Origin of the sequence: Corynebacterium sp. HMSC074E01 (assembly GCF_001808885.1) — a bacterium.
Classification (GTDB): Bacteria; Actinomycetota; Actinomycetes; order Mycobacteriales; family Mycobacteriaceae; genus Corynebacterium.
In genome coordinates this window covers 1-57,671 of sequence record NZ_KV794850.1, presented here as the reverse complement: position 1 = coordinate 57,671, position 57,671 = coordinate 1, and the positions used below count along the sequence as shown (strand labels likewise).

48 protein-coding genes and 1 tRNA gene (1 of these 49 running past the window's edge) are annotated in these 57,671 nt (G+C 60.9%); 26 read left to right on the top strand and 23 right to left on the bottom strand.

The window, feature by feature from the left end:
- The 3 genes from HMPREF2537_RS08420 to HMPREF2537_RS08410 all read right to left on the bottom strand — a co-directional run.
- On the bottom strand, positions 1-1,253 hold the 5' portion of the coding sequence (locus HMPREF2537_RS08420; RefSeq protein WP_070527755.1) for a peptide ABC transporter substrate-binding protein. Its footprint begins 343 nt before the window's first position; only the first 1,253 of its 1,596 coding nucleotides appear in the window; it begins with the start codon at positions 1,251-1,253; its stop codon lies off the left edge, out of view.
- Between the two features lie 222 nt (positions 1,254-1,475).
- A complete protein-coding gene (locus HMPREF2537_RS08415; RefSeq protein WP_070527752.1) occupies positions 1,476-2,378 on the bottom strand; it encodes an alpha/beta fold hydrolase in 903 nt (300 codons plus the stop codon).
- 89 nt (positions 2,379-2,467) lie between these two features.
- Positions 2,468-2,962 (bottom strand): phage holin family protein, encoded by a 495-nt coding sequence (locus HMPREF2537_RS08410; RefSeq protein WP_070527749.1) that lies wholly within the window; start codon positions 2,960-2,962, stop codon positions 2,468-2,470.
- A 103-nt stretch (positions 2,963-3,065) separates the two neighbouring features.
- Between HMPREF2537_RS08410 and HMPREF2537_RS08405 the strand changes: the two genes are divergently transcribed.
- Positions 3,066-3,755 (top strand): oxidoreductase, encoded by a 690-nt coding sequence (locus tag HMPREF2537_RS08405; protein ID WP_070527746.1) that lies wholly within the window; start codon positions 3,066-3,068, stop codon positions 3,753-3,755.
- Here HMPREF2537_RS08405 and HMPREF2537_RS08400 read toward each other — a convergent pair.
- The gene (locus HMPREF2537_RS08400) at positions 3,752-4,567 is read right to left on the bottom strand and encodes an HAD family hydrolase (protein WP_070527743.1); all 816 of its coding nucleotides are present in this window, start codon (positions 4,565-4,567) and stop codon (positions 3,752-3,754) included. The two genes, HMPREF2537_RS08405 and HMPREF2537_RS08400, sit on opposite strands and share 4 nt — an antisense overlap.
- Positions 4,568-4,898: 331 nt before the next feature.
- Between HMPREF2537_RS08400 and HMPREF2537_RS12495 the strand changes: the two genes are divergently transcribed.
- From HMPREF2537_RS12495 to HMPREF2537_RS08360, 8 genes are all read left to right on the top strand, one after another.
- Complete coding sequence (locus HMPREF2537_RS12495) at positions 4,899-5,699, top strand: DUF3800 domain-containing protein (protein ID WP_141761414.1); 801 nt, start codon at positions 4,899-4,901, stop codon at positions 5,697-5,699.
- A gap of 334 nt (positions 5,700-6,033) precedes the next feature.
- On the top strand, positions 6,034-7,050 hold the full coding sequence (ssd, locus tag HMPREF2537_RS08390; RefSeq protein ID WP_070527740.1) for a septum site-determining protein Ssd: 1,017 nt from the start codon (positions 6,034-6,036) through the stop codon (positions 7,048-7,050).
- Positions 7,047-8,183, top strand: a complete 1,137-nt coding sequence (locus HMPREF2537_RS08385) for a TadA family conjugal transfer-associated ATPase (protein ID WP_070527737.1) — start codon at positions 7,047-7,049, stop codon at positions 8,181-8,183. Before ssd ends, HMPREF2537_RS08385 begins: the two co-directional genes overlap by 4 nt.
- A complete protein-coding gene (locus HMPREF2537_RS08380; RefSeq protein ID WP_070527731.1) occupies positions 8,180-8,929 on the top strand; it encodes a type II secretion system F family protein in 750 nt (249 codons plus the stop codon). The genes HMPREF2537_RS08385 and HMPREF2537_RS08380 overlap by 4 nt, the downstream gene beginning before the upstream one ends.
- Positions 8,929-9,486 (top strand): type II secretion system F family protein, encoded by a 558-nt coding sequence (locus HMPREF2537_RS08375; protein ID WP_070527728.1) that lies wholly within the window; start codon positions 8,929-8,931, stop codon positions 9,484-9,486. The genes HMPREF2537_RS08380 and HMPREF2537_RS08375 overlap by 1 nt, the downstream gene beginning before the upstream one ends.
- A 91-nt stretch (positions 9,487-9,577) precedes the next feature.
- Complete coding sequence (locus HMPREF2537_RS08370; protein WP_010189925.1) at positions 9,578-9,766, top strand: DUF4244 domain-containing protein; 189 nt, start codon at positions 9,578-9,580, stop codon at positions 9,764-9,766.
- Positions 9,766-10,089 (top strand): hypothetical protein, encoded by a 324-nt coding sequence (locus HMPREF2537_RS08365; protein WP_070527725.1) that lies wholly within the window; start codon positions 9,766-9,768, stop codon positions 10,087-10,089. Before HMPREF2537_RS08370 ends, HMPREF2537_RS08365 begins: the two co-directional genes overlap by 1 nt.
- Positions 10,086-10,430 carry an Rv3654c family TadE-like protein gene (locus tag HMPREF2537_RS08360; protein WP_070527722.1) on the top strand — a complete coding sequence of 115 codons (345 nt, stop codon included), beginning with the start codon at positions 10,086-10,088 and terminating at the stop codon, positions 10,428-10,430. The genes HMPREF2537_RS08365 and HMPREF2537_RS08360 overlap by 4 nt, the downstream gene beginning before the upstream one ends.
- Here HMPREF2537_RS08360 and HMPREF2537_RS08355 read toward each other — a convergent pair.
- Positions 10,427-12,799: a DEAD/DEAH box helicase gene (locus tag HMPREF2537_RS08355; protein ID WP_070527719.1), complete on the bottom strand. Its 2,373-nt coding sequence runs from the start codon at positions 12,797-12,799 to the stop codon at positions 10,427-10,429. The genes HMPREF2537_RS08360 and HMPREF2537_RS08355 overlap by 4 nt on opposite strands.
- Positions 12,800-12,890: 91 nt before the next feature.
- Here HMPREF2537_RS08355 and HMPREF2537_RS08350 point away from each other — a divergent pair, with 91 nt between their 5' ends.
- A complete protein-coding gene (locus HMPREF2537_RS08350; RefSeq protein WP_010189920.1) occupies positions 12,891-13,094 on the top strand; it encodes a cold-shock protein in 204 nt (67 codons plus the stop codon).
- Here HMPREF2537_RS08350 and HMPREF2537_RS08345 read toward each other — a convergent pair.
- Positions 13,091-13,684 (bottom strand): DedA family protein, encoded by a 594-nt coding sequence (locus tag HMPREF2537_RS08345; RefSeq protein ID WP_371591623.1) that lies wholly within the window; start codon positions 13,682-13,684, stop codon positions 13,091-13,093. The genes HMPREF2537_RS08350 and HMPREF2537_RS08345 overlap by 4 nt on opposite strands.
- Before the next feature lie 201 nt (positions 13,685-13,885).
- Here HMPREF2537_RS08345 and topA point away from each other — a divergent pair, with 201 nt between their 5' ends.
- Positions 13,886-16,804 carry a type I DNA topoisomerase gene (gene topA / locus HMPREF2537_RS08340; RefSeq protein ID WP_070527714.1) on the top strand — a complete coding sequence of 973 codons (2,919 nt, stop codon included), beginning with the start codon at positions 13,886-13,888 and terminating at the stop codon, positions 16,802-16,804.
- A gap of 544 nt (positions 16,805-17,348) precedes the next feature.
- Here topA and HMPREF2537_RS08335 read toward each other — a convergent pair.
- Complete coding sequence (locus HMPREF2537_RS08335; RefSeq protein ID WP_070527711.1) at positions 17,349-18,722, bottom strand: DUF418 domain-containing protein; 1,374 nt, start codon at positions 18,720-18,722, stop codon at positions 17,349-17,351.
- Between the two features lie 33 nt (positions 18,723-18,755).
- On the bottom strand, positions 18,756-20,288 hold the full coding sequence (locus tag HMPREF2537_RS08330; RefSeq protein ID WP_070527708.1) for an adenylate/guanylate cyclase domain-containing protein: 1,533 nt from the start codon (positions 20,286-20,288) through the stop codon (positions 18,756-18,758).
- Here HMPREF2537_RS08330 and HMPREF2537_RS08325 point away from each other — a divergent pair.
- The 3 genes from HMPREF2537_RS08325 (at position 20,287) to HMPREF2537_RS08315 (ending at position 22,420) form a co-directional block, all read left to right on the top strand.
- A complete protein-coding gene (locus tag HMPREF2537_RS08325; protein WP_083298997.1) occupies positions 20,287-21,534 on the top strand; it encodes a DNA polymerase III subunit delta' in 1,248 nt (415 codons plus the stop codon). The genes HMPREF2537_RS08330 and HMPREF2537_RS08325 overlap by 2 nt on opposite strands.
- A 102-nt stretch (positions 21,535-21,636) precedes the next feature.
- A tRNA-Thr gene (locus tag HMPREF2537_RS08320) sits at positions 21,637-21,712 on the top strand.
- A 192-nt stretch (positions 21,713-21,904) separates the two neighbouring features.
- Positions 21,905-22,420, top strand: a complete 516-nt coding sequence (locus tag HMPREF2537_RS08315; RefSeq protein WP_034969882.1) for a ClbS/DfsB family four-helix bundle protein — start codon at positions 21,905-21,907, stop codon at positions 22,418-22,420.
- On the opposite strand, the gene HMPREF2537_RS08310 is transcribed toward HMPREF2537_RS08315, so the two are convergent.
- Together HMPREF2537_RS08310 and HMPREF2537_RS08305 are read right to left on the bottom strand one after the other, a co-directional pair.
- Entirely contained in the window at positions 22,389-23,540 is a 1,152-nt protein-coding gene (locus tag HMPREF2537_RS08310) for a recombinase family protein (RefSeq protein WP_198531383.1), read from the bottom strand. The genes HMPREF2537_RS08315 and HMPREF2537_RS08310 overlap by 32 nt on opposite strands.
- A gap of 38 nt (positions 23,541-23,578) precedes the next feature.
- A complete protein-coding gene (locus HMPREF2537_RS08305) occupies positions 23,579-24,136 on the bottom strand; it encodes a DUF4442 domain-containing protein (protein ID WP_246820273.1) in 558 nt (185 codons plus the stop codon).
- A 196-nt stretch (positions 24,137-24,332) separates the two neighbouring features.
- Between HMPREF2537_RS08305 and HMPREF2537_RS08300 the strand changes: the two genes are divergently transcribed.
- The 4 genes from HMPREF2537_RS08300 (at position 24,333) to nagE (ending at position 29,497) form a co-directional block, all read left to right on the top strand.
- Entirely contained in the window at positions 24,333-25,211 is an 879-nt protein-coding gene (locus HMPREF2537_RS08300) for a poly(ethylene terephthalate) hydrolase family protein (protein WP_070527702.1), read from the top strand.
- A gap of 177 nt (positions 25,212-25,388) precedes the next feature.
- Positions 25,389-26,546: an N-acetylglucosamine-6-phosphate deacetylase gene (locus HMPREF2537_RS08295; protein ID WP_070527699.1), complete on the top strand. Its 1,158-nt coding sequence runs from the start codon at positions 25,389-25,391 to the stop codon at positions 26,544-26,546.
- Positions 26,547-26,577: 31 nt separating this feature from the next.
- Positions 26,578-27,342, top strand: a complete 765-nt coding sequence (nagB, locus tag HMPREF2537_RS08290) for a glucosamine-6-phosphate deaminase (RefSeq protein WP_070527696.1) — start codon at positions 26,578-26,580, stop codon at positions 27,340-27,342.
- 43 nt (positions 27,343-27,385) lie between these two features.
- Complete coding sequence (gene nagE / locus HMPREF2537_RS08285) at positions 27,386-29,497, top strand: N-acetylglucosamine-specific PTS transporter subunit IIBC (protein ID WP_070527693.1); 2,112 nt, start codon at positions 27,386-27,388, stop codon at positions 29,495-29,497.
- Positions 29,498-29,638: 141 nt separating this feature from the next.
- On the opposite strand, the gene HMPREF2537_RS08280 is transcribed toward nagE, so the two are convergent.
- Positions 29,639-31,297: an acyl-CoA synthetase gene (locus HMPREF2537_RS08280; RefSeq protein ID WP_070527692.1), complete on the bottom strand. Its 1,659-nt coding sequence runs from the start codon at positions 31,295-31,297 to the stop codon at positions 29,639-29,641.
- 169 nt (positions 31,298-31,466) lie between these two features.
- Here HMPREF2537_RS08280 and HMPREF2537_RS08275 point away from each other — a divergent pair, with 169 nt between their 5' ends.
- The 3 genes from HMPREF2537_RS08275 (at position 31,467) to HMPREF2537_RS08265 (ending at position 34,136) form a co-directional block, all read left to right on the top strand.
- Positions 31,467-32,282, top strand: coding sequence for a GDSL-type esterase/lipase family protein (locus tag HMPREF2537_RS08275; protein WP_070527689.1), 816 nt, complete (start codon positions 31,467-31,469; stop codon positions 32,280-32,282).
- A gap of 66 nt (positions 32,283-32,348) precedes the next feature.
- Positions 32,349-33,500, top strand: coding sequence for an S-(hydroxymethyl)mycothiol dehydrogenase (locus HMPREF2537_RS08270; protein ID WP_070527686.1), 1,152 nt, complete (start codon positions 32,349-32,351; stop codon positions 33,498-33,500).
- The gene (locus tag HMPREF2537_RS08265; protein ID WP_070527683.1) at positions 33,501-34,136 is read left to right on the top strand and encodes an MBL fold metallo-hydrolase; all 636 of its coding nucleotides are present in this window, start codon (positions 33,501-33,503) and stop codon (positions 34,134-34,136) included.
- Here HMPREF2537_RS08265 and HMPREF2537_RS08260 read toward each other — a convergent pair.
- The 8 genes from HMPREF2537_RS08260 to HMPREF2537_RS08225 form a co-directional block, all read right to left on the bottom strand.
- Positions 34,133-34,927, bottom strand: coding sequence for a cytochrome c biogenesis CcdA family protein (locus HMPREF2537_RS08260; RefSeq protein WP_070527675.1), 795 nt, complete (start codon positions 34,925-34,927; stop codon positions 34,133-34,135). The genes HMPREF2537_RS08265 and HMPREF2537_RS08260 overlap by 4 nt on opposite strands.
- Before the next feature lie 81 nt (positions 34,928-35,008).
- Positions 35,009-35,878, bottom strand: coding sequence for a DsbA family protein (locus HMPREF2537_RS08255; protein WP_148138142.1), 870 nt, complete (start codon positions 35,876-35,878; stop codon positions 35,009-35,011).
- A gap of 147 nt (positions 35,879-36,025) precedes the next feature.
- The gene (gene rfbA / locus HMPREF2537_RS08250) at positions 36,026-36,892 is read right to left on the bottom strand and encodes a glucose-1-phosphate thymidylyltransferase RfbA (RefSeq protein ID WP_070527672.1); all 867 of its coding nucleotides are present in this window, start codon (positions 36,890-36,892) and stop codon (positions 36,026-36,028) included.
- 117 nt (positions 36,893-37,009) lie between these two features.
- Positions 37,010-38,374: a sugar nucleotide-binding protein gene (locus HMPREF2537_RS08245; RefSeq protein WP_070527670.1), complete on the bottom strand. Its 1,365-nt coding sequence runs from the start codon at positions 38,372-38,374 to the stop codon at positions 37,010-37,012.
- 6 nt (positions 38,375-38,380) lie between these two features.
- Complete coding sequence (gene rfbB, locus HMPREF2537_RS08240) at positions 38,381-39,385, bottom strand: dTDP-glucose 4,6-dehydratase (protein WP_070527665.1); 1,005 nt, start codon at positions 39,383-39,385, stop codon at positions 38,381-38,383.
- A 59-nt stretch (positions 39,386-39,444) separates the two neighbouring features.
- Positions 39,445-40,803, bottom strand: a complete 1,359-nt coding sequence (locus tag HMPREF2537_RS08235; protein ID WP_070527662.1) for a M1 family metallopeptidase — start codon at positions 40,801-40,803, stop codon at positions 39,445-39,447.
- An 84-nt stretch (positions 40,804-40,887) separates the two neighbouring features.
- Positions 40,888-41,967 (bottom strand): alpha/beta hydrolase, encoded by a 1,080-nt coding sequence (locus tag HMPREF2537_RS08230; protein ID WP_070527659.1) that lies wholly within the window; start codon positions 41,965-41,967, stop codon positions 40,888-40,890.
- A 37-nt stretch (positions 41,968-42,004) separates the two neighbouring features.
- Positions 42,005-43,438, bottom strand: a complete 1,434-nt coding sequence (locus HMPREF2537_RS08225) for an alpha/beta hydrolase (protein WP_070527651.1) — start codon at positions 43,436-43,438, stop codon at positions 42,005-42,007.
- A 657-nt stretch (positions 43,439-44,095) separates the two neighbouring features.
- On the opposite strand from HMPREF2537_RS08225, the gene lpdA reads away from it, so the two are divergent.
- On the top strand, positions 44,096-45,508 hold the full coding sequence (gene lpdA / locus HMPREF2537_RS08220) for a dihydrolipoyl dehydrogenase (RefSeq protein ID WP_070527649.1): 1,413 nt from the start codon (positions 44,096-44,098) through the stop codon (positions 45,506-45,508).
- Positions 45,509-46,008: 500 nt separating this feature from the next.
- On the opposite strand, the gene ramB is transcribed toward lpdA, so the two are convergent.
- Complete coding sequence (gene ramB, locus HMPREF2537_RS08215; protein WP_070527646.1) at positions 46,009-47,415, bottom strand: acetate metabolism transcriptional regulator RamB; 1,407 nt, start codon at positions 47,413-47,415, stop codon at positions 46,009-46,011.
- 402 nt (positions 47,416-47,817) lie between these two features.
- Between ramB and HMPREF2537_RS08210 the strand changes: the two genes are divergently transcribed.
- From HMPREF2537_RS08210 to HMPREF2537_RS08195, 4 genes are read left to right on the top strand one after another with little or no spacing between them, the layout of a single operon-like run.
- Positions 47,818-48,573 carry a succinate dehydrogenase cytochrome b subunit gene (locus HMPREF2537_RS08210; protein ID WP_070527644.1) on the top strand — a complete coding sequence of 252 codons (756 nt, stop codon included), beginning with the start codon at positions 47,818-47,820 and terminating at the stop codon, positions 48,571-48,573.
- 15 nt (positions 48,574-48,588) lie between these two features.
- On the top strand, positions 48,589-50,610 hold the full coding sequence (locus HMPREF2537_RS08205; protein ID WP_070527638.1) for a fumarate reductase/succinate dehydrogenase flavoprotein subunit: 2,022 nt from the start codon (positions 48,589-48,591) through the stop codon (positions 50,608-50,610).
- The gene (locus HMPREF2537_RS08200) at positions 50,610-51,359 is read left to right on the top strand and encodes a succinate dehydrogenase/fumarate reductase iron-sulfur subunit (protein WP_070527635.1); all 750 of its coding nucleotides are present in this window, start codon (positions 50,610-50,612) and stop codon (positions 51,357-51,359) included. The genes HMPREF2537_RS08205 and HMPREF2537_RS08200 overlap by 1 nt, the downstream gene beginning before the upstream one ends.
- 47 nt (positions 51,360-51,406) lie before the next feature.
- Entirely contained in the window at positions 51,407-51,778 is a 372-nt protein-coding gene (locus HMPREF2537_RS08195; RefSeq protein WP_010189861.1) for a hypothetical protein, read from the top strand.
- A 272-nt stretch (positions 51,779-52,050) separates the two neighbouring features.
- Here the strand turns inward: HMPREF2537_RS08195 and HMPREF2537_RS08190 are convergent, their stop codons facing one another.
- From HMPREF2537_RS08190 to HMPREF2537_RS08180, 3 genes are all read right to left on the bottom strand, one after another.
- A complete protein-coding gene (locus tag HMPREF2537_RS08190; RefSeq protein WP_210383644.1) occupies positions 52,051-55,218 on the bottom strand; it encodes a type I restriction endonuclease in 3,168 nt (1,055 codons plus the stop codon).
- 375 nt (positions 55,219-55,593) lie between these two features.
- Entirely contained in the window at positions 55,594-56,799 is a 1,206-nt protein-coding gene (locus HMPREF2537_RS08185; protein ID WP_070527632.1) for a restriction endonuclease subunit S, read from the bottom strand.
- The coding region (locus HMPREF2537_RS08180; protein WP_148138141.1) for an N-6 DNA methylase at positions 56,792-57,671 on the bottom strand (880 nt) is incomplete at its 5' end. The genes HMPREF2537_RS08185 and HMPREF2537_RS08180, both read right to left, overlap by 8 nt.

Sequence of the window (57,671 nt, the reverse complement as noted above, 5' to 3'; positions counted from 1 at the left end):
TCATCGCGCAGGGACTTGAAGTCCGGGTACGGAGCGCCAACTGCCTCGATGCCGAGGGTGTTCTTGATGGAGTTGGTGGTTGCATCCACCCAGCTCTTGTGGCCGCCGTCGGAGTTGTAGGCAATCTCCAGGGTCGGGTTATCCCACTTGTTGAGCTTGTCAGCCTCAGCCCACAGCTCCTTGGCCTTCTCCGGGTCATACTTCAGGACCTCATTGCCCTTGATGTCCTCGGAGTAGCCCGGCATAACCGGGGAGGTGAAGTCCTTGGCCGGGGTGCGGGTGCCCTTGAAGATGGTGTCCGTGATCTCCTCGCGGTTGATGGCATAGGAGATGGCTTGGCGACGCAGCACGCCTTCCTCGCCGGAGTAGTGCTCGAGGTTCTCGCCCAAGGTGAAGGACTGGAAGATAGCAGTCGGCTGGTTCACTGCACGGTCGCCGAGGTCGGCGTCGTAGACATCGAAAGCGGAGTCCGGAACGGCGTCGAGAACGTCGAGGTTGCCCGAGAGCAGATCGGCGTAAGCGGCGTCCTGGGAGGCGTAGAAGACGAACTTGATGCCGTCATTCTGCGGGGTCTGGCCACCCTTGTACTCCTCATTCGGAACGACGGTGGCGTCCTGGTTGTGGTTCCACTCGGTCAGCTTGTACGGGCCGTTGCCAATCGGGTTCTGGCCGAAGGCATCCATGTCTTCCAGGGCCGACTCGTGCAGCGGGTAGAACGCGGAGTAGCCCAACTGTGCCGGGAAGTCCTGCTCCGGGCTGTTCAGGGCGATGGTGAAGGTGTGGTCGTCGACGACCTTGAGGCCCTCCATCTTTTCGACGCCTTCCTCGAAGCCCTTGATGTTGGCAAAGAAGGATGCGTTGAGCTGGTCGTTGGCCACGGCGTAGTTCCAGGCGTCCACGAAGTTATTGGCAGTGACCGGGGAGCCGTCGGAGAACGTGGATTCCTTGAGCTTGACGGTGAACTCAGTGTTGTCGTCATTCGGCTCGATGGATTCAGCCAGCTCGTTCTGGGCTTCGCCATCGCCGTCGTAGTAGACCAGGCCAGCGTAGATGGAATCGACAATGCGTCCGCCGCCGACTTCGTTGGTGTTGGCCGGGATTAGTGGGTTCTGCGGCTCGGAGCCGTTGACGGTGACGATGCCATCACCAGAGCCGGAAGCAGAGTCCGAACCGGAGTTGTCGCCACCACAGGCCGCGAGGGTGAGCGGCAGGGTAGCGACAGAGAGAGCAGCGAGTGTCTTCTTGAGCGTCATGTAGGGCTTAGACCTCCGTGGTGCGAAAGATGTAGAAAACCTGTGATGTTGGTTTTATATGAAGCTACCGCGTGGCTCGTCTCATATACAAGGAATTGAAAAATATGTCCTGTGATAAAAGCTATAGGGCGGTAGGTATTCTTTCTTAACCTGCGGTTTTGTCAACGAATTAAAAAAGTCCCCATCCCCCTGAGAGGGGTGGGGCACGGAGGGCGGTGAATGTTACCTATCTCGCAACCATTGGATGATGGTCTGAGTAAAACCATGCGGGTTCTCAAGATAGGGCAGGTTCTTGGACCCGGGGATAGTGGTGGCGGTGAAACCCGCGCGGCAGCGCCGCGCCGCCCGCCGCGCAACTGGCCGCCAGAGCATCTGATCGGCATGAATGAACAGCGTCGGGGATTGCACGGTGAGCTCGAGCCAGCTTAGCGGAACCACGGCGGTACGCAGTCGGTGGTTCCAGATGATTCCCCGGCGGACGTTTCCTATGCGTGACGACGTCACGCGCAGGCGCAGGGCCTCCTCGCGCTCGGCGCCGCTGAAGGATCCGAGGGCGTCGAGATCCATCTCCCGGAGGTACGTGGACTCTCTCAGTAGGAGGCTCGGGGCGCCAGTCTTTCCCAGTCGGCACAAGGCCGCGCGCAGGAGCACCCATCCGAAATCCCAGGGGCGCGCGGCGATGGCGCGGCGCAAATCTGCCGGGTGTGCCGCCGATACGGAGACCAGTCCGCGTACCCGTTCGGGCCGCTCGGTGGCCAGCGCCCATGCCACCGCACCGCCGGTATCCGTGCCGACCAGGTAGGCATCGTCGTGACCCAGTGCGCGGATGGCACCGCTGACATCACCAACCGCCACGCGGATATCTTGGCCGGGTTCGAGCGGCGGTTTATCGGACATGCCAAAGCCACGCATGTCGAGGGCGGCGACGTGGAATCCGGCGGCGGCAAGCGGGGCAATGACATTCCGGAAGTCGAACCACCCGCCGAAAGAACCATGGAGCAACAGCACCAGCGGGTCATCCGGGTCGCCAGCGGTGGCGGCGTGCAGGCGGATGCCGCGCGTGTGCAAGAACTCGTGCTCAAAGGGGCCGTCAAGCTCCACTACGGAGGGCGGTAGGGGATTCATAGGCGGGCCTTTCGTGGGAAGGGTGCGCAGACGAAATCCGCCCCGAACGCATGTGCTCGGGGCGGGAGAGTTAAAAGGACCTTAAAGGTTTAGGTGTACAGGCCACGCTCGATGGACTTTTCAGCCTTACCCGGAACCAGCTTCTTGAGTTCCTTCGTTGACTCGATGGTCTTCTCCGGGGCCTTGACCTGCTTGACCTGCTTGAATCCGATAAAGGCCACGACGGCGGCCAAGACAACCATAATGAGGAAGACAATCAGGAAGGCCGCCCAGCGGTCGAGCCATACGGCCAGCAGTTCCGCCAGGAAGAAGAAAAAGAAGAAGGAGCTATACAGCGCCACGGTGCCAGCCACACCGAACATGCCCGCGCCGATGCCACCCTTCTTGGCAGAAGCAGCGAGCTCGGTCTTAGCCAACTCGACCTCGGAGCGAACCAGCTGGGACATCTGCTCGGTGGCGTTGGATACGAGCTGGCCGATGGATGCTTCGCCACGGCGGGAGGTATCCGCATCGCTCAAGGGAATGCCGTCTACCTTCGGGGCGAACTTGTTGGACCCGTCAGTGAATAGTCCGTCGTTGCTCACGGTTTAATACTCCTACTGTTTGTCGCAATCTATATCGGCCATAGTAATGAACTTTCCAGAGTTCATGTGGTGCGGCCCGCAAAGTGGGTACGGCGTTATTGTAATGGGTATGCCGCATTCTGACCCGCTGACCCCGCTGATGGCCCTTTCTGGGGTGGAGGATAAAGCTGCTTCTGCCGTCGCAGCGATAGCGCGCGTGCACCGTCGGCCCGCGGGCTTGCGCAAGTTTGACGTTATTTCTTCCGAGTCGCTGTTGCGCGGCGCGCGGGCGGCCGCGGCGATCGACGGCGCGCCACTTGAGGCTGACGGTATCCCGCCCGCGGTTAGTGCTTATTCTTTGCTAGCTCCGGAAAAACAGGCGGCCACGGTGCGCACCTTCGCGCGCGCCCCGCTGCAGGTCTTGGCCAGCATCGATATTGCGGCGAGCGGCGTGGGGCATCCGGATCAGAATCCGGCGGTGGCGCAGGCACTGGCGCAGCTCATCACGCGCGGGGCCGGCGTAGACTTCGACCGTTTGTTGCCGGTGGTGGTGCACGCGGAGATTGCCGCGCGCTCGCTCTTCGGTGCGCGCAGCACCGCCGTGGCGCTCGTCGCCGCGCGCACCGCCGCCATCCATACCGGCTTCGATCCGCGGGGTTTCGCCGTGCCCGAGACCTTTCTTAACCGTCATCGCGCGGATTACCGCGCGGCACTGGACACCTATGGCCAGGATCCGGCGGCACTCATCACGCTGCTTCTCGACGCCTGGGAAGCCGGCGCCCGCGAAGCCGACGGCATCGCGCAAGCGGCTTAATCGCGCAGCTGCTGGCGTGCAAATAAAATTCCGCCGACCACTAAGGCTGCGATGCCGGCCACGACCGCCGAGCCGATACCGAATTCGCGGGCGCTGGGTGCGGTGAAGAGCGGAACGGGGTGTTTGAACGTGCGGATTTCCCAGTCGTGGGCGATGGCGTGCTTCTTCAACAGGCGGTCCGGGTTCACGGCAACGGGGTGGCCAACCTGCTCCAGCATCGGGATGTCTGTGGCGGAATCGGAATAGGCAAAGGACGCGTCGGGGTCGACGTTGAGCTCCTGAGCAATGCGCGCCAAGGCCTCGGCCTTCGCCGCACCTTTGCAATAAAACAGGATCTCCCCGGTGAACCGGCCGTCTTCCTCGGCAAGCTCGGTGGCCACGACGTGCTCGATGCCCAGTTCCTTTGCGATGGGCTTGACTAGCACGCTTGCCGACGCCGAGATGATCACCACCTCGTGGCCGGCGGCGCGGTGGGCGTCGATAAGCGCGCGTGCCTCCGCATAAATGGCGGGGGTGACCACAGTGTGCATGGTCTCTACCGCGATGTCGTGGACCTCCTGAACGGACCAGCCGGTGGCCATGGCGGCGAGCTGATCGCGGGTGGTGTCCATGTGCTCGCTGCTGTGGCCGGCGAGCATATAGCTGGCCTTGGCTAAAGACAGCTGGAGTGCCTCCGCATGCGTAATGAGCCCGTTGTGCATGAACTCGCGGCCGAAGGCATAGGCCGAGGATGTGGCAATGATCGTTTTGTCCAAGTCGAAAAACGCGGCCGCGCGGGTGGTGCCGTCGGTGGGGAAAGGGGTACCGGTCATCGAGGAAGGCCTGCCGTTAGTGTGCGAGTTACCCTGCTCATCGTAGCCTCTTAGCAGGAAGAATCGGGAGTGCGCAAACATATTGCCAGAAAACTCAAGGAATGTTGGATTTCGCTGTTGTCATCTCTTCTTTCGCATGTCATAATGTCAGGTGCAAGGCCCCGATATACAGTGCGGCCTGCCCCGGCGCACCCCCCGATGCCGGGTTACCGATGGCCCGCGCACACCCCCCCGAGGCGCGGGCCATCACCTTTTTCAAAAAACCGGGCTCGCCTGTGGCCATTGAGCTGAGACATATTTGATGTCCTAGCACGGCGATATACTCTCAGCTGTGACAAGCTATCAAGCACATTCTTCTTCTCACCAAAAGGGTTCAGGTCCTCCTCAGGTGAGTTTGCCGCTTGCTGCAGAAAGTGCCGTCTACTTTGTAGATGAAGCCGGAAGTAAAGGCACGTTGGGTAAGCATTTCGTTGTTGCGGCTGTGCGCACGAAGGATCCTGATTTCCTTTCGCGGGAGATTAAGGCATGTCGTGAGCGGAATAACTTCACAAAGGCTGACGAGATTAAGTTCTCGAAAGTTACTAAGCACTCTGAACCGATTTTGCTTGATATTTTTCGAGCAGCGATAAGCTCGGGGTGCACGTTCGGAGCTTTTGTTTTGGACAAGAGGCATTTCGATCCGTGGAGTAGTCGAGAACAGTGGCAAGGGCATTTGTTCGCGACAGATCGGCTGCTGCGGGGGCTGGTTACTCGTCGTGAAGTTGGGGTGGTGATGCTCGACCACATTGATGTCCCAGTAGGGGTTTCCTACGGAGACACACTAGTGAACTCTCTCAACAATCGATTTGGAAATAAGCGGTTTGCAACGGCCGTTAGTCTGGATTCTCGGACTTGTCCGGCACTACAGGTGGCAGATCTGCTTGCTAGTTCGGTTTTCCATGCGCGAAAAAAGATCGAAGACGTGGGGTTGGAGGCTTTCTTGGAAGATCGTTCGCCAAAGGCCCGGCTTTCGAAGGGTATTGCGGCCGCATTAGGCGAGAGTCATTTTGGTGACTGCCGTACACCACTTTTGAAGATTGAGACAAGCCATGAGAGGTCATTGACAGAATTGAAGCGCCAACGATACTCTTAGGTGAGGCGCTGAACGCCATAGCCGCAGGCTAAAAGCAAGCGCCCCTCGGGCCTAGTCTCAGACTTACTACCCGAGTTTTATGGCTAACCAAGCCATTCTTTACCGCACTTATTGCGATACCCTCGAGCGTGGCTCGGGGGTATTTGCTTTTGACCCTTAACCCGATTCTGAGGATTGTGGAAGCACGGTTTCCTGTGAGTTTTGGTACGTGAGCCCCGGTAATTTTGTTCAAGCGTCAGCAAAATAGGGGCGAAAGACGCCACAATGGCGAAGTTATCCACAGGTGGTGAGGAAGCCCTAGCGCGCGGTTGGTGCGCTCGCGCATGCTTCAGGCATGAGCACGTTTCACCTAGTTATCGCTGTTGGGGATTCCACGCTGCGAGCAGAGGCGGCATCCGCGGCAGCCGCCAGTACTGCGGAAGTGAGCACCGTGGAGGACCCACGGGACTTCTCCCGGCACCTGCCCAAGGCGGATGCCGTCTTGGCTGATTCGCTGACGGCTCGTCTCGTGGCGGGGCATCCGAGGGTGTATTTCTTGGCGCTGGATCCGGGGCCCATCGATTATGAGGCTGCGCTGTGCTGCCGCGCGACTGCCGCCTTCATTGTGCCCGCCCAATCGAAAGAGCTCCTGGGCGCACTAGCAGCAGACGCCACTCCGGAGACCACCGTGTCTACCGGCTTAACCCTGGCGGTGACCGGCTCCGCCGGAGGTTTGGGTGCATCAACGGTGGCGGTGGCGCTGGCCCGCGAGGCGGGCGCGGATCTCCTCGTTGATGCGAGCCCTTATTCCGGCGGCCTCGATTTGCTCACCGGAATTGAGAACAAGCCCGGCGCGCGGTGGCCGGATCTTGCCGCGGGGACTGGTTCGGTTGATGCAGCAGACCTTGTCCGTGCTTTGCCCGCCACCCCGGATGGCATCGCGGTTCTCTCGGCTGCGAGGTCATCCAGCGTAGAGGTGGTTCAGATGAGTAGCGCCAGGCGCGCGGCCATTATGCAAGCTGCGTGTTTATACCCGGGGACCGTGGTGGTGGATTGCCCGCCGTGGGATATCCCCGATGCGGCGGATCACGTGGTGGTGCTTACTGCCGCTGAGGTGCGGGCGGCCGCTGCCTGCGCGCAGCTAGTAGCTGAACTTCGCGCCCGGCCGCAGGAGTGCTCCGTCGTCGTGCGCAACCGCCAGTGGGCGGGCCTGGATGCCAGCGATATTGCCACGGTGACTCACGCGGATCCCATCGCTGAGTTGCCCACCATCCGTGGCCTGACGCGCACGGTAGAAACCAGTGGGCTGCCGAGCCAGCTGCCCCGGGCCCTTGCGCGTGCCGCGCGCCAGATGTGGGAGGCCGTGGCATGAACCTGATCGATACGATGCGCACCATCGTGGCCTCCGAGCCACAGCTGGCCCACGACGCCCCTGCTTTGGCGCGGCGCATTCGCCAGGAGGCTGGAGTCATCAGCGATGTCGATGTGCTCGACCTTCTGCAGCGCCTGCGCCACGATTCCGTGGGCTTGGGATTATTGGAGCCGGTCCTGTCGCTGCCGGGGCTGACCGATGTCGTTGTCAATGGCCCCGATTCCTGTTTCGTCGATTGCGGGCAGGGTTTGCAGCCGCGCGATATTGGCTTTGCCGACGACACCGAGGTTCGCCAACTGGCCACCCGGCTGGCTGCGGTGGCGGGCGTGCGGTTGGATGATGCGCAACCTTTTGCCGATGGGCGCCTGACCCGCCCCGACGGAACGAGGATTCGCCTCCACGCGCTGCTTGCTCCTCCCTCGGCAAGCGGAACCTGCATCAGCCTTCGTGTGTTGCGTCAGGCCCAAACCAGCCTGGAGGAACTGATAGCTAGTGGCAGCATTGATTCCAGCCTGGAGCACGTCCTGCGCGCCGTGGTTGAGCGGCGGGCGTCCTTCCTGGTTACGGGAGGGACAGGCTCAGGAAAGACGACGTTGCTCGCAGCCTTGCTGGGGTGCGTGCCCGCTACCGAACGCTTGCTCATCATCGAGGACACCCCGGAGCTTTCGCCTAATCACCCGCACGTTGTGACCCTGGTATCGCGCCGGGCCAACGCGGAAGGGCGCGGCGAGATCTCCATGTCGCTCCTGCTCCGCCAAGCGCTACGCATGCGCCCGGACCGCATCGTCGTTGGCGAAATCCGCGGCGCGGAGGTCGTGGAACTGCTTGCCGCGCTCAACACCGGGCACGATGGTGGTGCGGGCACCGTGCACGCAAACTCTGTTGATGAAGTGCCCGCCCGCATGGAGGCCCTCGCCGCTCTCGGCGGACTCGACCGCGTAGCACTGCATTCGCAGCTGGCGGCCGCCGTGCACGTGGTCCTCGGGATGGAGCGCACGCCGGAGGGGCGTCGGCTAGCGCACCTCGGCGTGCTGGAGGGAAACCCGGTTACACCGCAGCTGGTGTGGACGGCCGAAGACGGTCCGCTTCCCGGGTTTGCGCAGCTGTGTTCGCGGCTGGGGGTGGAACCATGATGTGGCTATTCCTCGCGGCGGCGTGTTTGCTCTCGCAGCCGCCTTCGGTGACGCGGCTGGAATCGCCGAAGCCTCGCTCGTTGGCACCCGCGGCTGTCTTTCTCGGGGTCGGGTGCTGTGTCTTCTTCGGCAGGCCCACTGTCGTGGTGGCGGTGGGCTGCATTGTGGTTTGTGCGCTGTGGTTTGCCAATGACCTGGCGGCGTCCCGGCGCGAGCGCCGTGGCGCGGAGGCGCTCGCCTCCTACTTCGGTTCTGTTGCCGCCGAGCTGCGGGCGGGATCGACAACGGCGGGCGCGCTTCGCCGGGGCGCCGACGCTCTTCCAGACTCCACCCCGGAGAACCTCCGCGCCGCGTTGATCACGGCTGCGGGTCTCGCGGCACAAGGAGGTTCGCCTGCGGTTGCTCTCAATGCACCGGAGGTTGCCCGCTATGCAGCGCTGCTCACGCTCTCGGGACGCCATGGCGTGGCGTTGGCGAACCTCATCGAGCAGGCTCAAAGTCAGCTGGATACCGCGCGCCGCCATGCCGGTGAGACCGCGGCCTCCTTGCAAGGGCCACAGGCCACCGCGGTCATCCTGGCGTCCCTGCCGCTGGCGGGCATCCTTATGGGTGGGGCGATGGGCGCGGATTCCTTGGGGTTCTTGCTCGGCGGTGGCCTTGGGGGCGTGCTTCTCGACATCGGCGTGGCCCTCGTCTGCGCCGGCTTTGCTTGGTCGCGTCTCATTCTGCGAAGGGCGGCGCAGTGATGGTCTTGACGTATATCTCCGCTGCATTCATGGCTGCGGCATTCGCTGTTACCTCTGCTGCACCGTCTGGACGAATAGCCCAGTCTGGCTCACGCACACCGCGTCCGAAGACGCCGCGTGATGGTCCCGAAACGGACTATAGTCCGCTCGATGCTGCCAGCGACCTGGAGCTCTTCGCCGCGTGCCTGGAGGCCGGTCTCTCCACGCGCAGTGCCGTGCTAGCTGTCGCCGAAGCCTCGCCGCAGTGGTCGGAGGCGGCCGCTCTCATCGGGGTGGGGGTGCCCATGAGTTCGGCATGGTCGGCGCTGGCCAGTCAACCGCATTTGGAAGAACTAGTGCGGCTTACGCAGCTGTCTGGCGAATCGGGTGCGGCTATGGCTACGGGGTGCCACCGGTTGGTGGCGCAGCTGCGTGCCGAAGCCTCGGCGCAAGCTACCGCGCAGGCGGAGCGCGCTGGCGTGTTCATTGCAGCACCGCTAGCGGTGTGTTTCCTTCCCGCATTCCTGGTCCTTGGGTTGATACCTGTCCTTATCAGCTTGGGCCAGCAACTCTTCTAGGGCAGTTCATTCCAATAACCGCTTAACTAACCACTCACCAACTCAGTACACGCAACCTTCATAAACACAAGAAAAGAAAGCTAGGTATATCATGCAGAAAAAGGTAAACTACCAGTCACTATTAGCGAATGATGATGGTATGTCCACGATTGAGTACGCCATGGGTTCGCTCGCGGCCGCGGCGCTTGCTGCGGTGCTCTATGCCGTGGTCAACGGTGGCGAAGTCACCAGCGCCATTACCTCCATCATCACCGACGCCCTGTCCAACACCCCAGGCTAATGCGCGCGCTTGATGACGCCGGCTCCGTCACCATCGAGGCGGCATTGTCACTGTCCGCGCTCGTCATCGTTGCTGTGGGAATCGTGGGTGGCATCGCCACGTTGTCGGCTCACCTCGCTGCCGTTGATGCTGCGGGCGCTGCGGCTCGCTCTGCTGCCATCGGTGTGGACTTTCAGCGCGATGGAGTGACGGTCAGCTTAAGCGAAGGCTCCGGGCTTATGACCGCTGAGGCCGCCGTGCCGGCACCGCTGGGGACCATGCGCGCGCAGGCGGTGTTTCCCGCGGAGATGGCAGCCGGTGGGAACAACGGGGCGCAGCCATGAGGCGTCGTCGGCGCAGCTGGGGAAGGATCCTGGCGGGGGAGGAGGGCTATGCCACCGTCGTCACCGCCGGGATCATCGCTGCAGTGGCGTCTCTGTTGTTGGCAGTCGCGGCAGTTGCTTCGCTCGTTGTGGCGCGGCACGAAGCGCAGGTGGCGGCGGACCTCGCCGCGGTGGCCGGTGCGTGGGAGGTGGCCAAGGGCAGGGACGCCTGCACGAAGGCCACAGAGATCGCCGCGCTCAACGGCGCGGAACTCGGCTCCTGCGACATCGATGGGCGCGACGTTGAGGTCACTGCCCGGCTGCGCGGGCGCAGCGCCGTTGCCCGCGCCGGTCCGGTCTAAGAGGTCATGGTGACCAGTGCGCCGAGGAGGGCCACAGCGCCTGCCTTGTCCAGAGGGTTGTTGCCGTTGCCGCACTTGGGGGATTGCACGCACGACGGGCAGCCGGATTCGCAAGGGCAGGAGCGCACGGCCTCGAAGGTGGCTTTGATCCACTCGGGGAAGCGCCGGAAACCTTCCTCGGCGAAGCCAGCACCGCCGGGGTGGCCGTCGTAGACGAAGACCGTGGGCAAGCCCGTATCGGCGTGCTGCGCGGTGGACACGCCACCGATATCCCAGCGGTCGCAGGTGGCAATGAGCGGCAGCAACCCAATGGCAGCGTGTTCAGCTGCATGGAGGGTGCCCGGGGTGCGCCCGGCGGTGACTCCCATCGCTGCGAGTGCCAGCGGATCGATGGTGTAGGCCACCGCCCGGGTCACCAAGCGCTGCTCCGGCAGGTCAAGGGGGATATCCTCGCCCACGGAGCCATCGGGAAGCCGCACCTGGTAGCCGGTGACCTTGTCGGTCACCTCCACCTCCAGGCTGGCCACCCACAGTCCGGGGGCGTAGTTCACTAGGTCATCGGCCTCGCTCAGGATGCGGATATCCGTCGTGGACTTCGGCTGCGTGGTGTAGTCCGGGGCCTTTGGCACGGCGAGGGCCACGCCCGGCTCGGCGGACGCCGAACCATCGCCTCCGCCGAGGTGAAGTTCCTCGATGACGAAGCTCTCGCCACGGTGCAGATACACCGCGCCGGGATGCACCTGGCTCACCGCGCGGGCGGAATCGATGGTGCCCAGCAAGCGGCCATCGGAGGAATCCACAATCATGACCTCCTCGCCCGAGCCACCCCGCAGCGAGACGGCCGTGTGAGCGGTCTCCGGGGTGAGCTCGCTGGAGCCAGCCGGCAGGGGAGCGGCGAACCAACCCTGCGGGCGTCGGCGCAGCAAGCCTTGCTGGGCTAGGTCGTGGACCACGGATTCGGCGCGGAAGGCGGCCACGTCGGCGTCGCTTAGCGGCTTCTCCACCGCCGCGCAGTACACGTGCCCGCCCAGGATGTAGGGGTTGGCGGGGTTGAACACACTGGCCTCCACCGGCCGGCCTAACAGCGCTTCCGGGTGGTGAACCAGGTAGGTGTCCATCGGTTCATCGCGGGCCACCAGCACCACCAGCGAGCCCTGGCCGCGGCGGCCCGCGCGCCCGGCCTGCTGCCAGAAGCTAGCAACCGTGCCCGGGAACCCAGCAGTGACTACGGCATCGAGCCCGCCGACGTCGATGCCCAGCTCCAAAGCTGAGGTGGTGGCCACGCCGAGCAAGGAGCCATCGTCCAGCGCCTGTTCCAGCGCGCGACGGTCTTCGGCCAAATACCCCGCGCGGTAGGCGGCAATCCGGCGCGCGAAATCCGGCCGGCCCAGCCTCCCGGAGAGCTCTTCTGCTGCCCGCAGCGCGGTGGTCTCTGCCGCGCGCCGCGAGCGCACAAAGGTCAACGTTCGAGCGCCCTGCGCCACGAGCGCGGCCATCATCCAGGCCGCCTCCGTTGTGGCGGCGCGGCGCACAGGAGCACCATTCTGGCCCTCAATACCCTCCATGAAGCCCGGCTCCCACAGCGCGACTGTCCGCGCACCCGTCGGCGCGCCGTCCTCGGTCACCGCGAGCACTTCGCGCCCCGTCAGCCGCGCGGCATGCCGGGCGGGATCCCGCATGGTCGCCGAAGCCGCAATCACCACCGGCCGCGAGCCATAGTGCTCGCACAGCCGCAGCAAACGCCGCATCACCAGAGCCACGTTCGCCCCGAAAACCCCGCGGTAGGCATGCGCCTCATCAATCACGATGAACTTCAAATGCCGCAGCACCCGCGCCCACCGCTGATGCGCGCCCAGCAGAGAAGAATGAATCATGTCCGGGTTGGAAAAGATGAACCGCGCCTGATCGCGGATGCCGGCACGGGCTTCGGTGGGGGTATCACCGTCGTAAGGGGCGGGGTGGACGTCGTGAAGCGCGGCGATGCTCTGCGTGAGCTCGAGCACCGTGCGCAGCTGGTCCGACCCCAGCGCCTTCGTTGGCGTGATGTAGAGCGCGCACGCGGTCGGGTCCTGCGCCAGACGGGACAGAATGGGCAAACGGTAACCCAAGGACTTTCCGGAACTCGTGCCGGTGGAGACCACCACATCGCGCCCCTCCCACGCCGCCTGTGCCACAGCGACCTGGTGGGCATAGAGCTTGGCGACGCCTCGCTCCTCCAGCGCCGCCCGCAACTCCGGCAGGACCCACTCGGGCCACTCGGCATAGCGCGCGGGCTGGGCGGGCAGGGTGGTGGAGTGCGTTAGCTCGGATTCGGGGAAACGCTCAACAAGGTGCTCGACGAGCTCCTCACCCAGAGGGTTCTCACTCACGCTTGCCTCCACTAATCTGCTGTAGGTGCCCAAACGTGGCACACTGGTGCACTAGTTTGCACTACTTTATTCCCACAAAGGACAACTCATCATGGCATACGGTACCGTCAAGTTCTTCAACGCCGAAAAAGGTTATGGCTTCATTGAGCAGGAGGACGGCTCCGGCGATATCTTCGTGCACTACACCGAAATCCAAGGAACGGGCTTCCGTACCCTCGAAGATAACCAGCGCGTCTCCTTTGAGATTGGGGAAGACGCTAAAGGCCAGCAGGCCACCAACGTCGAGGTGGTTTAGGGGGATTCGGCATAGCCGCGCCGGGTATCCCACCATTCCAGCAGCTTATTCTGCCCTTTTTGCAGGCCGAAGCCGATGATGACGGCGGCGATGATGGAAATGAGCATGGCTATCGCAGGCGAGCCGGAGAAGGCCACACCGCCGAGATAACCAATGGCTAGCGCCTGTGCCACCCACAACAGGACACCGAAGGTGTCGAAAAAGAAAAATAGCGGCCAGGGGTAGCGCATGGAGCCCAGGAGAATCGTCATAAACAGCCGGGCCGAGGGGATGAAACGCGCAATGATGATCGCCGCGCCGCCGCTGCGCCGAATATTGCGCTTGACCCACGTCAGAGCCTCATAAGCCTTCGTGCCTTTCTGGGCTCTATTAATAAGGCCAATGAGCCGCGTTCCCAAAAGGAAGCACAAGTTATCCCCCAAAATTGCGGCAACCATGGCGACAAAAAACATGGTGGGAAGGTGGGGGAACCCTTGGGAGCCAGACCAGGCACCCACCATGTTGAGGGGAACCTCCGAAGGCAAAACGGGGAAGAAGCAGTCGAGGAAAATCAGCGAACCCACCAGCGGATAAATCCACTGTGTGGCCATGATGACCTCGAACCATGCAGTAATAGACGCAATCACGCTGTCTCCCGGTTGTGTACTGTGAGGCGAATCCTCGGACGGCCAGTATAGACCCCCGGTTGTGTGGACGTGTACTGGCCTGAATAACTAGAGTGAACCTCTATCTGTGTACTCTAGGGGCAATTGCCCAGCAGAGGACTAGCCATCGGAAGGGATGAAGTCGAAGTGGCAGAAGCTACCGGCCCGGGGAAGACCCTGGTCATCGTCGAGTCAGCAACCAAGGCGAAGAAGATTCAGCCTTACCTCGGCGATAAGTACATTGTTGAGGCCTCCGTCGGCCACATCCGGGACCTTCCCCGCGGCGCCGCCGACGTCCCCGCCAAATATAAGAAGGAATCCTGGGCACGCCTCGGTGTTAACCCGGAGGATAACTTCACCCCGCTGTACGTCATCAGCCAGGACAAAAAGAAGAAGGTCGCGGACCTCAAGGCCAAGCTGAAGCAGTGCGATCAGCTCTACCTTGCAACAGACCCCGACCGCGAGGGCGAGGCCATTGCCTGGCACCTGCTGGAAGTACTCAAGCCCAAGGTGCCGGTGCGTCGCATGGTCTTCAACGAGATCACCAAGTCCGCCATCCTGGAGGCCGCGGAAAACACCCGTGAGCTCGATGAAAACCTCATCGACGCCCAGGAAACCCGCCGCATCCTGGACCGTCTCTATGGCTACGAGGTCTCCCCGGTGCTGTGGAAGAAGGTCATGCCGCGCCTGTCGGCTGGCCGCGTGCAGTCGGTAGCTACCCGCGTCATCGTCGAGCGCGAGCGCGAGCGCATGGCGTTCATCCCCGCCGAGTACTGGGATCTCACGGCAACGCTGAAGTCCACGCCGGACTTCGACGCGCGCCTGAGCGCCCTCGACGGCAAGCGCGTGGCCGCGGGCCGCGACTTCAACGATAAGGGTCAGTTGAAGAGCGACGAGGTGGTCGTCGTCAAGCAGGCCCAGGCGGAGCAGCTGGCCAGCGCGCTGGAAGGCTCCACCATGACCGTGGCTAGTGTCGAGCACAAGCCTTATTCGCGCAAGCCTTCCGCGCCGTTTATGACGTCGACTCTGCAGCAGGAGGCCGGCCGCCGCCTGCACTACACCTCGGAGCGCACGATGCGCATTGCGCAGCGCCTCTACGAGAACGGTCACATCACCTATATGCGTACCGACTCGACTTCCCTGTCCAAGCAGGGGCTGGACGCTGCCCGTGAGGCTGCCTCCTCCATCTTTGGCGCTGAGTTCGTCTCAGATGGGCCGCGCCGGTATGACCGCAAGGTGAAGAACTCCCAGGAGGCTCACGAGGCCATCCGTCCCGCCGGCGAGCGTTTTGCCACCCCGGGCCAGCTGGCCGGGCAGCTCGACGCCGAGGAGTACAAGCTCTACGAGCTGATTTGGAAGCGCACCGTGGCCTGCCAGATGGCCGATGCCAAGGGAACCTCGATGAAGGTGACCGCGGCCGTCAACGCCGGCGGCCACGACGCCGACTTTTCCGCGACCGGCCGCACCATTACCTTCCCGGGCTTTCTCAAGGCCTACGAGGACGTGGCGGCGAAGGACTCGAAGGGAGAGTCCCGCCTGCCGCACCTCAACGAGGGCGACACGCTGACGACGTCCGCGGTTACTGCCGACGGCCACTCCACCAACCCGCCGGCGCGCTATACCGAGGCCAGCTTGGTCAAGAAGATGGAAGACCTGGGCATTGGGCGCCCGTCGACGTACGCCTCCATCATCAAGACCATCCAGGACCGCGGTTACGTGCTCTCCCGCGGCAACGCCCTGGTGCCCTCGTGGGTTGCCTTCGCAGTGGTAGGCCTGCTGGAGAATAACTTCACCGAGCTGGTGGATTATGACTTCACCTCCTCCATGGAGGATGAGCTCGATGCCATTGCCGCCGGTTCGGAGAACGGCACGGATTGGCTGAATAACTTCTACTTCGGCAATACTGAGGCCGGCGAGCGTAAGGCTGCGTCCATCGCTCGCCACGGCGGCCTGAAGTCCCTGGTGGACATCAACCTGGAGGCCATCGATGCCCGCCAGGTCAACTCCCTGCGCCTGTACACCGACGCGGAAGGCCGCGATGTCTTCGTGCGCGTGGGCCGCTATGGGCCGTATATCGAGCGCGCCGTGGGCACCAACGAGGACGGCACGGTGGAGTACCAGCGCGCCAACCTCTCGGAGACCGTCACCCCGGATGAGCTCAATGAGGCCCTAGCGGAGAAGCTCTTTGCCACCCCGCAGGGCGGGCGCGAGCTGGGCCAGAACCCGGAGAATGGACGCACCATCGTGGCCAAGGAGGGCCGCTTCGGCCCGTACGTGACCGAGCAGGTGCGTGATGACGAGCGCGAGAAGGCCGAGGCCGAAGCCGAGGAGATCGTCAAGGAAGAGCGCGCCGCGGAGGACGCCCAGCGCGCGGCCGAGGGTAAGCGCGCCAAGAACTGGGAGACCAAGACCGCGGCGAAGCAGAAGGAAAAGCGCATTGCCGAGTACGTCGAAGAGAAGCTGAAGCCGGGCACAGCCTCGCTCTTTGCTTCGATGGAGCCGTCCAGCGTCACGCTGGAGGAAGCACTGAAGCTGCTGAGCCTGCCGCGTGAGGTGGGCGTGGACCCCTCGGACGGCGAGGTCATTACCGCGCAGAACGGCCGCTATGGCCCGTACCTGAAGAAGGGCAAGGATTCCCGTTCCTTGGCCAAGGAGGAGCAGATCTTCTCCATCACCTTGGATGAGGCGCGCCGCATCTACGCGGAGCCGAAGCGCCGTGGCCGCGCGGTTGCACAGCCGCCGATTAAGCAGCTGGGTGATAACGATGTTTCCGGCAAGCCGATGACGGTCAAGGACGGCCGCTTTGGCCCGTACGTCACCGACGGCACCACGAATGCCTCGCTGCGCCGTGGCGACGATCCGGAGCAGCTTACCGACGCCCGCGCGAACGAGCTCCTCTCCGAGCGCCGCGCCAAGGACGCCGCGAACGGTGGGGCGAAGAAGTCGACGAAGAAGAGTACTAAGAAGTCGACCAAGAAGGCCACGAAGAAGTCGACCAGGAAGGCGACGAAGAAGCCTTCGCCGGGCACCAAGAACGTGGTCAAGGCCGGATCGCGCAGGAAGTAGCAGGATATGAAGACCAGCTTCGCCCGCGACATGCTGGCTCGCACGCAGGAGGGCACTGAGGCTCTCCTGCGTGCGGTGGGCCCGGCCTTTACTGGCCGCGATCACTTCACCCTCGGCGCGCTCGCTGTGGGGGAGACTGCTGTCTGGTCACGCCTGTTTAACTGGCGCACGCTCGGCACGGCCACGACGGCCGCTGTACCCGTGCTGCTGGCCCTGCGCCCGGATTGCGCACCGGAAACCCGCGTGGGGCTTATCGCCGCTTCGCTGGGCCAAGCCGCCAAGCGCGGTGCACCAACGACGTTCGGCGTAACCTGCGTGAGCGTGCAATACGCTTCCTTCGCATGGGCGCTGCGCGGCGCGCGCAATGATGCGGTGGGCTGGGGCCTGCGCGCCGGCGCGTGGGCCGCGGGCCTTGCGCTTTCGCGCGCCCGAGGCGAGCGTTTCGCCACGGCTATCGCCGGAATCCCGGCGGCTGCGCTCTCCGCGCTAGCCGGTGACCCAGCCCTGCGTGCTGCCGAATCTACGCAGGGCCTGAGCCACGGCGCTAACCTGCTTCTGGCCTCTGAGGCGCTGACGGTCCTGAACCCGGCTGAGCAGCGCCAGGATGCGGGTCTGCGTGGCCGAGTCCTGGATGCGGCGCAGTCGGCGGCCCAGACGGTAGGCCTGGTGCTGCTGGTGGATGGCCTGGCACGGAAGAGCCGCGGTTAGGCGCAGCACCTAATTCCGGGCGCATCGTCTTGCCATAGGACAGCCGGCGGTGCACCCACTCGAAGGGTCCGGGCTTGCCTGCGGCCTCGAGCGCGCAGGTAATGAGAAGCGTTGCCAGCCACACGCCGGCGGCCAGAGCTGCCTGGCCTGTGGCGCTGAACTCCGGCCCAATGTTGAGGGTGAAGGGGTAAACCAGCGCCAGGAAGAACACGGACTGCAGCACGTAGCCGGTCATGGAACGCTTGCCCAACGCAATCAGCGGCCACAGGAACCACGGGCGCGCGCCGCGGCGCTGCAGGGGTTCTAGGGCAAGTGTCGCCGCCGCCACGATGCCCGGCCCGGTGAGCATACCGATGCAGCTATTCGCCGCGTTGAGAGGATCTGCCAGCGCTGGGTCCAGCACCCCAATCGTCGCCAAGCCCCAGGGTAGCCCGAGGAAGAGGATGATGGCTAGGGCCACCAGGGTCCACGCCCACAGCTCGCGCCGATGACCCCCGGCTAAGGTTCCGCGGCGCGCCCACACGAAGCCCACAAGCATGACCGGAAGAACCATGGCGCCGGTTAGGGGGATGGACATCAGTTGGGCGCCGACCATGATGGCCTGCTCACCCAGCAGCTCCCAATAGGACTCGGCGGCGCTAAAACCGCTGAAATCGAAATCTGAGGTATCAATGAACGCGGCCCCAATACCCATTCCGATGCCCGACACAACCAGCAGCGCACAAAGCCCATAGGCCACGCGCATGAGGAGCTTGTCGGTGAAAGAAAGCAGCAGCGCGATGAGCATGCCCATCGCGCCGTAGAGCAGCATAATGTCGCCGGAAAAGAGGAAGAGGCAGTGCAGGACACCAAACAGGGCCAAGAACCCGTAGCGCTTAGCCAACACGGCCTGCGCGCGCCGCAGTGGGAAGCCGCGGCGCCACAAGCTCATCGCGATAAGCCCCACGCCAAAGCCGAGAAGCGTGGAGAACATCGGCAGGCCGCGCACATGCACGAACATGGCGGAAAAGACCACGTAGATCTTGTCCGCGAGGGTCTCGACGCCGCCGAAATAGGCATCGGGGCCATCGCCGTCGTTCATAATCCACGCGGTGCAGACGTTTGCCAGCGCAATGCCCAGCAGGGCCATGCCGCGGGCGACATCGGGGACGAGGAGGCGAGGACTCGAAGTCCGGCGTGGCGGATGGTGCTGATGTGGCTGTTGGAGCATGGCCCCGAAGCTACCAGAATCACAAAGACTTATTTATCCGAGAGCACGCTCCGCCAGCGTCGGGCGGATAGGGCGCGCCAGCTGCGTCATGCGGCGGCGCCCGCGCAGCTCAATAGACTTCATGAGCGTCCAGCGCGCTTGCTCCGCCTCGTTGGCGCCGCGCAGCGTGGCGGAGTTGGTGAGCACCTGGCCCGGTGTGTCCTTGGCCAGTTCGGTGAGACGCGCGGCCTCATTGACGGCATCACCAATGACGGTGTACTCGAAGCGATCCGCACCACCAATGTGGCCGGCCACCACGTGGCCCGCCGCCACGCCGATGCCCGCCTGCAGCCGCAACCCGCGCAGTTCCTGGCGAAGTTCGCGGGCGGCGTGTAAGGCCATGGAGTTGGCGTCGTAGACCGTCAGCGGGGCGCCGAAGACGGCCAGGGCGGCGTCACCCTGGAACTTGTTGATGATGCCCTTGTTGCGGTGTACCACCTCAACCACGTGCTCGAAGAACTTGTTGAGCTCCTCCACCACTTCTTCCGGGGTGTGGTTGACAGCGAAGGTGGTGGAGCCGATGACGTCGATAAACAGCACTGCCACCTTGCGGTCCTCGCCGCCCAGCTCAGGGCGCTCCTCAAGGGCGCGTTGTGCCACCTCGGCACCGACATAGCGGCCGAAGATATCGCGCACGCGCTGGCGTTCGCGCAGGCCACGCATCATTTCGTTGAATCCCGCCTGAAGTACGCCGAGCTCGGAGCCGTCGTAGATGTCCACCTGGACGTCATTCTCGCCGCGGCGCACGCGGTTGATGGCGTCCTGCAGCTCAATGATGGGATCGACCACGCTCATCATCGCGAACATGGTGCCCATGAGCCCGGTGCCCAGCGCGGTAACGGTCAGCGCAACAATGGCCGGCATGATGTCTGAGGTCTCCGGGCTAAACAGACCCGCCTGCTGGCCCATGAGGACAAGCACGATGCCGATGAGCGGGATGCCGGAGGTCATGAGCCACGTGGAAAGCAGCCGGTACTTAATCGGCGGCTCCAGGGTGGAATCCTCGAAGCGCCGGGCCACGGCTTCTGCCGCCACGGGACGCACGAGGCGTTCCGCCTGCAAGTACGTCAACAGCACGATGAGGCCACCGGCCAGCGACGCAGACACGCCCACGACGATGGCCAGCCGCGCCGAGTGCTGGCCCGCCAGCACCACCGCCAAGATGATGCCCAGCAGCCACACGCCCGCGGCCACACCGGCCTGGTAGAGCGGGATGCGCAGGACCAGGTTGCGCACCATGTTGGGATCATGGTCATCGGGGCTGCGTTGCCAGTCCAACACCGGCCTGAACAGTCGAAGTGTTACCGCTATGCCGATGATGACCGCAAAGGTCACGAACAGCGTGCCGTAGGTCCACAGGTGGGGCGTGTGGGCGATGAAGTCGGAGATCTCCGGCATGGGGAGAAAGAAGACCACGAAGGTCATGATCGCGATGGCGCCGATGATGTTGGCTCCAAGGACGAGCGCGGCGTACATCGGCCATTGAGTACCCCATAACCAGCGGGCGCCACGCATCAGTCTATTCATGGTTACACACTTTAGTTATCCCAGTAGGCTAGGGCGAGTGATTACATCAAGCGTTGCAGAAAGGCTTGCCGACGCCCCCTCCGTCGCCCACACCATCCTCAGTGCTGCCCGCGCGGCTCGCGGTGAAGGCGACTCGCGAGCGATGAGCCACTCCTGGCTGTTTACTGGGCCTCCCGGTGCTGGCCGCTCACTGGCCGCGCAATGCTTCGCCGCAGCACTCATGTGCACTTCTGCCGACGAGAACGGCAACCCCGGCTGCGGGCGCTGCCCCTCCTGCCGGAGCGTCCTGGACAAGCAGGAGCACACCGACTTGGTTTACGTGGACCCGCAGGAGCAGTTCATCACCGTTGGCGAGGCCCGCGAGGTCATTGGGCGCGCGGCCAGCCTGCCGAGCGTGGCGCCGTGGCGCGTGGTCATCTTCAACAAAGCCGACCGCCTGCGCAACGAGGCCGCCAACGCGTTGCTCAAAACCGTGGAGGAGCCCCCGGAGCGCACCGTCATCATCATGGTGGCGCCCTCGGAGGATCCAGAGGATTTCTCGGTCACGCTGCGCTCGCGCTGCCGCCACCTATATATTCCGGCGCCGAGTGTGGATGGCGTCGTTAAGCAGCTCGTCGCCGAAGGCGCCAGCGAGGATGACGCGCGCCTAGCCGCCGTGACCACCCTGCGCCACGTGGGCCGTGCGCGGCACCTGGTCAACGAACCCGCCGCGCAGAAGCGCCGCGCCATGGCCATCAACCTGGCCGAGGACGTCTTCCACGGCTCCCAGGCCTTTCAATCCGTCACAGCGCTACTGAAGTTCATTGAGAAGGAAGCCAAGGACTCCCACGCGGCGGCGGAGGAGGCGGAGCGCTCCAAGATTGAGCAATCCTTCGGCGTTGGTGCCAAGGGCAAGGGCGCGACGAAGGCGCAGCGCGACGCCCGCAGTGCCCTGAAGGACCTGGAGGAGCTCCACAAGAAGCGCGCTAAACGACGCATCTCCGACGGCCTCGACATCGCCCTCGTGGATCTCGCCGGCATCTACCGCGATGCGCTCATGCTGAAAGTCGGCGCTGAGGTGGAGATGACCCACCCGGACTTCGCGGGCCTAGCCGGTGAACTTGCCCAGCGCGTGAGCGAAGATGGCTTGCTGGCAGCTCAGTCCGCCATCCGTACCTGCCGCGAGCAGCTGCCGCAGAACGTCACCCCGCAGGTGGCTTTCGACGGCATGGTGGGCCGCCTGCGTCTGGCCTGTGGCGCGCGCTAACCTGCGGGTGTGCTGCACGTGCCTCACATCAAGTGGCCCGATTTCTTTCTCGGCCCCGGCCTAGGCTAAACTCTCACGCGGTGCATATACACACTGCATCGTGCCGCCTTAGCTCAGTCGGTAGAGCATCTCACTCGTAATGAGAAGGTCGCGAGTTCGATTCTCGCAGGCGGCTCCACTTAGACGTCGGATTTGATAAGTACCCTTTTGCGTTAGCGAGTATCGCTTAGGGGGTGTGAAAAATCGCTTGCGTTAGCGGGTTTGGGTTTTGCGTTAGCGGGTATCTTGTTTGCCCTAGTAAAATGCGTATTCAGGGTTTAACGCGCTAACGAAGCGTTAAACCTAAGGCCGTTTCACGAGGAGGTGTGTGGTGAGATCGTATGCGTCCGGCGATGAACTAGCCGCAGAGATTACTAAGCGTGGCGAACTTTTTATCGGCGAGTTCGTAGGCGTTCCTGGCGATGGTTGGGACCGGCTGGTTGACGGTGTTGACCGCACGCCCCGGCAGATGATCGCCTACCAGCTTGGCTGGATGGAATTACTGCTCGGCTGGGAACGTGACGAACAAGCCGGTCTTGACGTGGTGACTCCGGCACCTGGTTTTAAGTGGAATCAACTGGGCGGATTGTATGAATCGTTCTACCAACGCTGGGAGCAGGTATCTACTGAGGATTTGATCGACAGGTTCAAGATCCTGCTTGGTGAGATAGTCAAAATGGTGGGCGGTCTAACCGAATCAGAATTGTTTAGTTCGGGTCAGCGTGCGTGGGCTTCTTCCACCCCGTCGGCGTGGCCGGTGTGGAAATGGGTGCATATCAACACCGTCGCGCCATTTACGACGTTTCGCACCAAAATCAGGAAGTGGAAGAAACTGGCAGCCTGCTAGCAATAGGCACGGTGATTTCAGTGCCGATTCTGAAGACGAACTGGATCTCGTTGGCTCCGATAACGGCATGGTCGATAAGCGCTGTCCACTGGGATGGTTGAAAATGCTGGATGGGCTTGTCGGCCAACTGGGTGTAGGCGGTTTTGATCGCAGTGGCCTTGGCACTCTTGGCAGCAATCTCGGCCTCGATGGCTTGTTTGCGGCCCAGGGTTTTCTGGTATCGCGCTTCTAGCTGGGTGTAGCGGGCGAGGTATTGGTCCTGGTCTTGCGCTACCCGCTGATTTTCTGCAACCAATGATTCAATCTCGCTGGCAAGAGCGCGGATTTTCTCGTCTAGGCGCTTGGACTCCGCTTCGAGCTGGTCTGTATTAAACATGGCGTCGATGACCTGTGGTAGGTGGCTTTGTCCGCGATATTGTTCAGCCAGCTGGTTTAGCGCGGCGAGGAACGCGGTCTGGATTTGCTCATCACGCAAGGTAGCGGTCTGGCAGGGACGGGGATGGTCGTATTTTTGGTTGCACCGCCAGATCGTGTGCTTGTATTTAGTGTTGGATGCCCAGGTTTTGCGTCCGTACCAGGATCCGCAATCTGCGCATTTGAGTCGGCTGGCAAATAGGCCGATTTTGGAGCTGTTGGTTGCGTGGCGGGTGGCCAACTCGTATTGAACCTGATCCCAGACGGGCGCATCAATAATCGGCTCGTGGTTTCCGGTGACGTAGTATTGCGGGACTTCGCCCTCGTTTACTTCGATTCGTTTGGTTAGGAAGTCAGCGGTGAACGTTTTCTGGAGCAGGGCGTCGCCTTTATATTTCTCATTGGTCAAGATGGAGCGCACGGTTGAGGTGGACCAGTTGGTTTTACCTCGCGGAGTCAAAATACCGCGACGCTGTAGCTCGGCACGGATTTCGGTGATCGATGAGCCGTCTAGAAACAGCTGGTAGATCAAGCGCACGGTCGGGGCTTGAGTCTCATCAATAGCGAGGTTACCGTCAGCGCCTTTCTTATATCCCAGTAGCGAGGAGTAGGGCACCATGACTTTCCCATCAGCGAAGCGTCTGCGATGTCCCCAGGTGACGTTCTCAGATATGGAGCGAGATTCTTCCTGGGCAAGACTACTCATGATGGTGATGAGTAGTTCGCCTTTAGAATCAAGGGTGCTCAAAATGGCTTCAAAGCACTAGATAAACACAGCACAAGAATTTCGGGAAGCACCCTCAGTAGTCCAAGCGTCACTAGCCAGCGTCTGTGGCCAAGTGCAGCTTGTTTCTGCTTGCGCCGGTAATAGACTTGGCGGCGCACATGAGCGACGACATCGCCTTCCTCATCGATGATGTCCACGTCGAACCAATGCAAATACTTCTCACCGTTGGCCGTCTTTTCTTCGATGAGCGCGTAGGTCTCCTCGGAGATGCGCATATCGGCGGTGACCGTGCCGCGGCCGGGTTTCAGGTACTTAATTTCACCAGCGGCATCCCAGATGCGGTACTCCTTGCCCAGTCGATGCATGGAGGCGAGCATGAAGAACGGATCCGTCATGGCGGAGAGCGTGCCACCGAAGGCAACACCCATGGCGTTCTTGGTCAGCATGTTTGGCCTGTGGCTGACAACGACGCGAGTTCCGTCATCAGCGAATTCCTTGATCTTAATGCCAGCGCCCAAGAAGGGCGGCCAGAATCCCATGAATCGCTTGAGCTGGCGCGCAGAAAAGCGGGCCATGAGGAAAGCTCCGTATGAGTTGTGGGGGCAGGTGGGGCTAAGCGGCCCCAACTCTACTGTTGTGGGACGGGGAGCGCCCGCACTTTGATTCGCCGTATCGTCCTTCTTATAGGTGGTGCTAGGTCTTGCACCGTGTATAGGAAAAGTAGTGCTAGCGCTAGTGACCTTCGCTCTCGTGCGAAACACAATAAAGAGCATGAAAAAGCTTGTGGTTGGCATTACTGCCGTGGTGGCCGTGATTGTGGTGGCGTTTGTCGGGTTTGTGGGATTCATGCAGTGGGTGGACGCAGACAGCGTGACCGGTGATGATGGCGTGGCCGCCGGATATAGCGCTGAGACAGGTGGCCTGCTGGAAGCGTCGTTTGCGGGCGAGGGGCCGCACGAGGTCGACGTGCGGCGTGATGGCGACGTGACCGTTGCGGCGCCGACAGGCACGGGACCATTTCCGGCGGTTGTCATGGCTAACGGCACGAACACGCCGCTGAGCAGCTACCTGCCCGTGGCGGAACACCTAGCCAGTTGGGGCTTCGTGGTCGTCGGCGATGAGACTCCCCAAACCGGAACCGGGGAGAATGTCGTGCACCTAATTGAGCGCTTACCGGAACTGGATTCTCGCGTGGACAGATCACGGGTCGGTATTTTCGGACACTCACAGGGCGGCGCGGGCGCTATCAACGCAGCGTCCCACACGGAGGTAGCAGCTGTGTATACGGCGAGCCCGGCCTCCCACAAGGTGGCAAAGTCCAATGACTGGGACTACACCACAGCGGGCGTCGAGGCACCGTTGTTCTTGATGACGAGCGATGGCCGTTCAGACCGCTGGCTTGTCAGCCCGTGGTCAGACTTGCAGGAGAGCTTTGAATCAGCTGGTGGTCCGGCAATCATTGCCCGCCGTCTAGGCGCGGACCACAAGGACGTTTTAGAGTTCGGGGACGGCTATGCCACCGCGTGGTTCCGCTACATTCTTGCTGATGATCCTGATGCGCGAGACGTGTTCGTTGGCACCTCACCAGCGGGCGCCGGTGAGCTAGCGAGCAACGCGCTTTGGGACCGAGTGGCCACCCGCGGCTGGTAGCTCGCCGGGCCTTTCGACATTCCGCGCGGTGCACCTAACGCGCTAAAAGTCATCTGCGCTCACACACCCCCTTCGGAGGAAGTGTGGTTCACAAAAATTGGTAGCCCTGATAAATTTCAAGTGAATTGTCAACCGGGCTGCGCCACGTCAGCCCGTACAAGCGGGACCGAATGAACCATGCAGACAAAGGAGAAAGGCCACGTCGAGGGCCTCTACATTGATGAAAACTTCGAGCTGCGCGCTGGGGCCGTCACGTTCGGAGAGAGTATTGAGGGCATAGCGCTTGGCGACGTCCCCCAGGCCGAGGCCGCCTGGCGCGCCGGGGACCCGGATGCGTTGCTGTGGGTGCCCGGCTTCGTGGACCTGCACAACCACGGCGGCAATGGCGGGGGATTCCCCAACGGCGACTACGAGCAGTGCCTGGCCGCCGCCCGCTTCCACCGCGCGCACGGAACCACGACGCTGCTGGCCAGCTTGGTCTCCGGCACGCAAGAAGAACTCTGCGCCCGGGCGGAGCTTTTAGCCCAGCTGGCTGAAGAAGGCGAGATCGCCGGCATCCACATGGAAGGCCCCTTCATCGCGGCAGCCAAGTGCGGCGCGCAGGACCCTTCGCGCATCGTGCCCGGTGACCCGGACTTCTTCCGCGCAGTCATCGCCGCGGCCCGCGGCCACCTGCGTTCGATTACTTTCGCGCCGGAAACGGAGAACGTCGACAAGCTGCTCGACGTCTGCGCGGAGCATGGCATCATCGCCAGCTTGGGCCACACCGAGGCCGATTACGACACCACGCTGAGCGTTATCGCCAAGGCTAAGGAGCTCGGCCTGACCGTGACTGGAACGCACCTCTTTAATGGCATGCCTTCTATTCACCACCGCGCGCCGGGCCCGGTAGCGGCCTTGCTCACCGCAGCGAAGGCGGGGGATGTGTCCGTCGAGCTCATCGCAGATGGTGTGCATCTTGTCGACGGCGCCGTGGACATGGCTCACAGCCACCGCGCCTTCGCCATCACTGATGCCATGGCGGCGGCCGGCATGGCCGATGGTGACTATGAATTGGGCTCCCTCCCTGTCACCGTGAGCGGGGGAGTGGCGCGCGTGCCCAGCGGCGCCATCGCGGGTGGTACCTCCACCTTGGCCCAGCAATTCGCCAGCTTCGCCGAGCGTCATGGACTCGGGGAAGCAGTTCGTTTTACCTCCACCACGGCCGCCGACGTGTTGGGGGAGAAGGATCTAGGCCGCATCGCGGTTGGCGCGCGCGCCAACCTGGTGGGCCTCAATGCCCAGCTAGAACCGGTACGCGTCATTGTCGGTGGCGCTGAATTCATAGACTCTTAAAAACACTCTCACTCGCATCAGAAAGGCACTCATGGAAATCCTCATCCGCTCCACCCCCGCCGACGTGGCCGTCGCCGCCGCCGATATCCTCGCAAGCTACGCCAACACCTCAGCCACCCTGGGGCTGGCCACCGGTTCCACCCCAGTGGCCACGTACAAGGAGCTCATCGCCCGCCACGAGCGCGGCGAGGTCAGCTTCGCGGGTAGCCGCGCTTTTCTTCTCGACGAATACCTAGGCCTCGCCCCCGAGCACGAGCAGTCCTACTACGCCACCATCCGCCGTGACTTCACCAGCCACGTCGATTTTGATGATGCCCTGGTCAAGAGCCCAGAGGGCAGCGCTGCCGACCCCGTGGCAGCCACCGCCGCCTATGACCAGGCGATCCGGAATGCCGGCGGCATCGATGTCCAGTTGCTCGGCATTGGCGCGAATGGCCACATTGGCTTCAACGAGCCCTCGAGCTCCCTGACGTCTCGCACCCGCGTGGTGGCCCTACATCCGCAGACCGTGCAGGATAACTCCCGCTTCTTCGACAACCTGGAAGAGGTTCCGCGCCACGCGCTGACGCAGGGTTTGGGCACGATTAGCGAGGCCCGCCACCTGCTCCTCATCGCCACCGGCAGCAACAAGGCCAATGCGGTACAGGCGATGGTTGAGGGGCCGCTCTCCGCGCGCTGCCCTGGCTCGGTGCTGCAGCTGCACCCGCGCGCGACCGTGATCGTTGATGAAGCCGCCGCCGCTCTCTTGGAGGACCGCGAGTACTACCTCTTCGCGGACCAGAACAGGCTGCACTAAAGCTCTTCTTTCCCCCTCTTCCGCTCGAAAGGACGTTTCAGACATGAAAATAGATGTCATGGGGCCGCTGCAGCGGCTCGGAAAAGCCCTCATGGGAGCTGTGGCGGTGCTGCCCGTCGCGGCGATCCTCAGTGGTCTTGGCTATTGGATCTCCAGTGCCGCCGGCCCGGATAACCTCGCCGCCCAGCTGCTCATTAGCTCCGGTGATGCGGTGCTGGCCAACCTTGGCTGGATCTTCGCCATCGCCATTGCCTTCGGCCTGGCTAAGGATTCCAACGGTGCCGCAGCACTCTCTGGTTTCTTGGCCTTCGCCACCTTCATGAAGCTGCTCGGCCCAGAGGCCGTGGCCGGCTACCGCGGCATCGAAGACCCCACCGCGCTGACCGGTGACGAGGCCCTGGAATGGGCCTCGGAAGGCTGGAACGCCGTGGGCGGCGGAAACGTCCTCTTCGGCATCCTTGCCGGCGTCATGGCGGCTTGGGTTTATAACCGCTTCCACGGCACCAAGCTGCCGGACTTTTTGGCCTTCTTCTCAGGCCGGCGCCTCGTACCGATCCTTACCGCCATCATCGCCATGGTGGTTTCCGGCATCCTCTACTTCGTGTGGCCGTTCATTTACAACGCGCTTTTCAACTTCGGTACCTCCATCCAGGGCCTGGGTGCGGCGGGCGCTGGTATCTACGGCGTGGCTAACCGCCTGCTCATCCCGACCGGCCTGCACCACGCGCTGAACTCCGTCTTCTGGTTCGATGTCATCGGCATCAATGACATCGGCAATTTCCAGGCCGGCCAGAAGACCATCGAGGCCGCCGCTACTGCTACCTCCGCCGCCGACTGCCCTGGCATCTGGGCCAACGGACAGTGCACGGTGGAAGGCGTCGTCGGCCGCTATCAGGCCGGCTTCTTCCCGGTCATGATGTTCGGTCTGCCGGGCGCGGCCCTTGCCATGTACCTGCGCGCGGATAAGAAGAAGCGCAAGGTGGTCGGCTCGCTCATGGCTGCTGGCGCCTTGGCTTCCTTCTTCACCGGCGTGACTGAGCCGCTGGAGTTCTCCTTCATGTTCGTTGCCCCGCTGCTCTATGTGGTGCACGCGCTGCTGATGGGCCTGTCCGTTTTCATCGCTTCCACCATGGAGTGGACCGCGGGCTTCGGCTTCTCCGCCGGATTCGTGGACATGCTGCTCTCCTCCCAGAACCCGCTGGCCAACAAGTGGTACATGCTGCTGGCGATGGGCGTGGGCTTCTTCTTCCTCTACTTCATCATCTTCTACTTCCTCATCGGCTGGCTCAACCTCAAGACCCCGGGCCGCGGCGAGGACGATGCGGTAGCAGACCCCATGGAGGATTCCGCCACCGGCGATGACAAGACCGCAGCCGATGCCGCCCGCATTATCGAGGGGCTCGGCGGCAAGGACAACATTGACTCCCTGGACTACTGCACCACGCGCCTGCGCGTGGGCGTCAAGGATCGCGCGCTTGTCGACGACTCCCTGATCAAACGCGCCGCCGTCTCCGGCGTCATCCACCCCTCCGGGAAGAGTGTGCAGGTCATCGTGGGACCGGCCGTACAGTTCATGTACGACGAGGTCAGCCACCAGCTGCGCCATGGCTCCCCGGCCCTGGCCACGGCGGGTGCCGCGGGTGCTGCAGCCAGCGTGCCGGCCAGCGCCAAGAGCGCCGCTTCCGCTGACGTCGACGTGCGCGCCCCGTTCGCGGGTGACGTTGTCGAGCTCTCCCAGGTCCCGGATGCCTCCTTTGCCCAGGGCATGGTGGGCGAAGGCTTCGCCGTAATGCCTGATGCCGTCGATGCCTTCGACGTCTGCGCCCCGGTAGACGGCACCATCACCATGGTCTTCAAGACACGCCACGCCTTCGGCATGCAGACCGCGGATGGTTTGGACCTGCTCATTCACATCGGCATCGACACCGTGGAGCTCAAGGGCGAAGGTTTCACCGCCCTGGCTAAGAAGGGCGATACCGTCCCCGCCGGCACGCCGATCATCGCGGTGGAGGCGCAGAAGCTACGCGAGCGCGGCGTCAACCTCATCACCCCGGTGGTGTGCCCGACGGCCAAGCAGGTCGCCGGAGTCGACATCGCTCGCGAGGGCCATACCCAGCCAGGCGAGGGTGCTGCAACCGTCAAGCGCAGCAGCTAGCCGGCTGGATTAAATCCCAGACACAAAAACTGCCCGAGTTGCCAAAAACAACTTTGTTCGCCTGCGGTTAGGAGCGAAGGTTTTGGCAACTCGGGCAGTTTGGCTCGGAGGGTTCTATGCCTTGAGAGGAATAGGCGTGGGCTAGTCGGTGCCGTGCAGCAGGCGCGGCACCACCTTGCCCGTGGCATTGCGTGGCAACTTGTCCAGGAAGTGGACATCGCGCGGCACGGAGTGATCGGCGAGGTTCTCGCGGACCCAGGTGCGGATGCTATCGGCAGTCACGGTGTTGCCTAGGGCATCGCGCGTGGTCACTGCCCACACGGCGATGCGCTGGAAGGTGGTGTCATCCTCCACGCCGCCGGCATGTACCTCCGCGATGCCCGGCATGGCCTCGAGCACCTCCGTCACCGACTGCGGGTGCACGTTCTCGCCGCCGACGATGATCATGTCATCCGCGCGGCCCACCACGTGCAGGTAGCCCTCGGGGTCGATATAGCCCAGGTCCCCGATGGAAATGAGGCCATCAACCTTGTTGAGCGGGATCTTCGGGTTGGTATAGCCAATGAGCGCGGTGGAGTTGGTCAGGTAGATCTCACCGACCTCGCCGTGCGGAACCTCATTGCCCTCCTCATCGAGGATGCGCAGCTTTGTGCCGGAGGCAATCTTGCCGCCGATGGTGGGATCCTTGGCCACCTCTTCCATGCTGGCCGTCGATGCCAGCGCCAGCTCTGTGGAGCCATAGACATTGCAGAGAATCGGGCCGAAACGTTCGTGGGTTTCCTTGACAATCTCCGGGGTCAGCGCGTGCCCGGCGGAGGCAATGAACTTCAGGCTCGAAGTATCGAAGCGGGAATCCGTGTCCGCCTCGACCATCTGGCGGAAGAAGACGGGGGAGGAGAGCAGGCCATCGAGCTGGTAGCGCTGGATATCATCGAGTGCGGCCGCTGGGTCAAAGACGCGGCGGGTGACAATTGTATTGCGCAGGCCCAGCGCGATGTTGAGGCAGGCCCAGCCCCACGTGTGGAAGATGGAGGCGGTCATCTGCACCTTTTGGTCCCCGCGCCACGGCACCGCATCGACGATGGAGGCGACCACCACTGGCAGCGTCGGCTCCGGGCGCATGATTCCCTTAGGAATGCCCGTGGTGCCGGAGGACATCAGCACGATATGCCCGTGCTTGGGCCAGGTGGGAAGCTTGTGCTTCTCGACGTCCCGCGGATTCTCTACGATCTTGCTCAGCGATGCCGCCTGCGCCAGCTCAGCGGGAATCTCCTCACCGGACTCGTGGCCAATGACGACGTGCAGGCCATCAATGGGGGTAGAGCTGTCGAGGCGGTCAACGAACTCATCGTCGATGACCAGCACGTTGATGCGGTTTTCCTCGATGCATCCGGCGAGCTGCTCGGGGGAAGAACCGACGTTGAGCAAAAAGATGTGCGCCCCCGCATAGCCCTTGGCGGCCAGCGGGGTGATAATGCCGCGGCCATTGCGGGCCATCACACCGAGGCGAATCTCCTCGAGCCCCAAAGAAAGCAGCCAGCGCGCGAAGGTACGAGAGTGATCGCGCAGTTGGCGGTAGGTGAGTGCCCCGTCATCGTCGATAAGCGCCAGGCGTTCTGGGCAGGTCAGATAGGCTTGCTCCACTTCGCGGGCGGTGGTGAAGCGGTAGCGCGCCAGAACCGGCGCGGTCAGGGCCACCGCCCGCGGGCCGCCGGCCGGGCTAATGAGGCCCGCGCGGAACAGGGAGGGGATAAAGCGCGCGAGGGCGGCGGCGTGGAAGGTTACATCAGAAAGCTTCATAAGGTTCTCATCGAAAGGAGGGGAAAAGAGGTTACGGAGATGGCGGACTCGCCATAATCAAAACGACAACCTGTTAAAGGTGTTGCTATTGTTACATAAGCTGCAACCGCAAGCGTAGTCTATTATGGTTTCGGTCTAGAACATACTCTTTTGGAAGGACGTTAGTCACGTGAAGTCTACTCAGCGCATCGCTGCTCTCTGCGCCTCCCTCCTCGTGGCGGTAGGCCTGTCCCAAGCTCCGCAGGCAGTTGCTGGTGAGCGCAACCTCGTCGCCTTTGGTGATTCCGTGCTGGCGGATCCGCAGCTGGATACATATTTGTCCTCGCGAATGGGCTCGTCTCAGCGCAATCCGAGCCTGAACTGCCCGTCGGGCAATAACTACGCCAAGCGCACCGCCGCCAAGCTGGGCATGCCGGTGGCGGACTTCTCCTGCTCTGGTGCTGTGTCCATGTCTCAGGGCCCGCAGGTGAACGCGCAGATCGACGACGCCATTCGCCGCGGCGCGCTTAGCGCGGATACGCAGCGCGTGCTCTTTGCTAGCGGCTTCAACGATACGTACAACAATGCCGGGCTTTCCGACGGCGACATGCGCGCCCGCTGGGTCGGCGCCAACGCGCCGCTAATCCACAAGATTCGTGCGGCGGCGCCTAATGCCCGCATCCAGATCGTGGGTTACCCGACCATCGGCTCGGGCGACCGCTACTGCCTTATCCACTTTGGCCCGAAGCCGGCCGACGCTACGGCGCTGCCGATGGTGCAGCGCTATGAAAACGTCGCGCAGTGGATGCAGGTGGACCTGGCGCGTGCTACCGGAACCGAATTTGTGGACATGAAGCCGATGACCTGGGATCGCGGTATGTGTGCCGATGCCGACAAGCGCCTGTGGGCGGGTCTGGTGGACTTCTCCGCGGGGCCGGGCAACCTGCCGCTGCACATTAATGCGCGCGGTCACGAGTTTGTGGCTAACCACCTTGCTAGCTTCTAGAAGCGCGCTCTTCTGACTTTCGGGCCCGGGCAACGTTGTCCGGGCCTTTCGCGTACCCTCGCGGACATGGCTGTTAATGAAAACCTAAATGAAAATAACTCTCAGCAAGGCTCGGAGGTTGTCCGCGGCGTGATTGCACGCGCCAAGGGCGAGCCCGTCGAGACCGTCAACATCGTCGTGCCCGCTCCGGGCGAGCACGATGTCGTGGTCAAGATTCAGGCCTGCGGCGTCTGCCACACCGACCTGGCTTACCGCGATGGCGATATCGAGGATGCCTTCCCCTTCCTGCTCGGGCATGAGGCGGCGGGCGTCGTCGAGCGCGTGGGCGATGCCGTTACCCATGTTGAGGTCGGTGACTTCGTGGTCCTGAACTGGCGCGCGGTGTGCGGCGAGTGCCGCGCTTGTAAGAAGGGTGAACCGAAGTACTGCTTCAACACCCACAACGCCTCCGCGAAGATGACGCTCGCGGACGGGGATAAGGACGCCGGCACCGAGCTCACCCCGGCGCTCGGCATCGGTTCCTTCGCGGAGAAAACCCTGGTCCACGAAGGCCAGTGCACCAAGGTCAACCCGGAGGCGGATCCGGCCGCCGCGGGCCTGCTGGGCTGCGGCGTGATGGCCGGCCTGGGTGCTGCTGTTAATACCGCGGACGTTAAGCGCGGCGAGTCCGTCGCGGTCTTCGGCTGCGGTGGCGTGGGCATGGCGGCCATCGCCGGTGCGGTGCTGGCTGGTGCCTCCAAGGTCATCGCCGTGGACCTGGACCCGGACAAGCTGGAGCTGGCCAAGAAGTTCGGTGCTACCCACACTATTGCGTCGAAGGACAAGTCTGAGGACGAGGTCATCGAGGCAGTCCGCGAGCTCACCGATGGTTTCGGTACCGACGTGGCTATCGATGCCGTGGGTATCCCGGTCACCACTCGCCAGGCCTTCTACTCCCGCGACCTGGCCGGCCGCATGGTCATGGTGGGCGTGCCGAACCTCACCAGTCGCTTCGATGTCCCAGCCATCGACTTCTTCGGCCGCGGCGGCTCACTCAAGTCCTCTTGGTACGGCGACTGCCTCCCGGAGCGTGACTTCCCCATGTACGTCGACCTCTCCTTGCAGGGACGCTTCCCGCTCAGGGATTTCGTAACCGAGCGAATTGGTCTCGACGACGTGGAAGAGGCCTTCGCTACCATGAAGGCTGGCAAGGTACTTCGATCCGTAGTGGAGCTGTAAATGATCATTGAACAGTTTGTAACCTCAGGAAAGTTCCGCCTGGATGGTGGTGAGTGGGACGTGGATAATAACGTCTACATCCTGGCCGCTGGTGGCGCGTCAAGCGATGCCGAGTGCTACATCATCGATCCTTCCCACGACGCCGAGCGCGTCATCGAAGAGGTGGGCCAGCGTACGGTCAAGGGAGTTATCCTCACCCACGCGCACAACGACCACTGCGAGCTCGCTCCCCAGGTGGCTGAGCACTTCGATGTGTCCATCTACCTGCATCCGGACGACCGCCCCCTTTGGGAGGAAACGCACGAGGATGCGACCTTCGTGCCGCTGGAGGATAACCAGCTCTTTACCGTGGGCGATAGCGACTTCGTGGTCTTCCACACGCCGGGCCACTCGCCGGGATGCGTGGTGCTCTACATTGCGGACGAGGCCACGCTTCTGTCGGGAGATACTCTCTTCAACGGCGGGCCGGGCGCTACCGGCCGTAAGTATTCCGACTTCGATGTCATCATCGAGTCCCTGCGCAACCGCGTGCTGAACCTCCCGCCGGAGACCCGCGTCCTGCCGGGTCACGGCGATGAGACCACCATTGGTGCTGAGGCGGCGCGCATCGACGAGTACGTCGCGCGCGGCTACTAGGCCGGCGTGCGGGCGGCCTTTACTCCTGCCACCACCGTGGCGGCGAGTGAAAGCCCGAACCAGACCCACGCATCCGCCACGCCCGCGCTGAAGGCGCGGGCTTTTTCCTGCACTGCGAACTGCGCATCCGTGCTTAAGACCGCGGGCAGGGTTGCGCTGCCATAGCTCACAATGAACAGCACGCCGATGAGCACGAAGAACGCGCCCGAGACAATGGAGAGGGTATTCGTGCGCACGGGGCCGAGGACCACCTCGCGCCCCCGCAGCCACGACCACGAACCCACATCGAGGCGCTCCCATAGCGCGGCCAGCACAAAGAGCGGTGCGGCCATGCCCACGGCATAAGCCACCATGATGAGCCCGCCGTAGAGCGCGCTGCCGGATGCGGCGGCCGTGGTGAGAACAGCGCCTAGGAGCGGGCCCGCGCAAAAGCCAGCGAAGCCATAAACCGCGCCGAGCAGAAACACCTTGCCCCGCGCCTTTCCGGACAGGGCATCCATGCCGGGGATGCGGAAACCACCACCTAGGGCGGTAAAGATTCCCAGAGCGATGATGATCCAGCCCGCCACCGTGATGACTTGGCTACGATACTGCGCCAGCACGGCGGCCAAGCCCATGCCGATGGGCACGAGCGTGGTGCACAGACCCAAAAAGAAGATCAAAGTATTGAACAGCAGCTGGCGCTGCGAATCGAAGGCATAGGCAAAGAAGGCTGGCACCAACAGCGCTGAACAGGGGCTGATCAAAGTCAGCACACCGGCGATGACGGCGCCAAAAATTCCGATGCTCATATGCTCACCCCTACTGCGTAGCCGCCTAAGAATGCGGTCAAGATAACCAGTGCGATGAAGACCCACACGATCAGCGGTGGTTTAGGCATTGGCCGCCTTTCCCAGCTGTTCCTGGATGAGTTGCTCAAATACCTCTAGGGGCTGCGCACCACTGACGAACTGATCTCCCACCACGAAGGCCGGGGTACCCGTAATACCAATCTGGGAAGCGTAGCTGGTGGCTGTCTCGATGACCTCGGCGTAGGTGTCATCCGTGGCCTGTTGGCGGAACTTCTGCAAGTCCGCAACGCCGGCCTTCTTAGCGAACTTCATGAAGTCCTCGATGCCGAATTCTGGGTGACCGCTGATGTCCTTGCTGGCGGTGTAGAGCTCGTGCTTGAACTCCTGGAACTTGCCCTGTGCCGCGGCTGCGCGCCCGGCCTTAGCAGCCTCGACGGCGGCGGGGCCGTTAACGGGGAAGTCATTCCACTCGATGCGCACCAGACCCTTCTCCACGTACTTCTTAAGGATATCCGGCTCGGTGACATTAGCGTGGCGGGAGCAGAACGGGCACTCGAAATCGGAGAACTCCGAAATCACCACAGGTGCATCCACCGCACCCACGGCGAAAGGATCGTTGTCCTTCTTGCGGTGTACCACCGTGATATCCCCCGACATGGTGTCACCACCGGGCCCGAACATCATCGGGTCACCCTTCCCATCGGAGAACTTTGTGCCGGGCGTGGCCTTGTCAGCATCCTTCGCCAGGTCTTCGGTAGGCGCCGTGCTCGTCGTCGTCTCCTGTGCTGCGGGAGTGCTTTCCTTGCCGGAAGAGGTGCGCTCCGCCAGCAGGAAGCCAATGATGATGGCCAAAATTACAATGATCACCAACAATCCCCACGCCACGGGGCTGATGGTGGATAGCGCTGATTTCTTCGGATCACTGGTGGGGCGAGAGGATGAACTAGGCATGCGATTACCTTAACGCGTTTAGGCTGGTTTGGGTGATGGCGGCTCCCGCCTGCGGGGCACGGTTGCTTAAGTACGTACGGATCGATCAAATAAGGCCTCAAATCCCGCGGATTCTCGGCCCTTATTTGATCGATATGTACCTCGAGCTCAGCTCTCTTGGGCGGCGGCCAGGAGATAACGGCCATAGCCGGACTTCAGGAGGGGCTCGGCCAGCTCAGTGAGTGCTGCCGCATCGATGAAGCCTTCCTCGAAGGCAGCAACCTCCGGCGAACCAATGACGGTGCCGGTGCGTTTTTGCATCACCTCGACGTAGGCCGAGGCCTCACTCATGGAGTCCACCGTGCCGGTATCCAACCAGACGTCACCGCGCTGCATGCGTTTGACGCGCAGCTGCCCGCGGCGCAGGTACTCTTCGTTGACGGCGGTGATCTCTAACTCCCCGCGCGCGCTGGGTTGGATGGACTTGGCAATCTCCACCACGGAATTGTCGTAGAAATACAGTCCCACCACGGCGTGGTTGGACTTTGGTGCGGCGGGCTTTTCCTCGATGGACAGGGCTTGGCCTGAGGAGTCAAAGTCGACAACGCCGTAGCGCTGCGGATCGGAAACCTCGTAGGCGAAGATGATGCCACCATCCGGGTGGCTGCACTCATTAAGCGCGGTGGAGAAGCCGTGTCCGTCAAAGATGTTGTCACCCAAGACAAGGGCCACATCATCATCAGCGATGAAGTCTTCCGCGATGAGGAAGGCCTGGGCTAAACCTTCGGGGCGGGGTTGGACCGCATAGTGCAGCATGAGGCCGAGCTGGGAACCGTCCCCAAGCAGGCGCTGGAAGGCGGCCTGGTCTTCTGGAGTAGTGATGATGAGGATCTCGCGGATGCCGGCCTGGATCAGGGTGGTCAGGGGGTAGTAGACCATCGGCTTGTCATAGATGGGCATGAGCTGCTTCGAGATGCCCTTGGTGATGGGGTAGAGGCGGGTTCCAGAACCGCCTGCGAGAATGATGCCCTTCATGGGCTTCAAGCTTAATGGAGGGGTCCCGCTCCGGGGTGCGGCGGCGCGGGCTGGCGAACATAACACTTAACTTCCCACATAACATAACACGTGGGAAGTTAAGTGTTATGTTGAGTGTTATGCCGGGTAAAGTCCCAGGTAGAGCGCCAAAGCGGCCCGCCAATTCATAGGTTTAAAGCCGGTTGCTTCAATCTTGGACAGGTCGAAGGTGGACTCCTTTGGGCGGGGTGCTTCGGGCCCGGCAATCTCGCGGTATTGCTCGGTGCTCACCGGCGTGACATCGGCGGGGTCCTGGCCCACGCCGGTGAAGACGGCCATGGCAATCTCATCGCGGCCCACGACGTCACCGGAGTTGGAGATGTTGTAGACGCCGTACTCGGCTTGGATCTTGAGCAGGTGGATGATGCCCTTCGCTAGGTCCTCGGCAAAGGTGGGGCGCCCGCGCTGATCATGGATGACGGAGGGCTTGACTCCCTTATTCGCCAGCGAGCGCATCGTGGACATGAAGTTGGCGCCATCGCCGAAGACCCACGAGGTGCGGATGACATAGTGGCGCGGGGCGGTCTGCGCGGCGGTATCGCCCGCGGCTTTAGACGCCCCATAGGCCGAGAGCGGGGAGGGCAGCTCATCTTCGGAGTGGACCTCGTTAGAACCATCAAAGATGTAATCGCTGGAGACGTGCACCAAGGTCAGGTTATTCTCCGCCGCAATGCGCGCGAGCTTCGCCGGTGCGGAAGCGTTGACCGCCCAAGCCGCGGCGCGATCGTCCTCCGCGCCGTTGACATCGTTATAGGCCGCGCAGTTGATGATGGCGGAGTACTGCTTCCACGGGCGTGCAGGCGGGTTGGTGATATCGAAGTCCTCGTGCCCACGGAACTCCACCGCGCCCAGACCAGCGGTGGGCAGGAATTTCTTTAAAGCGCGGCCCAGCTGCCCGTTGGCGCCGGTGACCAGGATGCGGCGAGGGGGCATGGGGGAGACGTCGGCAAGCGCGGGGTGCTCCTTGTCCTTGTCGGAGATCTCCGTCGGTTCCAGCGGCCAGTCCACCATGTCCAGGTTGACGCAGGTGTACTCCGCATCCGGGGACCAGTGGTCATTGACCAGGTAGGAGTAGGCGCAAGCCTCCAGCGCCTGGAAGCCGTTGGCCACACCCCGCGGCACGAAGACCGCCACGTCCTCGCGCAGCTCGTGGGTCACCAGCTGCCCAAAGGTGGACGAGCCCTCACGCAGATCGCACCACGCGCCGAAAGCCCGGCCGGAAGCCACGGAGACCAGCTTGTCCCAGGGCTCCGCGTGCAGCCCGCGCGTGACACCCTTCTCCGCATTGAAGGAGACGTTGTTCTGCACCGGCTGGAAGTCCGGTAGCCCGGCCGCCACCATCTTCTCGCGCTGCCAGTTCTCTTTGAACCAGCCGCGGTTGTCGCCGTGGACGTCGAGCTCCACAATGAGCAGGCCTTCGACGGCCGTTGACTGCACCTTCATGGCTATCTATTGTCCTTGCTTTGCGTAGTTGGCTTCGACTTCTTCCTTGCCCGCGCGCCACCACTCTTCGTGGGCGCGGTACCACTCAATGGTGGCGGCCAGGCCTTCTCGCAGATCCGTGTAACGCGGGGCCCATCCCAGCTCGCGGCGCAGCTTGCTGGCATCCATGGCGTAGCGCTGGTCATGGCCCGGGCGATCCGCCACGTGCTCAAAACGCGCTTGACCGTCATCCGTCGCCCCCATGAGCTCACAAATCATCTCGATGACTTGGCGGTTGTTCGTGTCCTCCTGGTCGGCACCGATGTTATAGGTCTCACCGATGCGCCCGCGGTCCAGGATGGCGAGCACCGCCTCGTTGTGGTCATCCACGTGAATCCAATCCCGAACCTGCTCGCCCGTGCCATAAAGCTTGGCGGGCTGGCCCAGAAGCAGGTTGGTGATTTGCCGCGGGATGAACTTCTCAATGTGCTGGTAAGGGCCGTAATTATTGGAGCAATTCGAAATGGTTGCCCGCAGCCCAAAGCTGCGCACCCACGCGCGCACCAGGTGATCCGAACCGGCCTTCGTGGCCGAATAGGGCGAAGAAGGGTTATAGGGAGTCTCCTCGGTGAAGTAGGTATCCGCGCCAATTTCCAAATCACCAAAAACCTCATCGGTGGAGACATGGTGGAGGCGCACATCGTGGCGACGGCAGGCCTCCAGCAGCACGAAAGTACCCATGATGTTGGTGTGGAGGAAAGGCGAAGGATCCCGCAAAGAGTTGTCATTGTGGGATTCCGCAGCGAAGTGCACCACGGTATCGGCCTGGGACACGAGCTTGTCGACGACCCTCTCATCCGCCACGTCCCCCACCACGAGCTCGGCGTCCACGCCGTCGAGATTGGCGCGATTGCCCGCGTAGGTGAGCTTATCCAGGACGGTGATCTCCACCTCCGGGCGCTGCTGGGCCACGAGCCGCACGAAGTTTGCACCAATAAAGCCGGCGCCGCCGGTAACAAGCAGTCTGCGCATGGTCTCCCAGTCTAGAGCATGCACTAATCACGGGACTGCCGGGATGAAGCGGCCGATATTTATAGCGGGAAGCGCGGCAGCTCCGGCTCATCCAACCACTGGGCTAGGAGCTGGTCGACGTCACTTGGGTTCTCCGCAGCCTTGCGCATGCGGCTGATGAGATCCTCCGAGCTCACCACCGAGTGCTGCGCTGCGGTGAGGTACTCCCGCACCGTGGCAAAGAAGGACTCATCACCCACGAGGCGGCGCAGCGCGTGGACGGTCAGCGCACCGCGCTTGTAGACGCGGTCATCGAACATATCGCGCGTCCCAGGATCGCTGAGCAGAATGTCCTGTTTCTTGCGGGCCAGCACCTGGTAGTGCGAGCGCGCCGATTCATGTGCCGGGCGGCCATGCGCGTGCTCGAACCACAGCCACTCGCAGTAGCAGGCAAAACCTTCGTTGAGCCAGATATCCTTCCACTCCATCAGGCCCACGGAGTTGCCGAACCACTGGTGGGAGAGCTCGTGCGCGATGAGCCGCTCGAAGACGTGATCACCCTTGACGTGGTTGGAGCCGAAGATGGACAGGCCCTGGGCTTCGAGCGGGATCTCTAGCTCATCATCGGTGATGACTACCTGGTAATCGGCGAAGGGATAGTGGCCAAAGAGCGTGGAATAGAAATCCAGCATTTCCTGCTGCTGAGCGAATTCTTCGAGCACCACCTGCTTGAGCCGGGCCGGCGCCCACGCGCGGACGTTGGCCCCGAGCGGGATTTCGATGTACTCACCAACTTGGACCGTGGCGAGGTATGTGGCCATGGGGTGCTTGACGCAGTAGTGCCAGCGCGTCATGGAGCCACCTGCGCTGCGGCGGGAGACCAGCTTGCCGTTGGAGATGACCACGAAAGGATCGTCGGCGGTAATGCGAATATCGTAGGTGGCCTTTGCGGACGGGGTGTCATCGCACGGGAACCAACTGGGTGCGCCGTTGGGCTGGCTAGCCACCAAAGAGCCGGAATCCGTCTCCTCCCAGCCGATCTCACCCCATGGCGTGCGCAGCGGGCGGGGTGAGCCACCATAGCGAATGTGCAGCTCAAACTCCTGGCCTTCCGCAATTGTGTCGGCGAAGTTCAGTCGGAGCTTTCCGCCGGACAGCCGGAACTTGGCCACGCGCGGCGCGTGCTTCGCCGTGATGCGGCGGGCCACCATGGCACCGCCGAGGTCGAGCGTGAGCTTGTCCACGTCCTCCAGTGCGCGAATATGGAGCACAGCTTCGCCTTGAAGCATGTTGGGCTCCACGCGGTAGGTCAGGTCCAAGTCATAGTGGGTGACCTCGAAGCCGATGTTGAAATCCACCCCCGTGTAGCTATCCCGGGAAGGCGCGGCGTGGCCGCGGGCGGACGAGATATGCGAAAGGGCGGTAGAAAGCAGCTTCATAATGCCGCTATCCTACCGCCCTGTTTGGCTTATTCGAAGCCAGGGGAGCAGGCACGTCACGCCGCGACGTGCTCCGCTCACTATTTAGGAGTTGAAGGCTTCCTCAAAGGTGGGCCAGGACTTCACCAGGTCCTCGCGCCAGCCCGGCCAGGAGTGCGTGCCCACGTTGCGGAAGTTGTAGGTTGCCGGAATGTTCTGCTTATCCAGCTTTGCCTTGAGCATGTGGGTGCAGTGGTTAACGGCCGCCTCAATGACGCCGCCTTCCACCTGCAGCTGAGCTGATCCCATGTATGCCGTCAACGGGCTGTAGCCCTTGTTGATGTAGTAGGACGGGGTGTCCTGCTCGCCCGCGAAGCCCGATGCGGAGGAGATGTACAGCTTGGTGCCGCGCAGCTTCTCGGAGTTCATCAGGGCGTCGTTGTAGCGGTTGTAGGCAGAACCCATCGGCCCCCACATCTGCTCCGGCTGGCCGCCACCGCGGTTCACTGTGAGACGCAGGAACTCGTACTCAGTGGGGTAGGCGGTCGCAGCACAGCCAGCGAAGGAACCAACTGCGTCATAGAAGCCCTGGTTGTGCTGAGCAAGCAGCAGCGAGGACGTCGCGGACATGGACATGCCGGCAATGGCGCGCTTATTGCTTGCGTTCAGACGCTCCTCCAGCGGGCCAGGCAGCTCCTTGGTCAGGAAGGTCTCCCACTTCTGCGGGCCCTTGAGGTACTTGCCGTTGGGCTCCTCCAACCAGTCGGTGTAGTAGGAGAAGGCGCCTGCCTGCGGAACCACTACGTTGACGTCCTTCTCAGCGTAGAAGTCCACGGCATCGGACATGTTCAGCCAGTCAGAGTCCTGCTCGGCGGAGCCTGCACCGTTGAGCAAGTAGACCGTCGGGCGGTCCGGGTTCTTGGCCGGGATAACAGCCAGCGGAATAGCGCGGCCGTTCATCGCCGGCGAGGTAGCCTCCAGCTTCAGAACTCGGGGGTCATCCTTGTATTTGTCATACCACTTTTGGCTTTCGACCTCCGGGGTGACTTGTAGGTCCGAGATAGTGGATAGGGCAGTGTCACCTGCAACTTGCTGTGGGGTGATGGTGGCAGCACCCGCAACGGGGCTGACCAGCGCGGCTGCGCTGAGCGCGCCGGCGGCGAGGAGAGAGCTAAGACGCTTCATAACGTTCCTTTATCAACGGTTGGTACGGCGATTGAGCTTAGCGCTCGGTCGCCTCAGTATCTACTGGCAGGGAATCAGCGGGGGCGTCGTTGTTCGCCTCTGCCTCATCCAGTTTCGCATCCTGCATATCGGCTTCGGCGTTCATTTCGTTAGCGCTCGTGCCCTCATCTGCTGCATAAGTTGCCGCTACCGGCGCGGAAGGATTCTCGGGAAAGAAGGCGCGTGCGAAGGTCGGCCAGGAGGAGTTGATGTCGTCATACCAACCCGGCCAGGAGTGGGTACCGGTGTTGCGCAGGTTGAAGACTGCGTCAACGCCCTCACGCTCCATCTTTGCCTTTAGATCATGCGTGCAGGCGTTCATGGCTGCCTCGATGACGCCGCCCTCAACCACGAGGGTGGAGGAGGACTTGAAGGCCTGGGATGAGCCCAAGGCATCAATCTTGGACGAGCCCAAGTCAGTTGCCCCAGCCAAACCGGAGTTGGCGGAAACATAGACCTTGGAATCGCCCATGTTGTTCTCGGTGGCGTTGATCAGGCCATCGTTGTAGCGGTTGTAGTCGCCGCCCTTCGCGCCCCACATCTGCTCGGTGCTTCCTCCACCGCGGTTCACGGTGAGCTGCGCGTAGAAGTTCGGCAGCGGGGCCGAGGTGGCAGCACAACCGGAGTAGGAGCCGATGGCATCGTAGAAGTTCGGGTTGTGCTGGGCTAGTACGAGCGAGGAGGTAGCGGACATGGACATGCCGGCGATGCCACGCTTGCCGTTGCCGTTAATGCGCTCCTCCAGCGGTCCCGGCAGCTCCTTGGTCAGGAAGGTCTCCCACTTCTGCGGGCCCTTGAGGTAGCCGTTGTTCGGGTCGGTCAGCCAGTCAGTGTAGTAGGAGAAAGCTCCCGCCTGCGGGATGACGACGTTCACGTTGCGGTTGGCGTAGAAGTACGGCAGGTGCTGCACACCCTTTGCCTTCGGATCGAGATCCTTGCCAAAGGTGGAACTAATCCAGTCCATGCCCTGCTCGGCGCCGCCGGCACCGTTGAGCAAGTAAATGGTGGGGCGGGAAGCATCAAAGGTGCCGTCTGGGGTGAGTACGGCAAGGGGAACGTCGCGGTCCATTGCGGGTGCGGTGGCCTTAAGAGGCTTCACCAACTCACGGTATTCCCCGTACCTGAAGACGTAGCCCATCCACTTCTTTTCGTCCGGGAGTGTGTTGATTTTGAGTTGGCTGAAATTGGTGTTTCTGTCGTTAAGGGCAACCTCATATTCCTCTCGAGACGGCGACGGGTTACCGGCCTCATCCTTGGGCAGGTACTCCTCGAGCTCGGTGTAGAGGTCGATATCGGAAATCTGGGATTCTTCAGCGTTACCGCGGATCTGAGCCGGGTCAATGTCGGATGCGCTGGCGATAGGGGATACAACGGCGCCGAGGGCTAAGGCTGAGGCCGCCGCCAGTGTGGTGAGAGAGCGCGCAATCTTCATGGAATCTCGCTTTCTTGATGATGAGCGGAAGTGTAGGGGCAAGTTTAAGAGATGCTCCGGACAAACCACCCTTGAAATGAGTAAAAGTACTGATAGGCGGGTAATTCAGTACCCCCGAAGATAAGGGTAGCGAGATTAAACATACCAAGTTATTAAAGTGAATGGTGGTATTGAAGTTGAAACCGTGTCATAATCTTTCCGCGCCTATTCCGGGGTTATGTAACGCAACGACAGTCTCGTTCGTTAGTGGAGCTAGGTACCGAGACCGCCTTTGGCGGCGGCCGCCTGCATCGCTGTGACCTCGCGGGAGGGGTGCCGCGTGAAGCCGCGCGTGCCGCTCAACTATCAATAGAAAGAAGAAGAATGAACTTTTTTGACACCATCCTCGTTTCCATCAACCAGGTGCTGGGCCAGATCGCTCACTTCGGTTCCTCCACGTCCTCGAAGGCTGCCCTGGACTGGGGTCTGTTCTAAGAAGTCTGCGGGGGTAGTGCCCCGCTTTCTTTCCCCTAATCCCCTTCATTGGGGGTTGGGGGTTTATTTATGCCGGGCTGCGCTCCATGTGTTAGGCCAGCATCAGAAGGGCTATGAACGTCCTGTGGGAATAGGTGCGGGGGTGGTGGGACAGCGAGCCTAAAGTTACGTATCCTGTAGAACGTGACTAATGAACACTTTGACGTTGTAGTACTCGGCGCGGGCCCCGGCGGCTACGTGTCCGCCATCCGCGCTGCCCAGCTGGGCAAGAAGGTTGCCGTTATTGAGAAGCAGTACTGGGGTGGTGTCTGCCTCAACGTGGGCTGCATCCCGTCCAAGGCTCTTCTTAAGAACGCTGAGGTTGCACACACCTTCAACCATGAGGCAAAGGCCTTTGGTATTTCCGGCGATGTTTCTTTCGACTTCGGTGTTGCGCACAAGCGCTCCCGCAAGGTTTCGGAGGGCATCGTCAAGGGCGTGCACTACCTGATGAAGAAGAACAAGATCACGGAGATCAATGGCCTAGGCTCCTTCAAGGACGCCAAGACCATCGAGATTACTGAGGGTGATGACAAGGGTAAGACCGTTACCTTTGATAACTGCATTATCGCCACCGGCTCCGTCGTCCGTTCCCTTCCGGGCGTGGAAATCGGCGGCAACATCGTGTCCTTCGAGGAGCAGATTCTCAACGATGAGGCCCCAGATTCCATGGTTATCGTTGGCGCAGGCGCTATCGGTATGGAGTTTGCTTATGTTCTGGCCAACTATGGCGTGGACGTGACCATCGTGGAGTTCATGGACCGCGTCCTGCCGAACGAGGACAAGGATGTCTCTAAGGCCATTGCCAAGGAATACAAGAAGCTTGGTGTGAAGCTCCTGACTGGTTACAAGACCACCGCCATTAAGGACAACGGCGACAACGTCACCGTTGAGGTTGAGTCCAAGGATGGCTCCAAGACCGATACTCTGACCGTGGACCGCTGCATGGTCTCCATCGGCTTCGCCCCGCGCACTGAGGGCTATGGCCTGGAGAACACTGGTGTCGAGCTCACTGAGCGCGGTGCCATCGCTATCGATGACTACATGCGCACCAATGTTGAAGGCATTTACGCCATCGGTGACGTCACTGCGAAGCTGCAGCTCGCACACGTGGCTGAGGCACAAGGTGTTGTGGCCGCTGAGGTCATTGCCGGCGCTGAGACCCAGCTGCTGGGTGACTACATGAACATGCCGCGCGCTACCTTCTGCAATCCGCAGGTTGCCTCCTTCGGCTACACCGAGGAGCAGGCTCGCGAGAAGTTCGCTGACCGCGATATCAAGGTTGCCACCTTCCCGTTCTCCGCTAATGGTAAGGCGGCTGGTCTGAATGAGACCGCAGGCTTCGTCAAGCTCATTGCTGACGGTGAGTTCGGTGAGCTCATCGGTGGCCACATGGTGGGCTCCAACGTTTCCGAGCTGCTGCCGGAGCTGACCCTGGCACAGCGCTTCGATCTCACCGCTGAGGAGATCGGACGCAATGTTCACACGCACCCGACCCTGTCCGAGGCTATGAAGGAAGCAGCCGAGGGTATCGGCGGCCACATGATCAACCTCTAAGCTCAAGGCGAAAAGCCAAAACAAGAACTCTCCCCCTCAATCCCAGAAAGGGTTTGAGGGGGAGAGTTGGTTTTAGCGCCGAAACGCTCCTGTCTTTAGCCGAGGAGCTTGGAGGACAGAGCGAAGGGTGCATTAACGATGGTTACGAGAAGGCCCTGAACCTGGCCAAGGAAACCGTTAAGGTAGCTGCTCATGATAGTGATCCTTTCGATAGGGGATATCGGTCATGTTCCATTATAAGAGATGCGACCCTGGAAAATCTATGAACTTTGATATACAAAATCATTCTAAAGCTTTTTAAGATCAATGTATGTGAGCTGCCAGGAGCTTAAACACCCAGCACAAGATGTGTAACAAGGACTCCTAGAGGAGATTCGCCCGCCGGAAAAATTCATCCCAACACTGGAGAGCGCTCCCCACAAAAGGCAATAAAAATGTTATTTGTGGTCTAAAAGCTTTCCTTTTGGGTTGCCCCTACCATTCGTGCCGCAAGGGCAGAGTTAGTACGGCGCAACCGCGGAGCGGTGGGCATCAATGACCAACTGCTCGTTGATGGCGGGGAAAGCTCGCTGCGCACAGTTCTGGCGCGGGCAGGTGCGGCAGCCGGCGCCAATCGGCGTCGCGGAAGAAAGGGTATCGAGGTTAAGCCCTTGGGCGTAGACAGTGCGATTGGCGTGGCGGGCCTCGCAGCCCAAGCCGATGGAGAAGAGCTTGTTGGTATCCCCGAAACGGCCCTGCGGGTAGCTCACCGTGCGTGAAACCCAGAGGTAATTGCGCCCATCCGGCATCTGCGCCAGCTGGCGGGAAATGGTGTTGGGGCGTGAGAAGGACTCGTAGACATTCCACAGCGGGCAGGTGCCGCCGGAGTTGGAAAAGTGCACGCCCGTGGCTGACTGACGCTTGGACATGTTGCCCGCGCGGTCCACCCTCACAAAGGTAAAGGGGATGCCGCGCTTGTTGGGGCGCTGCAGCGTGGAAAGGCGGGAAGCAATCGTTTCATAGCCCACGCCGAACACGTTGCAGAGGTACTCCACGTCATACCCGGATTGCTCCGCCTCACTATGGATGAGGCCATAAGGCAACAGGGTGGCTGCGGCGTAGTAGTTGGCGATTCCCCGCTTGGCCAAGTTGATTGAAGCATCTGAGGTGAAGGGTTCTTCGTCCACGAAGCCGCCAATAAGCCCACCCGCTTCCAGGAATCCCAGCTCGGCTGCCATGCGGAAGGCGCGCTGGCCCACGCTCAAACGGCTGGCCAGGCGAAGAGTACCGCTGTCCTTGTCAAAGCGGTGCAGCGTGCCATCCATGCGGTCGGTGGTGAGAATCTCCACGCCGTGCTGGGATGTGAGCCTGTCATTCAGTGCCTGCTCAATATCGCGGATGTGGAAGGGGGTGACGCCGAGCTCCGCGGCGATCCCCTCCGCATGGATGTCCAATTCATCGAGATAATTCTGCCGGGCATAGAAGAAATCCCGCACCTCGTCGTGCGGCATGGATAGCGCCTGGCTGCCATCCGAGCGGCGGGTGTCGGTGGCAAGTGAAAGCTTGTCACGAATGTTGCGGTAGCGACGGTGGATATCCACGAGCGTGCGGGCAACGGTGGGGTGGTTATAAACCAACTCGGACAATTCCTGAAGTTCCACGGGGGAGGGGCAGATTTCCTGGTCTTGTACGACATCCTGGATTTCTGCCAGCAGGCGTGAGTCATCATCGCGGGAGAAGAACGTGGCATCAACGCCAAATGCTTCAGTGATTTTCAGCAAGACCGGGACGGTAAGCGGGCGCACGTCATGCTCAATCTGGTTGACGTAGCTCGCTGAAAGTCCCAGCGTAGCGGCGAGGGAAGCTTGGCTGAGATCACGTTCGCGGCGCAGCTGGCGCAGGCGCGAACCCACGTATGTCTTGCTCATGTGAGCTAGATTACCTAGTGCCTTTCACTCATAACAATATTTTTGCAAGGAATGTGTGAAGTATTTTAACTCCGCTGCGAAGTGGGGGTGTTGGCAGGGTGCTGGGCGGGCAATGAAGGGTGGATACCAAGCGAAAGTTTGACACCTAAAGGGGTAGGGTCGTCACTCGCGCCACACCCTGTGACAAAAGTCTCAACCGCGAAATGTTTTCGCAAGGTCAATATTGCGTAAAGAGAAGTAATCAAGGTAGAGCGGCAAAAGGGATAGACCACCTAAGGTGATCCTTGCCTTATCTTGAATCTTTCGGTGGGCCATAGGAGGGGGAAGGGGTGCGCAAAGCAAAGAGATAACTAGTGGTCAGCGTGAAGTTCTGCGTAAGGTAAGGACGACTATGGAGGTGTCATGTCTGTAAAAAATCCTGACCGTGAAGCCCTCGCTCACGGCCGTATTACTAATGAAACGATTCGTCCTAAGCCAGGAATTCCGTCCTGGGCTTTGAAACTGACGATGGCAATTACCGGTTTGTTCTTCGCGCTCTTCGTCGTGGGGCACATGGCCGGCAACTTGAAGCTTTACCTGCCGGCTCATGACGGCCAGGAAGCCCTCGATGCCTACGGTGCATTCCTGCGCAGCATGGGTGACCCGCTGATTCCGAGCGGTCACCTTCTGTGGATCATCCGCATCGTTTTGCTGGCTTGCGTGATCGCCCACATTTACGGTGCCTTCGCACTGACCGCTCGCTCCAAGGCATCCCGCGGTAAGTTCAAGCGCACCAACCTGATGGGCGGCATGGATTCCTTCGCTACGAAGACCATGCTGGTGACCGGCGTCGTGCTGCTCCTGTTCATCGTCTTCCACCTTCTGGATCTGACGATGGGTGTCCAGCCGATCGCTCCGGAGACTTTCGCTCATGGTGAAGTGAAGGCCAACATGATCGCTACCTTCTCCCGCTGGCCGGTGACCATCATCTACATCGTTGCCATGCTCTGCCTCTTCCTGCACCTGACCCACGGTATCCGCCTTGCGGCTTCCGACCTGGGCATCACCGGTGCTAAGTGGCGCGAGGTATTTGTCATCCTGGCGTACATCGTCCCGGCCGTCGTGTGCCTGGCAAACATCGTTATGCCGTTGTCCGTCGCCCTGGGCTGGGTCAGCTAAAGGAGTTTTGAACCCATGACTAACGCGAATACTGAACTCAAGCGCGAGCACCCGAACTTCTCGCACCCGCAGTCCATCGTCCCGGGCGTTAAGCCGGGCCGCATTCTGGAGTCCAACGAGCCGCACGGCGTCCCGATGAAGGACATGTGGAGCTACCAGAAGGACCACATGGAGCTGGTCTCCCCGCTGAACCGCCGTAAGTTCGAAATTATCGTCGTCGGCACCGGCCTGGCTGCTGGTTCCGCGGCGGCTGCTCTCGGCGAGCTGGGCTACAAGGTGAAGGTCTTCACCTACCACGACTCTCCGCGCCGTGCGCACTCCATTGCTGCGCAGGGTGGTGTGAACTCCTCTCGCCACAAGAAGGTGGATAACGACTCCGCTTACCGCCACACCAAGGACACCGTCAAGGGCGGCGACTACCGCTGCCGCGAGTCCGACTGCTGGCGCTTGGCTTATGAGTCCATCCGCGTCATCGACCACATGAACGCCATTGGCGCTCCGTTCGCTCGCGAGTACGGCGGCACCCTGGCTACCCGTTCCTTCGGTGGCGTGCAGGTCTCCCGTACCTACTACACCCGTGGCCAAACAGGTCAGCAGCTGCAGCTGTCCACCACGTCTGCGCTCTACCGCCAGATTGGCCTGGGCAACGTGGAGCTCTTCGCTCACCACGACCTGCAGGACATCATCACCTACACCGACGGTGACAAGAAGCGCGCCGGCGGCATCGTGACCCGTAACCTCATCACCGGCGAGCTCAAGGCCTTCACCGGCCACGCAGTTATCCTCGGTACCGGTGGTTACGGCAACGTCTACCACATGTCCACGCTGGCCAAGAACTCGAATGCCGGCGCCATGATGCGTGCGTACGAGAACGGTGCTTACCTGGCTTCCCCGGCATTCATCCAGTTCCACCCGACTGGCCTGCCGGTGAACTCCGAGTGGCAGTCCAAGACCATCCTCATGTCCGAGTCGCTGCGTAACGACGGCCGCATCTGGTCTCCGATCAAGGAGAAGGATGACCGTCCTGCCAACGAGATTCCGGAAGAGGAGCGCGATTACTTCCTGGAGCGCCGCTACCCGGCCTTCGGTAACCTCGTCCCGCGTGACGTGGCTTCCCGCGCCATCTCCCAGCAGATCAACAAGGGTCTGGGCGTTGGTCCGCTGCACAACTCCGTGTACCTGGACTTCCGCGACGCCATCGAGCGCCTGGGCAAGGACAAGATCCGCGAGCGCTATTCCAACCTCATCGAAATGTACGAAGAGGCCATTGGTGAGTCCGCTTATGAGACCCCGATGCGTATCGCTCCGACCTGCCACTTCACCATGGGTGGCCTGTGGACGGACTTCAACGAGATGACCACCATCGACGGCCTCTTCGCCGCCGGTGAGTGCTCCTGGACCTACCACGGTGCGAACCGCCTGGGTGCTAACTCCCTGCTGTCCGCTTCCGTTGATGGCTGGTTTACCCTGCCGTTCACCATCCCGAACTACCTGGCTCACCACCTGGGTGAGGCCAAGCTGGCTGAGGACTCGGCAGAGGCCAACGAGACTGTCGCTCGCGCACAGGCTCGCATCGACCGCCTCATGTCCATCCAGGGTCAGGATCCGCACGGCCCGGCGTACTACCACCGCCAGCTGGGTGACATCCTCTACTGGGGTTGTGGCGTGTCCCGTAACGTCGAGGACCTCAAGGTTGCCATCGAGAAGGTTCGCGCACTGCGCAAGGAATTCTGGGCTAACGTCCGCATTACTGGCGACGCCAACGACATGAACCAGGTTCTCGAGTACGGTCTGCGTGTTGCTGACTACATCGACCTGGGCGAGCTCATGTGTATTGACGCCCTTGACCGCGACGAGTCCTGTGGTGCTCACTTCCGTGATGACCACCTCTCCGAGGACGGCGAGGCCGAGCGTGATGACGAGAACTGGTGCTTCGTTTCCGCTTGGGAGCCGGGCGCCGCTGAGGGCGAGTTCATCCGCCACGCTGAGCCGCTGTACTTTGATTCGATCCCGCTGATGACAAGGAACTACAAGTAATGAAACTGACACTTGAGATCTGGCGTCAAGCCGGACCGACGCAAGAAGGCAAGTTCGAAACCGTGCAGGTTGACGACGCCGCCGAGCAGATGTCCATCTTGGAGTTGCTCGATCACGTCAACGACGGCCTCATTGAGGCCGGCAAGGAGCCGTTCGCATTCGCTTCCGACTGCCGTGAGGGCATCTGCGGTACCTGTGGCCTCCTGGTCAATGGCCGCCCGCACGGCCCGGGGCAGAACACCCCGGCCTGCCAGCAGCGCCTCTTCCAGTTCAAGGATGGCGACACCATCAAGCTGGAGCCTTTCCGCTCCGCTGCCTACCCGGTCATCAAGGACATGATCGTGGACCGCGCCAAGCTGGACCACGTCATGGAGCAGGGCGGCTACGTGTCCATGGATGCGGGTACCGCTCCGGACGCTGACACTCTGCACGTCAACCACGAGACCTCCGAGTACGCTCTGGACCACGCTGCCTGCATCGGCTGCGGTGCCTGTGTGGCATCCTGCCCGAACGGTGCTGCTCACCTGTTCACCGGCGCCAAGCTGGTTCACCTCTCCCTCATGCCGCTGGGCAAGGAAGAGCGTGGCCGCCGCGCACGCAACATGGTGGACGATCTGGAGCAGAACTTCGGCCACTGCTCGCTCTACGGCGAGTGCGCCGACGTCTGCCCGGCTGGTGTGCCGCTGACCGCGGTTTCCGCGGTTACCCGCGAACGTGCACGTGCTGCTTTCCGCGGCAAGGACGACTAAGCTATAGTCATTCACAGGATTAACAGGAACGAGAGAAAGTTTCAGCCATGAGCGACCTCAACCCGGCAGTTGCTGATCACCACAGCGAGACCTACCCGGAGTTCTCCGGTAAGATTCAGGACTCCTACATCGAGGGATATGACCCCGTTTCTTACGGTGCACCGCACTCTTCTTTGCTGCGCACCTCCACATGGGTGGGCATGGGCTTGGTCCTCTCGATGCTGCCGGCAGCCGGCATCCTCATCTGGGGCCTCGGTACGTGGCTCTACCCGGATGGCACCGCTGGTGCTGACTACCAAATCAACATCATCGTCGGCGCTATCGCGCTCGTCGTTGTTGCCATCCTGGCCGTCGGCTCCGTCAAGTATGGCCGCCGCTACTACCGCCAGTACCGCAAGGAAACCGGCCGCATCAACTAGGCACCTCCTAGGACGTTGAACGCCTAAGTTTCTGTACTGACACCACCACAACCCCTACCTCCAAACAGGCACATGGGAGACCATGTGAGGAGGTGGGGGTTGTTGGCGTTTGGGCCTGAGCGGCGGCCCGAGTGGGGGAGGTGAGGGGCAGGAGAATGGGAGGCAAAGGGGCGCCAGAGCGGGCGCCGGCGCTTGGCGACGTTTCCCGCTTCCCTTCCACGATGAAGGGAAGGGAGTTCTCAGTCTGACGTATTTAGGGCCTAGTTGTTTGGTTAATAGTTTTCCACGGCGTACATCACCACGCTTTGATAGAAGTTTCCGTCCACAGGCAGTGACCGTTCCATGAACTCTGTACGGACGACCTCAAAAACATTAGAGCTTCCGCGCGAGACAAGGGCGGCGTCTAGCACCTGCGCAAATTGGTCTTCAACTTGTGAATTGCCCGCGTGCATTAACATCACGTCAAGCAGATCCTGGATACGACGAGCATGTTGAAATGCATCTGTTGCGGATACTGGCTCATTGACCAGACTTTCATCTGGCAGCGCAATACCATCCGCCTTATCCTCCATGGCAGCCACCGCCAAGCGTGCCATAGCGGCAGTCAACACACTCAGCGCGTCCTCACCACCAAGAATCAGGTTGGTGAACTTATCACTGTCAGCGCCCGCGCCTAAGACTGCAGTGAGTACCTTATCGCGCATTTTCGGAGATTTCGCGAGTGCTTCCATCGGATTCTTTGTGGCGAGTACTTCTACTTCATCGTCCTTGGCGAGTGCCTCCCATACGCCGTGGACCATGCGGGTATTCGCCGAGTTTGACATGTCGATCCCAGCAGCAGCGAACAACTCATTGACCTGTTCCACTGCTTGGCGAAACGCCCCTTGTAACGGATCAGCCGCGCCACCGGTAGACACACGCCCGTCGAACCCAGGCACCGGCAATGGTGCACGAGAATCCTCAGTTTTGAGCTCCAAATTTGCTGATTTATCCAAATCCCCAGTCACCGCTGTGGCGACAACATCCACGCCGGTGACGTAATCGTCCACGCGTTCCTTCTTACCTAGCTTGAGGTTGCGAACGAGGAGATCAGCGAAGATCGCACGTTTATGTAAACGCACATCCTGGAAGTCAATGAACTGGCTTAAGAAATCCCAAGCGTGAACGTACTTGACCAAGTTGGCGCGAAAATCCGTCGCTACGGCTTCATTCTCCTTGTTTCGAGTGAAGAGAGCATCTAGATAGAAATCCGTCCAGCGCGTCACAACGGGGTCAATACCGATACGGATGAGGCTGTCCTTCTTCTTCACGTCCACACCCGGGTCCATGACCACGTTGGCGAGGGCTTCCATTTCTCTCACGTCATAGAATTGCGAGGTATCCAGAATCCGAGCCAAATCGCTGAGCACGTTGGGATCAACGTCAGTGTCGATAGACGCTTGTGAGTAGTACGGCTGGAATGCGTGCAGGATTGTCTCGGGGTCATTGATGAAATCGACCACGTAGGTCTTGGATTTCTTCTTCACCGGAAGTGTGCGGTTCAGTCGAGATAGCGTCTGTACCGCCATGACCCCAGATAGTGGCTTATCCACGTACATGGCGGAAAGACGTGGTTCATCAAATCCAGTTTGATACTTATTCGCCACGATCAACAATTTGTAGGACTCACCATCAAACATCTTGGTGGTCTCCATGCGGCGTTTACCCTCAGGCGCGTTCTCATTATTGAGCGAGAATTCGGTGACAAGTTCTTCCACGTCCGGATCTTTCGAAACATTCAACGATCCGGAAAACGCCACGAGTGCTTCAAGCCCTCGATACTTCGGGTCAGCCTGGATTACGTCTTGGACCGCTCTAAACCAGCTGTATGCGCTCATACGGTCATCGCAGACCACCATTGCTTTGGCTGTGGACCCAAGCAGGCTGCGCACGTTGTTGTGGAAGTGTTCGACGGCAACTTGTGCCTTGGAATGGATGGACTTCTCGTGGGAGCGAACGAACTGCTTGAGAGCGGACTTGGCTTCACCAAGATTGACCTCATCTTCGCGCCCGAGCTTGTCCTCAATCCTGGCGTACAGGTTCAGCGAAATGTAGTTCTGGAGCACATCCAGAATGAAGTGTTCATCGATTGCCTGCGCCATGGAATAGAGATCAAATGCCACGCGCTTGTCCGGGTTATCCGGTTCGGGTTCACCAAACACCGCAAGAGTTCTTGCTTTCGGTGTGGCGGTGAGCGCCACTATGGTGATATTGGAAGAACGCGCCACAGCAGAGTCGCGTTGTTGCTGGAGTTTGTCTTTTTCGGCGCGGCTAAGCTTGGCTGGCTGGGGTGGGGTAAGTGCGTCATTGTGGGACGCGTCTACCATCGACGAATCTTCGCTAGTTTCGGAAGCCGCAGCGGCTCGCGACGCTGCGTTCGCGATCTCATCAGGCGTATCCGAAAGCGTCTCTAAAAGCGTGCGCGATGCCTTACCGTGCTGGGATGAATGTGCTTCATCGATAATCACCAGCCAGCGGCGGTTCCGCAATTTCGGAGAACGATCAATCGTCTGCGCCAGCGCGGGGAAGGTTTGCAGCGTACAAGATAAAATTCGTTTGCCCTGGGTTAGATAATGATTGAGTTTCTCCGACTTGGACGTGGCATCGTTGGTGATGTTGATGACCATGCCCTCGGAAGCCTGGAGTAGCGAAAGCCCATCAGCGACGTTTTTATCCAGTACAGTGCGGTCAGTCACGACGATGACACAATCAAACAGTTTCGTGCCGTCCGTGTGGATCATCTTGTTCGCGCGGTGCGCCATCCACGCAATTGTTTTTGTCTTTCCAGAACCAGCAGAGTGCTGAATGAGATAGCGCTTGCCTGTTCCGTTTGCGACAACATCGGCGGTGACTCGCTCTACAGAGCGCAACTGGTGGAAACGCGGGAAGATTAAGCGTCCTTCATTTCCTTTCGAGGACGGCTCCCACAGCGCGTAATCCTTTAGGATGCGCAACAGTAGATCCGGCGAGCAGACCCATTCCCAGAGATAGGAAACGTTATAGCCTTTCGGGTTGTCGGGGTTGCCCGCGCGCCCTTCTTCGGTTCCCTGGTTGAACGGGAGGAAAACCGTTTCCGCACCCTTCAACTCGGTGGTCATCAAGACCTCGCGAGAAGACACCGCGAAGTGGACAAGGCAGCGTCCAGGGTTGAGCAGCGGGCGCTTCGCCTTATTCGGTTTACGATCCTGCCTGTACTGACGAACAGCATCATCGATGGTTTGAGTGTTGTCTGTCTTGAGTTCCATCGTGATGACGGGAATTCCATTGACCAACAAAACAAGGTCAATTTCATTACCGTCACCTTTTTCGAAGTGTACTTGTTGGAGCACACGTAGGCGGTTGTCTTTCGCCTTCTCGATAACGTCCGTTTTCGCCGGGTCGTAAGGGAAGAATCCCGCCATGTCCGGGAAATTGACGGTGCCAAGATCCGTCTGGGTGAATGAGAAACCATCTCGCAAAGTGCCGAGAAGTCCACCATTGACTTTTTTTACTGATTCCGTCCAACAGCGGAGTGGAATCGAGCTCTTTTTTCAGGCGATTGAGCAGTCGGCGTTCGCGGGACTGACGTTCCGCGTCGTTCGCAGTCGGCGGGATAGCCCGCTCATATTTCTCGGGGTACTGGGCTTTCAGCCAGTGGAGCACGTCTTCAGGAAACAATCCCAGTTCGGGGGAGAAACCCTTGTCGTTGTCTCCCTTATTCCAAATCCAGCCTTGGTTATTGAGGGCTCGACAGATAGTCTCTTCCATTGCTTCTTCGTGGACTGGGTTCACCATGATTAGACCTCTTTTCGCCCGGTAACGACTTCAGTGATCAGAGCTGTCTTACGTGCTTTCAGGTTCTCGATGAGTCGAGTGGATTCCTCGATGAGGGAGTCCATTTTGGAGGTTTCTCGTCGCAATCGATCAGCGATCGACTGCTGCACTTCTAAAGCCAGAACCGGATAAGGAAGAGATTTGATGGAACTCACATTTATCCGCTTCAGAGTGGAACCTACTGTATTCATATCGACTGTTTGCTTAAGTGCATTGGATTGCAGAAAGTAAAACAGTAGACGAGAGTCGTTCTTTTCGTTGTTTTTGAAAATCACCACATCCTGCCCTAACGCAATTGGTGGGTCAGACTCCTTTACAATTGATGATTTTCCAACACTTGCATTTCGACTCATGATCACGTCACCTGGGGAGGGCTTTCGTTCGCCCTCCCGCAAGTTCGAGAAGGTACCGCTATCTGTTCGATTTGCACCATCCAAGATGAGATCCTCGGAACCGAGTTGCTCAATACTCACCAAATAGTTTTTACCACTGTCAATAAAAGGAGCTGTAATGTGAAGGCAATCGACTACCTTCCAGGAAAGTGCTAATGGTGCGACCGGGAAACCCGCAAGGAGGTTGTCGATTAGCATTGGCTTTCTAGCACGGAGATTCCGGACCAGCTCCTTGAACTCTTCGATCATCGCGTCCATCTCGCTGATTTCCTTATCGAGGTAATCCGCGATACGGTGCTGGGTCTCGAGATTGGGAAGTGGAATTGTCAATGACGAAACTACTTGCTGGGGAATCGAGACACGAGTAACTCCGTTTGCTCGCTTTTCCCAGTATTCGCCGGTCTCCCTAGTGAGCATCGAATAGTAGAGAAACTTTGGGAAAGCTTTTTGGGGATGAGCACGAAGAATTGTCAAGTGATAACCACAGACGAGCGAATCATGAGTTGAATCTACGTATGCAGGGATGCCGATATCATCCGCTGTTTCGGAGTCCTTTGTGATAATGACATCACCCTCGGACAACCGGAGCCTCTCAATCTGATCCGGGGAAGCGGTTGCTTTCATGAAAGCTAAATCCGCTGTGATTGTGTCGTTGTAGTAAACGTCCGTGTAATTGCACAGTTCGACAGCGGGTTCATCCGGCTTTGATTTCTTATCGACATTCGATTGCAAGATTGCGGAGATTAACCCCAACTTGCTTGGCTGGAACTCAGTCATCTGAACGTACCTCCCCAAACATTGCGTAAATACGTTCCAGGGAGGCAGCAATATCTGCGTCCAACTCTTCCAAGGAGCGCGACTCTTCCGGTTTGTAGAACAAACGGGTCAGTGGCAGTTCCGTTCCCACCTTCGCTAAGGACTCATCCCACTGCATATCTGGTACGAACGGCAACACTTCACGCTCCATGTGCTCGGATACGTCTTCTAGGTACGGCACGCGCTCAATCACCTTCGAAGATGTATCTACAACCGGATTCCCCTTCTCGTCCAGGGATGCGGGCGCGTTCTCATCTTCCGCAGCCAATGATTTCATGATGTGGCGAAGCAGTGGCGCGCCCATTTTCACCCCGTGCGACTTGGCGGAAGCCTTCAGCGCTTTTGGCAGATCGTTGTAATCGCGTCCCTGCATCTCGCGGATGACGTTTTCGTGTTCTGGAAAAGCGGACTTGTGCTTCATGGCTTCTGAAACGGTCTCGTCAGTCACGTTTACGGCGTAGTGCGCCACCTTAAACATCGGTACGTCCCGGTACGTGAGCTCATCAGCGGTGACGATGAGGGAGTGCTCGGATTCCGCGAAATCCTTGTAAATCTTCGTAATCTCGCGGATATTGTCTTCTGAAAATTCGACCCGCTTTTGTCCCATGTTCTTACGCATCGGAGCACAAATATCGGTCGCGTCGATGAACTGGATCTTGCCACGGCGACGCGGTTCCTTGTTCTGGTCCAAAATCCAGACGTAGGTGGCAATGCCGGTGTTGTAGAACATGTCATTTGGTAGCGCAATAATCGCGTCAAGAACTTCAGTCCCGCCTTGTGCACCGATGAGGTATTTGCGGATGCGGACCTGACCCCTGTTTGGTAGACACCTG

Coding starts and splice junctions, on each gene's coding strand:
- HMPREF2537_RS08260 (WP_070527675.1), bottom strand. CDS start 34,927: ATGAGCATCGGAATTTTTGGCGCCGTCATCGCCGGTGTGCTGACTTTG.
- HMPREF2537_RS08370 (WP_010189925.1), top strand. CDS start 9,578: ATGCAGAAAAAGGTAAACTACCAGTCACTATTAGCGAATGATGATGGT.
- HMPREF2537_RS08380 (WP_070527731.1), top strand. CDS start 8,180: ATGATGTGGCTATTCCTCGCGGCGGCGTGTTTGCTCTCGCAGCCGCCT.
- HMPREF2537_RS08400 (WP_070527743.1), bottom strand. CDS start 4,567: ATGACCGGTACCCCTTTCCCCACCGACGGCACCACCCGCGCGGCCGCG.
- HMPREF2537_RS08415 (WP_070527752.1), bottom strand. CDS start 2,378: ATGAATCCCCTACCGCCCTCCGTAGTGGAGCTTGACGGCCCCTTTGAG.
- HMPREF2537_RS08255 (WP_148138142.1), bottom strand. CDS start 35,878: ATGCCTAGTTCATCCTCTCGCCCCACCAGTGATCCGAAGAAATCAGCG.
- HMPREF2537_RS08230 (WP_070527659.1), bottom strand. CDS start 41,967: ATGAAGCGTCTTAGCTCTCTCCTCGCCGCCGGCGCGCTCAGCGCAGCC.
- HMPREF2537_RS08205 (WP_070527638.1), top strand. CDS start 48,589: ATGACTAACGCGAATACTGAACTCAAGCGCGAGCACCCGAACTTCTCG.
- HMPREF2537_RS08195 (WP_010189861.1), top strand. CDS start 51,407: ATGAGCGACCTCAACCCGGCAGTTGCTGATCACCACAGCGAGACCTAC.
- HMPREF2537_RS08225 (WP_070527651.1), bottom strand. CDS start 43,438: ATGAAGATTGCGCGCTCTCTCACCACACTGGCGGCGGCCTCAGCCTTA.
- HMPREF2537_RS08305 (WP_246820273.1), bottom strand. CDS start 24,136: ATGGCCCGCTTTTCTGCGCGCCAGCTCAAGCGATTCATGGGATTCTGG.
- HMPREF2537_RS08325 (WP_083298997.1), top strand. CDS start 20,287: ATGGTTACACACTTTAGTTATCCCAGTAGGCTAGGGCGAGTGATTACA.
- HMPREF2537_RS08300 (WP_070527702.1), top strand. CDS start 24,333: ATGAAAAAGCTTGTGGTTGGCATTACTGCCGTGGTGGCCGTGATTGTG.
- nagB (WP_070527696.1), top strand. CDS start 26,578: ATGGAAATCCTCATCCGCTCCACCCCCGCCGACGTGGCCGTCGCCGCC.
- HMPREF2537_RS08280 (WP_070527692.1), bottom strand. CDS start 31,297: ATGAAGCTTTCTGATGTAACCTTCCACGCCGCCGCCCTCGCGCGCTTT.
- rfbB (WP_070527665.1), bottom strand. CDS start 39,385: ATGCGCAGACTGCTTGTTACCGGCGGCGCCGGCTTTATTGGTGCAAAC.
- HMPREF2537_RS08385 (WP_070527737.1), top strand. CDS start 7,047: ATGAACCTGATCGATACGATGCGCACCATCGTGGCCTCCGAGCCACAG.
- HMPREF2537_RS08200 (WP_070527635.1), top strand. CDS start 50,610: ATGAAACTGACACTTGAGATCTGGCGTCAAGCCGGACCGACGCAAGAA.
- HMPREF2537_RS08330 (WP_070527708.1), bottom strand. CDS start 20,288: ATGAATAGACTGATGCGTGGCGCCCGCTGGTTATGGGGTACTCAATGG.
- HMPREF2537_RS08235 (WP_070527662.1), bottom strand. CDS start 40,803: ATGAAGCTGCTTTCTACCGCCCTTTCGCATATCTCGTCCGCCCGCGGC.
- HMPREF2537_RS08335 (WP_070527711.1), bottom strand. CDS start 18,722: ATGCTCCAACAGCCACATCAGCACCATCCGCCACGCCGGACTTCGAGT.
- HMPREF2537_RS08270 (WP_070527686.1), top strand. CDS start 32,349: ATGGCTGTTAATGAAAACCTAAATGAAAATAACTCTCAGCAAGGCTCG.
- HMPREF2537_RS08405 (WP_070527746.1), top strand. CDS start 3,066: ATGGGTATGCCGCATTCTGACCCGCTGACCCCGCTGATGGCCCTTTCT.
- HMPREF2537_RS08310 (WP_198531383.1), bottom strand. CDS start 23,540: ATGAGTAGTCTTGCCCAGGAAGAATCTCGCTCCATATCTGAGAACGTC.
- HMPREF2537_RS08190 (WP_210383644.1), bottom strand. CDS start 55,218: ATGGCGGGATTCTTCCCTTACGACCCGGCGAAAACGGACGTTATCGAG.
- HMPREF2537_RS08245 (WP_070527670.1), bottom strand. CDS start 38,374: ATGAAGGTGCAGTCAACGGCCGTCGAAGGCCTGCTCATTGTGGAGCTC.
- HMPREF2537_RS08365 (WP_070527725.1), top strand. CDS start 9,766: ATGCGCGCGCTTGATGACGCCGGCTCCGTCACCATCGAGGCGGCATTG.
- HMPREF2537_RS08185 (WP_070527632.1), bottom strand. CDS start 56,799: ATGACTGAGTTCCAGCCAAGCAAGTTGGGGTTAATCTCCGCAATCTTG.
- ramB (WP_070527646.1), bottom strand. CDS start 47,415: ATGAGCAAGACATACGTGGGTTCGCGCCTGCGCCAGCTGCGCCGCGAA.
- HMPREF2537_RS08265 (WP_070527683.1), top strand. CDS start 33,501: ATGATCATTGAACAGTTTGTAACCTCAGGAAAGTTCCGCCTGGATGGT.
- HMPREF2537_RS08345 (WP_371591623.1), bottom strand. CDS start 13,684: ATGGCCACACAGTGGATTTATCCGCTGGTGGGTTCGCTGATTTTCCTC.
- nagE (WP_070527693.1), top strand. CDS start 27,386: ATGAAAATAGATGTCATGGGGCCGCTGCAGCGGCTCGGAAAAGCCCTC.
- rfbA (WP_070527672.1), bottom strand. CDS start 36,892: ATGAAGGGCATCATTCTCGCAGGCGGTTCTGGAACCCGCCTCTACCCC.
- HMPREF2537_RS08360 (WP_070527722.1), top strand. CDS start 10,086: ATGAGGCGTCGTCGGCGCAGCTGGGGAAGGATCCTGGCGGGGGAGGAG.
- HMPREF2537_RS08210 (WP_070527644.1), top strand. CDS start 47,818: ATGTCTGTAAAAAATCCTGACCGTGAAGCCCTCGCTCACGGCCGTATT.
- HMPREF2537_RS08375 (WP_070527728.1), top strand. CDS start 8,929: ATGGTCTTGACGTATATCTCCGCTGCATTCATGGCTGCGGCATTCGCT.
- ssd (WP_070527740.1), top strand. CDS start 6,034: ATGAGCACGTTTCACCTAGTTATCGCTGTTGGGGATTCCACGCTGCGA.
- HMPREF2537_RS08350 (WP_010189920.1), top strand. CDS start 12,891: ATGGCATACGGTACCGTCAAGTTCTTCAACGCCGAAAAAGGTTATGGC.
- HMPREF2537_RS08295 (WP_070527699.1), top strand. CDS start 25,389: ATGCAGACAAAGGAGAAAGGCCACGTCGAGGGCCTCTACATTGATGAA.